Source organism: Streptomyces sp. NPDC101234 (genome assembly GCF_044767525.1).
GTDB lineage: Bacteria > Actinomycetota > Actinomycetes > Streptomycetales > Streptomycetaceae > Streptomyces > Streptomyces sasae.
Genome location: NZ_JBIWOA010000008.1, coordinates 1 through 55,806, shown reverse-complemented (window position 1 = coordinate 55,806; position 55,806 = coordinate 1). Strand labels below are relative to the sequence as shown.

The following is a 55,806-nucleotide window of genomic DNA, read 5'->3' as shown; positions in this document are numbered from 1 at the left end:
GTTGATCGTGGAGTTGAGTACGTCGTCGGCAGGGTCGGCGGAGTCGCCGAGGGGGAGGGGGGTGCGGCCGCGTGTGCTGAGCGTGAGCGAGTCTCCGGTGCCGCCCCGGTCGCCGTTGTAGGCCACCAGGCCTGCCCGGCCGGTGGCGCCACCCCGGACGTGTACCCCGTTCAGCCGTACCTCGGCCGGCCGGTCGAGGGAGTCGAAGCCGTCCCAGAGGGAGAGCGCGCGCAGCGGTTGCGCCGGGTCCTCGTAGGCCGCGACCAGCGTCCAGCCGCCCCAGGTACCGGACCGCGACTTCCCCATGGCCACGTCCACCTGGCCGACCGTCCACAGGCCCGCACCGCTCGACCGGACCAGATCGGTGACGTCCGCCGAGGCCTGGAAGGCGTCCGCGCCGTGCGCGACCCGGTGCCCCACGACCGTGTCGGCGAGCAACTCCTTGTACCGGCCGCCGGGTTCGGCGACCAGCACCCGGCCGGCGTCCCTGGCCGGCTTCTGCTCACCGGCCCGCAGGTTGCCGCCCCAGTACAAGCGCGCGTACGTCACCCGGGCGCCCGCCGGCAGCCGCAGCTCGGCGCGGGAGGAGTTGTAGGTGCCGGGGTCGCTGTCGACGTCGACATAGAACATGTCGAAGTTCCCGTTCACCGCCGGGACCCGGCCCTCCCGAGCCGCCGTGCAGGGCGGCTCGGACGGCCGGACCGTCGTCGTACGGCAGCTGACGGACGCGTTGGCCGCGCGGACGAACCCGCCGTGTCGTACCGCGTGGTAGCGCTCGGCGAAGGGGATGCGCGCGGATTCCGGGGCGGCCTCGGCGGACGGGGCGGGCGGGGCGGTCGCCCGGGCGGTGCCCGGTACCCAGATCACGGCTAGGGCGAGCGCGCTCACCGACGCGCGGCGCAACAGCGGGCCCAGGGGATGACGCATGACCGGCTTCGCCCTTTCGGGATGAAGGGGAGAGGTGCGATGGGATGTCAATACGGGTAAGTCCGGAGATATGCAACTCTAGTCGCGATCCGCACTAATCCGTCGAAACCGTGCAAGTGTGTCGGTATGGTGAAGGCGGCCGCTCGGGAGATCACCCCATTGGCGGCACAACCCGGGCCGGTGCAACGCGTTGACACAGCGCTGGGCATCCGCCCGGATGTTTGTTTCGACCCCAAGGAGTACCTCTCCATGTCGCGTATCGCTAAGGGCCTGGTCCTGTCCACCGCCGCCGTCGCGGCCGTCGCCGGCGGCGCCGGTGTGGCTGCCGCCGACAGCGGCGCGAACGGCGTCGCCGCGCACTCCCCGGGTGTGCTGTCCGGCAACGTGATCCAGGTTCCGATCCACATTCCGATCAACCTGTGCGGCAACACCATCGACGCGGCCGGCCTGCTGAACCCCGCGTTCGGCAACACCTGCGTCAACCACTGACGCTGCGGTTGTTCCCTTCGGCCGGCCGTCCGCCCGCGCATCCCGCGGGCGGACGGCCGGTTCGTGTGTCCGCGCAACCGCGGTCGCCCGCACGGCGGCCGGGATCGCGCAGGTGATTCCGGGATCTCATATGTCTTCCGGGTGCGGGGTTTCCGGCTTGCCCGGACGTCGTTGGACACAGCGTCAGAACTGCCGCCGGTGGCTTGCGTTGCCGGAAGTCGCCGAAGAAAGGAATCCCATGAAGTCCCTGAAGGCTGCCGCCGTCGTTGCCGGTTCCGTGGCCCTCGCCGGCGTCGCCGCGCCCGCGTTCGCCTACAGCACCGCCGACCTCACGCCCACCAGCCTCAACGGCGCCGTGAACACGCTCACCAAGGGCCCGCTGACCCTGGACCAGGCGATGCCGCTGCAACACCAGTCGGACGCCCTCGACACCGAGAACAAGAACTCCGTGCTGAGCAAGGTCAAGGGCGCGACCGCCTCCCTGAACCAGCACAACCCGCTGCTGGGCGGTCTGCCGCTGCAGAGCTGAGGCGATACCGCCGGGACGTCGCAGGGCCGTTCGAGGGACACCGTTCACACCGTTCGAGGGACGCCGGGAGGCGTCCCTCGTTCGTGTGGCGGAGCCCGCCGGGCGTCCGCCGGTCGGGTGAGCGGGCGCCCGGCCGCCCCGCGGCCCGTCGATAGGGTCGCGCGGTGACCTCAACCCCAAGCGCAATCCGCCCCTTCCGCCTCGCCGACCTCGGCACCCTCGTCGTACTGGCCTGGAGCGGCGAGACCCCCGACGGCAGTGACATGCCCTACCTGCTGGCCTACTCCCTCGGTGACGCCGAGGGCGGCCCGCAGGCCACCGCGGCCGCGATCGAGGCGCTGCTGGAGAACAACGGACTGCCGGTCGGCGGCGACCTCGTCGACGGCACCGCCCGGCCCAGCCTGCCCGTCACCCTGCTCGTCGAGGCCGGCCAGGCCGTCCTCAACCTGGCCCCGCTCAACGCCCAGTGCCCCGCGCCCCCGGAGTGGCTCGCCGCGGTCGGCGAACGCGGCTACGCCTACCTGGTGTTCACCACCCGTCCCTGGCCCGACGCCGAGCCCGGCAGGCCCGTCACCCCCGAGGCGCTGAAGGACTTCGCCGGGGCCGAGGAGACCCTGACGGCCGCCGCCCATGTCGTGCTGCCGGCCCGCAGCCTGCGCGGCTGATGACCAGGACCGCGGGCGCCGGGCGGGGGTTCGCGCTGCTGACGGTGATCGCGGGGGCGGCCGGACTGCTGGCCTCCTGGGTCATCACCCTCGACAAGTTCAAGCTGCTGGAGAACCCGCACTTCGTCCCCGGGTGCAGCCTGAACCCGGTGGTGTCCTGCGGCAGCGTGATGAAGAGCCACCAGGCCGCGGTGTTCGGGTTCCCCAACCCGATGCTGGGCCTGGTCGCCTACGGCATCGTGATCTGCGTCGGCACGAGCCTGCTGGCCGGCGCCGCCTTCCCCGGCTGGTACTGGCTCGCCTTCGACGCCGGCTGCGCCTTCGGCGTCGGCTTCGTGTCCTGGCTGCAGTTCCAGTCGCTGTACCGGATCAACGCGCTGTGCCTGTGGTGCTGCCTGGCCTGGGTCGCCACCATCGTGCTGTTCTGGTACGTCACTTCCTTCGCCGTACGCCATCGCTTCCTGCCCGCTCCGCAGTGGCTGCGCGCGTTCCTCGACGAGTTCACCTGGGTGCTGCCGCTGCTGCACATCGGGGTCGTCGGCATGCTGATCCTGACCCGGTGGTGGGACTTCTGGACCAGCTGAACAGCTGATTTCGGGATAATCGGGATAAGTGGACGAGTGAACAGCCTGCTAATGCTCCACTCGGGCGAATTGTGAGCTGATGCCGTTTTCCGGCTCGTTACGCGGTACGGACGTCGCTCACCCGCCTCCTTGAAAGGCCCGTACCTGAGATGAAGCCGACCACCCGAGGAACCCTCGCCGCCGTCGTCACGGGCGTCGCGGCAGCCGCCGTGGGCGCCGCGGCCGCGCCCGCCGCCGCGGTCGGCACGATCCCCGTGCCCGTGCCCCTGGGCGGCGTCTCGAAGTCCCTCGGCATGGAGGTGCCCAGGCTCGGCATGGAGCTGCCGCTGCCGACGCCCGGCGCCCCCGACGGGCCGCGCTACGTCGAGGGCCGGCTCCTCCCGGACCGGGCGCTGCCGCAGGTGCCGGTCGGCGGCGGACTGCCCGGCCTGGATCTGCGCGCCCCGCTCCCGCACGTCCTCGGCGACCGCTTCGACCACGCCGGTGTCGACGCCCCCGCCGCAGGCCTGCGCACCCTCGCCCCCGGTCTGTCGGTGGACGCCCCGCTCACCGCTCCCAACCCGCGGAACTTCGGCCTGCCGGGCCCGAAGCTGCCCCAGGCCGGCGTGCTCGCCCCGGTCCTGCAGACGGTCGCCGGCGGCGACCTGGGCACCGGCCCCGGCCTCTGACGTCCCGCGCGGTGCGGCCGCTTCGGGCCGGCCGCGCACACCGGACGGCGGCGCGGCGGTGACCGGGCGGCCCCTCGGACGGTTACCGGTATCGACACAGATCGGTGAACCGTACGAGGAGTGAGCATGGTCGTCGGAGTCGGAGTCGGTGGCGTGACGGTGGGCGCGGAGCCGGGAGCCGGGCAGCCGGACAGAGCCGGGACGGGCAGAGTCACGCGGCGCGAGATGACGCGGGGACTGTTCGCCTCCGCGGCCGCGCTGGCACTCGCCCCGCTCGTCGCGGCCTCCCGCCCGGCGCCGTCGGCGGACCTGCCGACGGGCACCTCCTTCGACGAGACCTACCGGGGCCGCCGTATCCACGGCGTACTGGTGCCGACGGCGGGGCAGGCCGTCGACGCGGGTGAATGGCAGGTCACCGTGGACGGCCGGCCGCTGCACCTGATGCGGCGGGCCGACGGCACCTGGCTGAGCATGGTCGACCACTACAGCTCGTACCCGACCCCGCTGGCGGCGGCCCGGGCGGCCGTCGACGAGATCGGCCCCGGACAGCGGCTGCGCGACCTGGCCCCGGGACCGATGGGCGGGGGACACACGCACCTGGGGGGCGGCCATGGCGTACGTGCGTAAGAACGTCGGCAGGCTGACGGCCGGCGAGCGAAAACGGCTGGTGAAGGCCTTCCTGGAGATCAAACGGCAGGGCGAGTACGACGAATTCGTGCGGATGCACATCGACTACTACACCCCCGACGGCGACGACGGGCTGCGCACCGCCCACATGGCACCCTCCTTCCTGCCCTGGCACCGCCGCTTCCTGCTGGACCTGGAGCGCGCCCTGCGCAGGGTGGACTCCTCGGTGACCGTGCCGTACTGGGACTGGACCAGGGACCGCACGCGGTCCTCCGTCCCCTGGACGAAGGACCTGCTCGGCGGAAACGGCCGGGCCCGGGACCAGCAGGTGATGACCGGGCCGTTCGCGTACTCCGCCGGGCACTGGACCATCAAGGAGGGCGTCACCGACGGGCAGTTCCTCGCCCGGGACCTCGGGCGCGCCCGCGACCCCATCGAACTGCCCACCGGGGCCGAGCTGAACCGGGCGCTGGACGACCCCACGTACGACGTCCCGCCCTGGGACTCGACCGTCACCCGCGGCTTCCGCAACAGGCTGGAGGGCTGGGGGACCGGCAGCGGCAGCGCGTCCTGGCACAACCACAACCGGGTGCACCGCTGGGTCGGCGGCGCGATGCTCGGCGGGGCCTCCGTCAACGACCCCGTCTTCTGGTTCCACCACGCCTTCATCGACCTGCAGTGGGAGCGCTGGCAGGCCCGGCACCGCGGGCAGCGCTATCTGCCGGCGAACCCGCCGGGCCCCACGGACCCGCAGCACGAACGGATCGTCGCCCGCGGCGAGAAGCTGCCGCCGTGGGGCGTCACCCCGCAGTCGCTGGAGGACGTGAGCCGGATCTACCGGTACGCCTGAGGCGCCCCGCAGACGGGACGAGCCCCGGTGCCGGGGGCACCGGGGCTCATCCGTACACGGTGGCTCAGTGGCCGTAGCCGCCGCCCTTGTTGTCGCCGTCCTTGTGGTGGTGGCCACCGTCGTTGATGCAGGTGTTGCCGAACGCCGGGTTCAGCAGACCGATCACGCCGACGGTGTTGCCGCACAGGTTGACCGGGATGTTGACCGGGACCTGGATGACGTTCCCGGACAGCACGCCGGGCGAGCCGACGGCCTCGCCGTTGGCGCCCGCGTCGGCCAGGGCCAGGCCGGCCCCACCGATCACCACAGCGCCGGTGCCGAGGGCGACGACCGCGGCCTTCGCGATGCGAGACATCACGTTCTCCTTCTTGTTGCTCGGGGAGTGCGGCGGCAGGACCAGCCGCCGCACTCCCCGTTCAACGCCGCGACCTGCGGCTGGTCACGCCGATCGGCGGACGATCACCCCAAGGACCGGGATCAGGGCAGCCGGCGTACCGGAGAACCCGTCAGGAAGGAGGTGATGTTCTCCACCGCCTGGCCGTAGTACGTCCGGTAGTTGGCGTAGGAGACATAGCCGAGGTGCGGGGTGGCCAGGAGCCGGGGCGCGGTGCGCAGCGGGTGGGCGTCGGGGAGCGGTTCGATGTCGAAGACGTCGACTCCGGCGCCCGCGATACGGCCCTCGTGCAGCGCGGCGAGCAGGGCGTCCTGGTCGACGAGGGCCGCCCGGGAGGTGTTGACGAGGTAGGCGGTGGGCTTGAGGAGAGCGAGTTCGGCGGCGCCGAGCAGACCGCGGGTGCGTTCGCCGAGCGCCAGGTGGACGGAGACGAAGTCGCTGCCGGCCAGCAACTCCTCCTTGCTCGGGGCGAGTTCGACGCCCACCTCCGCGGCGCGCTGCTCGGTGAGGTGCTGGCTCCAGGCGCTCACCCGCATCCCGAAGGCGAGCCCGACCTGGGCGACCCTGCTCCCGATCTTCCCGAGCCCCAGCAGCCCGAGCCGCCGCCCGTGCAGATCGGCGCCGACCGTGGACTGCCAGGGGCCGCCGGCGCGCATCGCCGCGCTCTCCTCGACCAGCCCCCGGGCCAGCCCCAGCAGCAGCGCCCAGGTCAGCTCGACTGGCGGGGCCGAGGAACTCTCCGTACCGCACACCGTGACCCCGTTCGCCTCGGCGGCGGCGTAGTCGATGACGCTGTTGCGCATCCCGGAGGCGATCAGGAGGCGCAGCCGGGGGAGCCGGTCGAGGAGGGAGGCGGGGAAGGGGACGCGCTCGCGGAGGGTGACGACGATGTCGAAGTCGGCGAGGACGGCGGCCAGTTCGTCCTCGTCCGTGAGGTGGTCGCGGAGGGAGACGACATCGACCTCGTCGGCGAGGGCCGACCAGTCGGCGCACTCCAGGGCCACGCCCTGGTAGTCGTCCAGCAGCGCACAGCGAAGACGCATCAGTAACTCCCGGGCAGGCGGTGTGCGGTGCAGCAGCCTACTCAGGGGCCCGCGCACGGGGCGGCGCCGCCCGACAGGCGGACGGCGCCGGTGCACGTGGTGGTGTGCGCGTGGTTACTTGAAGGCGTGGATGTTGCGCTCGGCCCAGCCCGCGAAGGAGCCGGCCGGGCGGCCGAGGATCTTCTCCACGTCGGGGCTGACCCGCTGCTCGGCGGGGAGCGGCGTGCCGATGATGTCGAGCGTGCCGTCGATCACCGGCTCGGGCATGAACCGCGCCATGTGCTCGCGGGCCTGCTCACGGGTGAGCTCCACGAACCCCACCTCCTCGCCGAGCGCCGCGGCGAACGCGGCGGCCTGCTCGCGCGGGGTGACGGCGGCCGGCCCGGTCAGCTCGTAGGTCTGACCGGAGTGGCCCTCCTCGCGCAGCACGGCGGCGGCGACCTCGGCGATGTCCGCGGGGTCCACCACCGGCAGCGCCACGTCGGCGAACGGGGCGATCACGGCCCGCTGGGTGCGGACCGCCTCGGCCCAGCCGTAGGCGTTGGACGCGAAGCCGCCCGGCCGCAGGATCGTCCAGTCGAGGCCCGAGGAGCGTACGGCCTCCTCGAACTCGCGCAGCCGGCCGTGCGAGAGGGCCTCCGGGCGGGTGCCGTTGATCTGCGAGGACAGCAGCACCACGCGCCGTACCCCGCCCTGTGCGGCGGCCGCCACCACCTCGGTGGCCGGGGCTCCGCCGCCGAGCAGGTCGCCGGCCAGCAGGATGAAGAGGGCGTCCGCGCCGTCCACGGCGGGGCGCAGCGTATCGGGTTCGGCGAGGTCGGCCCGGACATGCCGGGCGCCCTCCGGGAGGTCGTAGGAGAGGGGGCTGCGCGAGACGGCGGTGACCTTCGCGCCCGCCGCGGCGAGTGTCTCGACGAGCGGACGGCCGACGTTTCCGGAAGCTCCGGTGACAACGATCACGATGACTCCAAAAAGGGTGTCGTAAAGGGGAGTTGGTTGATGTCCACGACGCTAGCATCTATCGGATAGTAGGTACCTAGAGGAAAGTGGCTATGCCGCCGCCGGGTGGGTGACGGACGCCTTCCGTGGCCCGTCGTAGTGCTCGGTGAGGGCGCGGCCGAGGCGGGCCAGGTGCTCGCGGGCCAGGGGCGGGCCGACCACCTCGACGCGGGTGCCGAGGCCCGCCAGCTGCGCGGCCAGCACCTCCACCGACGGACCGGCGGCCTCGATCTCCCGGCGGCCGTCCGGCAGCAGCCGGCCGATGCTCAGCCGCCCGCCGAACAGCTGCTGGAGCAGGGACAGGGCGTCCGGCTCCGCCCGGGCCTGGACGGTCGCCGCGAACAGCCGGTCCTCCAGCTGGGTGACCAGGGTGCGCCAGGCGGCCGCGAGGTCGAAGTCGGCGGGCCGGCGCACCGGTTCGCCGGTCTGCTCGACCGAGGTCACACGGCCCAGCCGGAAGGAGCGCAGTCCGTGCTCCGTGCCGGCCACCAGGTACCACTGGCCCGCCTTGAGGACCAGGCCCAGCGGGTCCACCGTGCGGTCGCTCGGCGGGCGGCCCGGACGGGCGTAGCCGAGCCGCACCCGCACCCCGTCCAGCACCGCGCGCTCCAGCGCCCTGTGGTGCGGGCCGCCGGTCATCATCGCCGTGCGCGACCAGTCCAGGTCGTCGACCATCCGGGCCCGGGACGCCGCCTCCGCGTGCGGGCGCAGCGGTTCCGGGATCGCGCGCAGTAACTTGCGCAGCGCCGCCCGCAGTTCGGGAGAGGCCGCCGAGGAGCCGGCGGCCAGGAACAGGGCCTGGATCTCCGGTGAGGTGAGCCCGGTCAGATCGGTCCGGGCGCCGCCGACGAGCCGCCAGCCGCCGCCCCGGCCGCGCTGCGCGTAGACCGGTACGCCGGAGGCGGTCAGCGCCTCCAGGTCGCGCCGCGCGGTGCGCTCGGAGACCTCCAGCTCGGCGGCGAGTTCCGCGGCGGTCACCCGGCCCCGCGCCTGGAGGAAGAGAAGAGCGGCCACCAATCGGTCAGCTCGCATCAGAGATCAGCCTTTCGTGGAAAGTGGCCGGAGGGTGGCCTGTTTGGTCGGGAGACTCGATGACATGACCGACACCACGAAGCCCGCAGACCCGCGCGACGGACTGCTGAAGGCCGTCGACCTGGCCGGCTCCGTCCTCGCCGCGTTGCGGCCCGAGGACTACGACGCCACCACCCCGTGCCCCGACTACTCGGTGCGCCAACTGTCCAATCACCTCGTCTCCGTGGTCCGCAGGGTTGCCGTGATCGGCGCCGGCGGGCAGTTCTTCTCCGTTCCGCACTTCGCCGAGGACGTCGCCGACGGCGACTGGGCCAAGGCCTGGGCGGCCGGCGCCGAGGAGCTCCGGTCCGTCTGGTCCGAACCCGCGATCCTGGGCCGGGAGATCGGCCTGCCCTGGGGCCCGGTCCCCGGTGCCGTCGCCGCGGTCATCTACACCAACGAGTTCGTCCTGCACACCTGGGACCTGGCCAAGGCGACCGGGCAGGAGCCCGAGTGGGACGACGCCGTGCTGGCCGCCCCGCTGGCCGCCATGCAGCGCGCCGTCCCCCGCGAACCGCGTGGCGGTCAGGTGCCGTTCGGCCCCGTCGTCGACGTCCCGGAGGACGCCCCCGCCATCGACCGCCTGGTCGGCTGGTACGGCCGCAGGCCCTGAGCCCGCGACGCGCGAGCGTTCAGGAACCGCTTCGAGAGGCCGCCGGACTGCGTTGTCCGGCGGCCTCTCGTGTGTGCCCGCCAAGTTCCTGCGGGCGCCCGGGGGATGTGGCGCCGGGAACCTGGCGGGCGGTCCGGGGAGGTGCGGTCAGACGGTGCCTATGGCCTGCGGGAAGCAGAAGAAGCGGTACGGGTCGTACTTGGCCTTGACGCGGGCCAGCCGGGAGTAGTTCTCCGCGTAGTACGACGCCTTCCAGGTCTTCAGCGACGGGTCCATCCAGTTCTGGTAGGTCTCGCCGTTCGACAGCGGGTCGATCGTCGCGAAGCCGTTGCCCACCCAGGAGTTGGCCACCGCCTTGGCCTCGTCGGTCACCTGGGCCGGGTCGTTGATGAAGACCCGGTAGTTGACCGAGAAGAGCGAGTCGCGGTGCACATACGCGGTGTCGGTGCGCGCCGGGGTGTTGGCCTCGCCGCCGAAGAAGTGGAAGTCCAGGTAACGGGACTGGCCCGCCCTGCGGTTGGCGTCGAACGCGGTCATCACGTCCGCCCAGCCGCTCGCCGGGTACGGGCTGCTGCCCAGGCGGGTCCGCTCCACGCCGTAGGACGGGCGGGACAGCGTGCCCTGCGGGGTCTTCCCGGAGCGCTGGCACTGCGCCTCGGTGAGGTTCGAGCAACCGAAGATCATCATCATGAGCTGCTGGTACGTCATGACGCCGCTCTGCTGCTGCAGGGGAGCACCCGTCAGGGCGGTGAGCCGGGCGGCCTCACCGGCCAGTTCGGTCGGCGTGCCGCGCGAGGCGAGGAAGACGTTGGCCTGCGGGACCGAACCCGGCGCCGCGTCGGGCTGCACCACATAGGCGCCGCCGCCGATGGTGTGCGGGGCGTCCACCAGCCAGCGGGCCACCCCGTCGAGCACGTCGGCCATGCTGTCGTAGGGGAAGATCAGGTTGCTGAAGGCCATCTGGTCGCCGCTGTGGGGGGTGACCGTGAACTTGGTGACGATGCCGAAGTTGCCGCCACCGCCGCCGCGGATCGCCCAGAACAGGTCCGGGTACTGGGTGGCCGACGCGGTCACCGTGGAGCCGTCGGCCAGCACCAGGTCGGCGGAGGTGATCGCGTCGCACGCCATGCCGGTCGGCCGGGTCAGGAAGCCGAAGCCGCCGCCCTGCAGGAAGCCGCCGGCGCACACCGTCGGGCAGCCGCCCTCGCTGACCACCAGGCCGTACGGGGCCAGCGCGTTGAGGATGTTGACGTTCTGCGCGCCCGGACCGATCTCCACGGACGAACTGCCGTTCACCGTGATGGCGTTGAGCCGGGACACGTCGATGATCAGGCCGGGGGTCGTCGACCAGCCGCCGTAGTTGTGGCCGCCGCTGCGCACGGCGGTCCGCACGCCCTGGTCCTGCGCGAAGCGCACACAGGCCGCGACGTCCGCCTGGCTCTGGCAGTACGCGACCGCCTGCGGGTTCACGGCGTCGAACTGTGCGAGTTCCACCTGCCGGGCGATGGTGTAGTAGGAGTCGGTGGGCAGCACGAGCGTGCCCGAGAGCCGGTTCGCCAGCGAGCTCCACGGCGTCGAGGACGCGGTCGTCGAGGCGGTCGTCGAGGCTTCGGCGGCGACCGGGGCGGCGGGCAGGAGGGCGAGGCCGGCAGCGGTCGACCCGGCGCCGAGCAGAGTTCTGCGACTGATCACACGGTGTCCCATGGTTGATGCGGGTGTGGTGGAGAAAAGGCAGGTGGGGGGAGAAGCGGCCCGCGCGGGGAGCGGAGAGTGGGTGGCATCGCACCCCGCGCGGGCCCGTCGGTGGGGCGCGGTCAGGAGACCTTCTTGCCGCGCGCGGCGGACTTGACGACGCCCTTGAGCATCGAGCGGCCGAGGTCGCGCATCTCCTTGGGGCCGTTGGTGCTCGCCCACCACATGAACTTGATCATCGTGGGGGTGGTGGCCCGGTAGAAGCGGTGGTCCTCGCCGTCCTTCCAGCCGAAGGGCGTGTTGACCGACTCGCAGTCGTTGATGGCCTGGAAGACGATGTCCGCCGCCTTGTCGCCGTCGATCTCGCCCGCCTCGTAACGCTCACAGGTCTCGTGGGTCACGTCGAGCAGGTGCTTGAAGGCGTGGCTGTCCGGCCACCACAGGCCCGGGTAGGGGGCGTTCTCCATCTCCCGGAAGTGCCGGTCGTCGCCGTCCAGCTGGTACTCCTGGCGGGCCTGGATCTGCCGCATGGTGGCCGGCGTGGTGAAGCAGGCCCAGACCCGGAACACCGCGTTCCAGAGCCGGAAGTGGGAGAAGGCGATGTAGGAGCTGTTGACGATCATGTCGTTGTAGGTGAGCAGCCCCTGCTCCAGGCGCTCGACGTACTCGAAGCGCTTCGCGGAGAAGTCGTCGTCGCGCAGCGCCTCCAGGAGGCGGTAGCACAGCGCGTCCACCACCTCGAAGGTGTTGGACAGACCGCGCGAGTACAGCGGGTCGACGAACCCGGCCGCGTGCGACATCAGGCACCAGCGGTCGCCGATGGTCTGCTTCGACGAGTACTGGATGCGGTCCGGCGTCGACACCCATTCGCGCACCCGGCTGGCACCCTCGAACTGGCGCTTCACGGCGGGGTACATGTCGAGGTAGTGGTTGAACTCCTCGTCCGGGGTCATGTCCTTGGGCTGCGGGTACAGCCGCTCGTCGAAGGTCAGACCGACGCTGCACATCGGGTTGCGGGAGTCCTCGTAGTTGTCGAACGGGATGATCCAGAACCAGCCGCGCTCGATCAGGTGGTGCAGGGTGCCGCCGTGGAACGGGGACTCGGCCGGGGCCCGGTGCGCCTCGGGGTAGTTGCACACGTCGTCGTACGGCTTGATGCCGACGTAGTGCGTGAACAGCGACCGTGCGTGGTGCTTGATCCGGGACGGCTGCTCGCGCAGGTCGAACTTCTGGGCGAGCGGGGAGCGGAAACCGCTGGCGTCGATGAGGTACTTGGCGCGGAACACCTCGCCGTTCTGCCCGGTGACCGTCACCCCGTCGTCGTCGAAGTCGAGGTCGGTGGCGCGCCAGTTCTGCCGCAGGGTGCAGCCGTATTTGGCGGCGACGTTGAAGTAGTAGGTGTCGGTGTCCTGGCGGAACATGTGCGTGGCTTCGGTCAGCATCTTCGGGATGACGAACATCGTCGCCTCGCGCGGGTCCGGCTCCCGGTTCGGGACGTGCCGGACGAAACCGAAGCTCTGCTTCCTGCCGTGGTGGGCACCGATGTACTTGGTGACCGCCTTGACGTCGAGCAGGTGCTTGATCTCGGGCACGTCGTAGCGCACGGCGAGGATGTGCAGCCACTCCACGAGCTGCGGGTTCTGGGACTCGCCGACCGCGAACCGCGGGTGCTGGCCGGCGTCGACGAGCACGACCTTCGCGCCCTGCCGGGCCAGGATCGCGCCGGTGATCGAGCCGCCGATCCCGGCACCCAGGATGACGACGTCGCACTCGGTCCACTGGTCGGCCGCGGGGGCCTTCTTCTCCGCCGGGGTCTTGGCGGGTATCTCTGTCTCGGCCTTGCCGGTCAACTCGGAACTCCTCTTCTGACGAGGCGTCGGCGCGGGTGGTCGACGCCGACCGGGTGGGCGGTCAGCTGTCGGTGGGGGCGCCGAACCAGCGCTCCAGGGCGGCGGTCAGGCCCTCGGGGGAGCCGTCGGGGGAGACCCAGGCGATGTAGCCGTCGGGGCGGACCAGCAGGTCGGCGGCCGGGGCCTCGGGATCGGGCCGGGAGGCGGTGACGACGTCGACGCGGCCGGCCCAGCCGGCGGCGGCCGCGGTGAGGGCGTCGCCGCCCCGCAGGTTCAGCAGCAGCGCGCGGCCCCGGGTGAGCAGTTCGTACGTGGTCGTCTTCTCGTCGCCGACGATCAGCTCCTGGTCGGGCAGCCGGTGGCCGAGCAGCGGGTGGCCGCCCTCGCCCATGTCGTAGGTGATGTCCAGGCCGGTGACCAGGCCGACGAGGTGGCGGCGGACCGCCTCGATGCCGACCAGTTCGCCGAAGAGCTCGCGCAGCGGCTGCATCTCGGGGCCGCCGAGGTACAGGGAGCGCTGCACCAGGGTGTTGGCGACGATCCGGCCGCCGACCGGGTGGCGCTCGGTGTGGTAGGTGTCCAGCAGGCCCTCGGGGGCGTGGCCGTCCAGTGCGGCGGCCAGCTTCCAGCCGAGGTTCACCACGTCGCCGACGCCGGCGCTGATGCCCTGCGCGCCGATGGGCAGGTGGATGTGGGCGGCGTCGCCGGCCAGGAAGACCCGGCCCGCGCGGTAGGCGGCGGCCTGGCGGCTGGCGTCGGTGAAGTAGCTGGTCCACAGCGGCCGGTAGCCGTGGATGTCCTCGCCGGTGACACGCTGGAAGGCGTCCGCGACCTCCGGGAAGCTGGGCGCCTCCTGGGTCGGGCGGACTCCGGCGCCGCGCTCGAAGACGACGACCCGGGTGGCCTGCGGGCCCAGCGGGAGGACCACGACCATGCCGGACCCGCCGACCTCGCCGGTCGGGCGGATGCGCAGCTCGTTGGTGGCGACGTCGGCCATCAGCATCTCGATGGTGGCGCTGTTGCCGGGGAAGTCGATGTCGGCCAGCCGGCGCACGGTCGAGCGGGCACCGTCGCAGCCCACCAGGTAGGCGGCGCGCAGCCGTTCGACGCCGCCGGCGGTGGCCACCTCCACCTCGACACCGGTCTCGTCCTGGGCCGTGCCGATGACCTCGTGCCCGCGCCGGATCTCGGCACCGAGACCGGTCGCCCAGGCATTCAGAATGGCCTCGGTACGGGACTGCGGAACACCGCGGACACCGAAATTGCCGCCCTCGATGATGCGATAGTCGATGGGCAGTCCACCGAAATGACCGAAGGGTATCGTCTCGAGTTCACCGAATTTTTCGAGAAGTCCGCGCTGTCCGAACTCCTCGATGGTACGGGCCGAGAACCCGAGCGCCCGGGACTGCTGCATGGGCTCGGTCAGCCGGTCCAGCACGATCACCGAGCGCCCTGCCAGGCGGAGTTCACCGGCGAGCATGAGTCCGGCCGGGCCGGCTCCGGCGACAATTACGTCGGCATGAAAATCGTCCATGTTTCCTCTCCCAACTGGACTTTTCTCCAGTATTCCGGGGGAGCCCGAGAAGCTGAACGGCCACAAGTACAGGTCTCTGACAATTTTCGTCAGAGGATTTCCAGCTGTGTCAGGTGCCGGAAACGGGCGAGGGTGCCGGGAGAAACGCGCGAGGGTGCCGGCGGGAAATCTCCGGCACCCTCGGTCGGCCTCGCTGTGGGTCCTCGCTGTGGGTCCTCGCTGTGGGTCAGAGCAGGCCCAGCACCCGGTCGACCCGGACCTCGATCACCACCAGGCCCGGCGGCTCCGGCGGCGGCGACCAGTAGCGCTTGGCGTACTGGCGCACCCCCTCCTGGATCCGTAACGGGTCCTCGCTGACGGTGCCGGTGCCCTCCAGGGTGAGCCAGTGGCCACCCACCGTCTGGCAGAGGGAGACCCGGCTGCCGGGCGCGGCCAGCAGGTTCCTGGCCTTGCGCCGTGTCACCGCGGTCATGACCCGGGCCAGTCCCGCCTCGCCGTCCCAGGTGAACCGCACGGGGGTCACATGGGGCGAGCCGTCGGGGCGGATCGTGGTGAAGGTGCACAGATGGTTCTCGGCGAGGAAGGCCTCGGCCGCGGGCGACAACCGCAGTGACGTCGGCATACCGGCTCCGTTCTCAGGCCTTGGCGGGGGCGGCGGCCGGCTGGTCGGACGCCTGGGTCGACGCCTTGGAGAGCGGCATCAGGATCAGGGTCAGCAGCAGACCGGCGGCGGCGAAGCAGGCGCCCGAGATGAACGCGTCGTGGAAGACCTCGGTGCGGGCGTGGTCCACCCGCGCCGGGTCACCGTGCGCCCAGGCGGTCAGCTCCGCGACCCGGCGGAAGGCGTAGGTGGCGGCCACGGCCAGGCCGAGGGCGCCGCCGACCTCCTGCGCGGTGTTGATGAGACCGGCGGACAGACCCGACTCGTCCTCCTGGGTGCCGCTGAACGCGGAGACCTGCACCGGCACGAACGACAGGCCGAGGCCCAGTCCGGAGAGCAGGAACGCGGGCAGCAGGTCGACCAGGTAGGAGGCGTCGGACGGGGCCCGCCACAGCAGGAACATGCCCACGCTGGTCAGCGTCAGACCGGTCATCAGCACCGGCTTGGCGGCGACCTTCGTCACCAGCTGGGAGGCGACGCCGGCGCCGACCGCGACGATCATCGCGAGCGGCACGTACGCCAGACCGGTCTTCAGGGCCGACCAGCCGAGGACCTGCTGCATGAAGAGGCTGGCGAAGAAGAACAGGGTGACGCAGGTGCCGAGCAGCAGGATGGCGACCACGTTGGCGGCCGTCAGCGACCTGCGCTTGAAGACGCTGAACGGGATCAGCGGGGCCTCGGTGCGCTGCTCGATCACCACGAAGGCGATCAGCAGCAGGGCGGAGAGGGTGAAGCCGCCGTAGACCCGGGCGGCCGGGACGTGGGAGTCGGAGACGGTCTGGCCGAGGCTGAAGATGAGCAGCACCAGACCGGCGGTCAGGGTGACGGCACCGGCGACGTCGAAGGAGCGGCGGGGACCCTCGGCACGGCTCTCGCCGACGACCCGGGGAGCGATCACCGCGCACAGCAGACCGATCGGCACGTTGATGAAGAAGATCCAGCGCCAGCCCGGCCCGTCGGTGAGCAGACCGCCGAGGGTGACACCGGCGACGGCGGCGATACCGCTGAGCGCGCCCCAGGCCCCGAGCGCCTTGTTGCGCTCGGCGCCCTCCTTGAAGTTGTTGGCGAGCAGGGACAGCGCGGCGGTCGCGATGAACGCGGCACCGAGACCCTGGGCACCGCGCGCCACGATCAGCATGGGCGCGTTCTGCCCGAACCCGGCGAGCAGCGAGGCGCCGGAGAAGAGCAGCAGGCCCGTCTGCAGCATCCGGCGGCGGCCGAAGGCGTCGGCGAGCCGGCCGGTCAGCAGCAGGAAGCCGCCGAGCAGCATGCCGTACGTGGTGACGATGTACTGCAGGGACGTCTGCGAGATGTGCAGTTCCTTCTCGATCGTCGGCAACGCGACGTTGACGATCGACACGTCGAGGAAGGTCATGAAGCCGGCCAGGCAGAGGAACGCCAGGATGAGTCCGGGGCGTTGGGGCGGGGCCGAGTCCGAGTTGGTGGGGGGACGGCGCAACGACTCTTGGGTCGACATGTCGCTCCTAGTGGATGTGACGGGGTGTGAGGGGCGGGTGTTCCGTAGGGACGGGGAAGAGAGAGGAGAAGCGAAAGGCAAGGCGCCGGCGGGGAGTTGAGTGCGCTCACCCGTCTTCCGGGAAGCTAGCATCCTGGGTAAAGTAGGTACCTAGAGGAAAGTGACTTCCTGGGAGGGTCCGAATGGGCAGCATGGCCGCCGACGCGCAGGGCGCACGGGTCGAATCCGAGCTGGCGTGCCCGGTGTCGCCGGTGCTCGACATCGTTTTCAGCCGCTGGACGACGCCGATCCTGTGGACGCTGAACGAGTACGGCCGGCAGCGCTTCGTCGAACTGCAGCGCAACATCGCCACCATCACGCCGAAGGTGCTCACCCAGCGGCTGCGGCAGATGGAGCGCGACGGCCTGGTGGTGCGCACGTACTACCCCGAGGTGCCGCCCCGGGTGGAGTACGAGATCAGCGAGCTCGGCCGCAGCCTCGCGCCGATCTTCGCCCACCTCGCCGACTGGTCCGCGGAGAACCTGCGCAAGGTCGAGCGGGCCAGGCAGGAGTTCGACGCGGCGGACGAACCGACGGCGGTGTCGCTGCGCTGACGTGTCCTCGGTGCGAGCCATGGAACCCCCTGAGCATCGGCCGCGCCCGAAGGGGCGCGGGGCTGTCTCGATATGCGGCTCCGCCGCGTGGGCGCGACCAGCCACGACGGCGCCGCAGCCGAACGACGGCCAGGCACGGCACTTCCAGCGGAGCGCCTAGCCGTCGGCCGGTGTCGCGCCGGCGCCGTGCAGCGCGCGCATCGAACCCCGGTAGAAGACCAGCGGATCGGTCTCCTCGGCGTGCGTGCCGAGGCCGGTGACCTCGCCGAGCAGGATCGCGTGGTCACCGCCGTCGTACTCGTCGGCGAGCCGGCACTCCAGGTACGCCAGCGCATCGCTGAGCACCGGCAGCCCGCCCGGGGACCTGTGGTGCGGCACCTCGGTCAGACGCGCCGACTCACGGCCCGCGAACTTCCAGGCGAGCCGCTCCTGGGTATGCGTCAGGAAGTTGACCACGAAGCCCCCGGACTCCTGCAGGACCGGGCGGAGCCGGGACTGCCGGTGCAGGCAGAACAGCACCAGCGGCGGCTCCAGCGAGACGGAGGTGAAGGAGTTCACCGTGGTGGCGGAGCCGCTGCGCTCGTCACCGGTGGTGATGACGGTGACACCGGTGGCGAAGTTGCCGCACACCGTGCGCAGCGCGCGGCCGTCGACCGGCGGCCGCGGCAGATGTCGGTTGTCCGGGTACTGGGTCGGCGGCTGGACGGGTATCACTTGGGCCCCCTCGTCAGGTGTGCGGAGCCGTGGCGTCCGCGACAGGTGTACGAGCCTTCCGGGTGCCGCCGGCCGTGAGCTGCTCGCGCGGGGACAGCAGCGGGGCCGCCATCGCCGTCGTCACGAGGGCCATGATCACCAGCATGGTGAACATCCGGCCGTCGAGGACTCCGAGGCTCACGGCGGCGTTGAGGATGATGAGTTCGGTCAGACCGCGGGTGTTCATCAGCACGCCCAGGTCCTTGGCCTCGCGCCAGGACAGACCGGACAGCCGGGCCGGGACGATGGCGCCGATCAGCTTGCCCGCACAGGCCACGGCGATGATCAGGACCAGGGCCAGGCAGTCGGTGGCGGTCAGCGCACCGAGATCGACCCCGAGACCCGTGACGATGAAGAACACCGGGAGCAGCACGAGACTGGCGTTGTCCAGCGGCCGGCGCAGATGCGCGGCGAGCACCCGGCGGGGCTCACGCGGCATCACGAAGCCGAACAGGAACGCGCCGAAGATCTGGTGGATGCCGATCCACGAGGTCAGCCACGACGAGGCGAACACACCCGCGCACAACACGGCCAGCAGCAGGTTCCAGCGCTCCATGGCGGCCCACCGCCACACCAGCCGGGCCACCAGCGGCCGTACCACCAGGAACATCAGCGCGATGTAGCCGACGCTGTACATCCCGATCCGGGCCAGCCCGCCCAGGTCGCCGTCCGAGGTGACCAGGGCCGACACATACGCCAGCAGACACCAGGCCAGCACGTCGTCGATGGCGGCGCTGCCCAGCGACAGCGAGCCCAGCCGGGTCTCCGTCAGCCCGTTCTCGGTCAGGATCCGGGCCAGCACCGGGAACGCCGTGATCGACATGGCGGTGCCCAGGAAGGTGGCGAAGGCGACGAAGGAGATGTGGTGTCCGGCCACGGTGTCATGGCTCGGGTACAGCACGACCGCCGCGGCCACGCCCAGCCCGAAGGCGAGCGCTATGGACGACAGCGACACACTCGCCGCCAGGCGCGCGTACGGCCGGATCAGCTGCCGTTCGAACTCCCAGCCGACCACGAACATGAACAGCACCAGGCCGACCTGCGAGACCGCCGACAGGAACGGCCGTACGTCGGTGGGGAACAGATGCTGCGTCAGATGTCCGGGGAAGAGACCGAGGACACTGGGCCCGAGCACGATGCCGGCCAGGATCTCGCCGATCACCTTGGGCTGGCCCAGCCTGCGGGCGAGCGCGCCGAGCAGGGCGCCGGCCAGCAGGATCACACCGATGTCGAGCAGCATGGTGGCGATCTGCCGGTCCTGCACCCCGGCCGCGAGGACGGTCGGCCCGGTCATCGGGTTCCCCTCGGCTGCGGTGGGGTACCGGTCGACCAGACCGCCCGGAACGACAGCTCCGTCAGGCGCCAGCCCCGCTCGGTGCGCCGGGCCTCGCCGCGGGCGAGGGTGCCGGCCACGAACAGCGGATCGCCGGGGGCGTCCGGGTGGTGTACGTGGGTGGAGACCAGGTTGGCGCGCAGCACCGCCCGCTCTTCGCCGACCAGGTCAACGACGGCGGGGGAGTTGAGGTGCTGGGTGCGTGCGAAGGCGTCGAGGGCCTGCCGGTGCCAGGCGGCGAGCCCCTCGATGCCCTCGTGCCGGCTCATCGGGAACTCGACGCGGGCGTCGGCGCTGAACAGCGCGTCCGCCCAGGCGTCGTCCAGTTTGTCGTCGTCAAGGCCCATCAGATATCGGTCCAGCAGGACACCGATTTCGGCTGCGGCCGCGTCTGAATTCATTACCCGAGCATCGCGCGCGAGCCAATTGACACCCAAGTGCAGTTGTCGAAGACCTGACGCAGTTGCCGAAGATCTGACGCAGGCGGGGAAGACCTGACAATCCGCGCGCAGTCCTGAACACGGCGGACTTCAGACAGGCGTGCGACCTTGCCATGCTGGCTCAGGAGGCACCGGCCAGGGAAATCCCGCGCTGTGCCCCATCCCTGGGATTCATCCCTGTCCCTCATCCGTGTCTTACCTCTACCGGAAGAGAAGAGAGAATGCCGAAGATCGCAGCCGACGGTAAGAACCTGACCGTGCTCAACCTGTTCTCCACCGATTCCGCCGAGAAGCAGGACAGCCTGCTCGCCGCGATGCGCGAGATCGTCGACGCCGCCACCTACGAGGGGTGGATGTCCAGCACCGTGCACAGCGGCCAGACCAAGTTCGGCACGGCCAACTTCATCCAGTGGCGCTCCACCGAGGACCTCGAGACCCGGTACGCCGGCGAGGAGTTCAAGCACCGCACCCTGCCGCTGTTCGGTGAGATCACCACCGCGATACGACTGCTGCAGAACGAGGTCGTCTTCGCCCAGCAGAAGTCGGGCGTCGAGGAGACCGAGATCGGTCCGTCCCGCGACGACTACACGGCCATCGACCTCTACGGCGTCATGGAGCCCGCCCAGGACGCCCTGGTCGACGCGCTCGGTGTGTCCCAGAAGTGGCTCCAGGACGTGCCCGGCTACCGCAGCCACACCGTGCTGCGCGGCCTGCGCGGGCGCGGCATCGAGGGCAAGTGGGTCGTCGTCTACTCGCAGTGGGACAGCAAGGAGGCGTACGACGCCTTCCGCGACCAGCCGGCCGGGGAGCGTTCGGCCGACCGGCAGAAGACCGACGCCCAGGTGGACGCGCTCGCCGTCTGGCGGGACTCCAACACCTACCGCGTGGTGCACACCCGGTCGGCGGGCGAATGACCGTCCGGGCCGCGGCCCGGGGGCGTCCGGCGTCACCGGGGAGCGGCCCGGCGTGGAGTGGTCCGGCGTGGAGTGGACATGCGCGTACTTGTGATCGATCCGGATGACGGGACCGCCGAGCCGCTGGTCTGCCGCCTGGTGCGCAACGGCCACCAGGTCCGGCGGGCCCGCACCGGGCGGGCCGCGCTCGAACAGTGGGAGCAGGCCGAAGTCGTCCTGCTCGACCTGGAGTTGCCGGATCTCGACGGGCTGCGGGTGTGCGCCGAGATCCGGGCCCGGGGCAGTACGCCACTGATCACCTTCACCAGCCGGGACACCGAGATGGACCGGGTGCTGAGCCTGCGGTCGGGTGCGGACGACTGCCTGGTGAAGCCGTACGGGTTCCGGGAGCTGGTCGCCCGGATGAACGCGGTGGCACGCCGCGTCACCCCCGGCGGGGACCCGGCCGGCGTGTCCTGCGGGGCCCTGCGGCTGGACCCCGGAGCACGTACGGCATGGGTCGGGGACCTCCCGCTGGAGCTGACCCGCAAGGAGTTCGACATCCTGCTGCTCCTGGCCTCGGCACCGGAGACCGTGGTCTCCCGCCGGGACCTGATCGCCAGGGTGTGGACGGACGAGTGGGCCATCTCCACCCGCACCGTCGACACCCATGTCAGCGCCCTGCGCGCCAAGCTGGGCGACGGCTGGATCGTCACGGTCCGCGGCGTCGGCTACCGCCTGGAGGACGCCGCCCCGACCCACGCGGGCACCGGCGGACTGGACACCACCTGACCCCCACCCCCTGGGCGCGACGACGGGCCCGGGCGGCGGGCGGACGGGCCCGGTGGTCGGGGTGTCGTCGGGGGAGTGGCCGTCGGGTGAACCGGGCGGCGGGGTGCGGGTGTTCGGCTTTGTGCGGAGCGGCACCGCGGCCTGAAGTCGACCCTGTTCCTGGTGTGCTGGGAGCAGACCGGGGTGCCGGTTTCGAGAGCCGTGCGAAACCGGCACCGGGTCAGGCGGAGCTGTCCTCCCCCTCCGGGACGGCTCCGCTCCCCGTTTCCGTGGCGCCCGCTCCTGTCCTGCCCTCCGCGAAGACGCCGGCCTCCGGCAGCGCGCCGGTCTCCGAGATGCCCCCGCTCCCCTCGTCGAGCGGCCCCGGCTGCCCGTCGAGCACCGCGTCACGGGAGGCCAGCAGACGCTCCGCCCGGTCCGGGGCGAGGTCGAGCGTGGGCAGTATCTGCGGCATCGCGATGCTGGGCAGCAGATGCCGGAACATGACGATCGCCCGGCGCATCAGGTCCTTGCGCTCGCACAGGACCTGGGACGTCCACTGGATGCCGGTGAAGGAGCCCGCGAGCAGCTCCGCCGTCTCCGCCGCGTCGACGTGCGGCAGCAACTCCCCCCGGTCGCGCGCCTCGACGAGAACCTCGGTCAGCCGGTCCGCCCAGGACTGGAACGGCGTGCCGTGGAACGGGTTGTCGCTCTCCACACCCTCGTTCCACTGGTCCATCGCCAGACCCACGCTCGCTCGGGTCAGCGGGTCGTTCTGCAGCAGGTAGGCGAAGAGCAGCCCCTGGTCGGCGAGTTCCTGCAGTCTCGTCCGCTGCGCGGGCAGCGGCCCGAGGTCCAGCTGCGCCGCTATGACTCCGTGGGCGAGCTCCTCCTTGGAGGAGAAGTGGAAGTAGAGGGCCCCCTTCGTGACGCCGGCTCGGGCGATGATCTCCGTGATGGTCGCCGTGGTGTAGCCGCGTTCGTCGAACACCGCGGCGGCGGCCAGCAGGATCGACTCGCGGGTCTGGATTGCTCGTGCTTGTCGTGCCATGGCCTCGGTGCCTGTTTCTATGTCAGAGCTTGGTCAGGTCGCCCCACAAAGAGAACCGGACTGCCAGTCTTTTGTCGAGGGGGGGAACGATCCCCGCACTCATCGACTCTGGGGGCAAACCATGTCTGACTGTGACATACGAGTAATGGACCGGTTAGTCGCTACTCATGGTGGTACGGAACCGGCCCCGAGCCGGCCCGACTCCCCTGCCACGGCCGCTGCGGCGACCCTGACGGCACCCGCATCATCGCAGCTCAACACCATTGAACCGGCGTCCGGCACCGCTTCCGTCGGGACCCTGGAACACCACGACGGACCGAGCTGTCGCAACAACGGGCAGAGTTCCCCGATCAACGGGCAGAGCGGTCCGGTCAACGGCCAGAACCTTCTGCTCGACGCCGCGAAATGCGCCTCCCCGCCCGGTTTCCAGACCGACGCGCCGGTTCTGATACCGGACCATGGCACCCCGGTCCACCGGCCCGGCCCCGCCGAACCGAGTCACCCCGCCGAGGGCAGGGCCACACCCGAGCTGTGTCACCGCCCGTACATCGAGGACCGCTTCCCGGTGGAGTGGCTGCGGCTCTCCGAACACCGCTTCCTCGTCTCGGTGGAGTGGCCCGTCGCGCACCGCTTCTTCGCTCCGCTGCCCGACGGCCGCCAGGACCCGATGCTGGTGGCCGAGACCACCAGGCAGGCGACGATGATGCTCGCGCACGCCGCGTTCGGGGTCCCGGTCGGCGACCAGTTCGTGATGCGGGAGATCGGATACACGCTGGAGACCCCCGACTTCACCGTCGCGGGCGCCTCGGGCCCGATCGAGGTCGTGGTCGACTGCTCCGACGTCCGGCTGCGCGCCGGACGCCTCGTCAGCATGCGGGTCGACCTGCGCTTCCAGCGCCGGGGCCGGCTGCTCGCCACCAGCATCGGCGTCCTCGTCGTCACCTCGGCCCGTGTCTACGGCAGACTGCGGGGCGAGCGGATGTCCGCCGTCGGCCGTCCGGTGCCGCTGCTGCCGGCCGTGCCGCCGCACGAGACCGGCCGTACCGACCGCAGGGACGTCGTCCTCGCCCTCTCCAAGCACCGCCCCGGCTGGCGGCTGCGCCTGGACACCACGCACCCCACCCTCTTCGCCCGCGCCAACGACCACGTCCCCGGGATGGTGCTCCTCGAAGCCGCCCGGCAGGCGGCCGCCGTGCTCACACCCGGGCATGTCTTCCACCCGGTGTCGCTGCGGGTCACCTTCCAGAAGTACTGCGAACTGGCCGAGCCCTGCTGGATCCTGGCCCGGCACGACAACTGCCCGGAGCAGGGGCCCGTGCTGCGGGTGGGGGGGCTGCAGCAGGGGCCGCAGGGGGACGAACCCGTCTTCGCCGCGACGCTGGGCGGCACGGTGCGGGGCAGAAGGTGAGCCCGCTCGTCCTGGTGACGGGATCCGGCGGATTCGTCGGCGGTCATGCGGCGGCCGCGGCCCACGCCGCGGGGGACGTCCGGCTGCGGCTGCTGGTCCGCAAGCCGCCGCCCGGAACCGGCACACCGGCCGGCCACGGCCGAGGGGACCGGACCGACTGCGTACGGCGGGACCGGACCGACTACGTACGGGGGGACCTCACCGACCCCGCCTCGCTCCGTGGCGTCTGCGACGGCGTGGACGCGGTCGTCCACTGCGCCTCCCAGGTCGGCGGCGATCCCGGGCAGTTGCGCAGGGTCAACGACCTGGGCACCCGCGCGCTGGTCGAGGAGGCCCGGCGGGCCGGAGTCGGGCGGTTCGTGTACCTGAGCACGGCGGCCGTGCTCGGGCGGGGTCCGTTCCGCGGGGTCCGTCCCGGGGAGGTGCCGGTCGCGCCGCTCTCGGACACCAGCCGCACCCGGGCGGCAGCCGAGCGGCACGTCCTCGCGGCGGGCGGCACCGTGCTGCGGCCCCATCTGGTGTACGGGGTCGGGGACCGCTGGGTGGTTCCCGGACTGCTGGCGCTGCTGCGGCAGTTGGGGGCGCGCCCGCACGGCTGGGGCGGTCTGCAGTCGATGATCGACGCCGGGACCCTGGGGCGCGTGCTGATGGCGGCCGCGCTCTCGCCGACGGCGCCCGCCGGCCGGGTCCGCTTCGTCAACCACCCGGATCCGGTGCCCGGTTCGCTGCTGGTGTCGGCGGTGGCCGACCTGTACGGCCTCCTTCCGGCGGCCGTGCCCGGCATCCCGGCCGAGACCGCGTCGGCCCGGGTCCGTGACGACCACACGGCCCGCCACCACCTGGAACTGATGGCGGCGGACCACTGGTTCGCCGACGACCGGGTCTGGACCGACCTGGGCTGCGACCCCGGCGCGGGGTTCGCCGAGCGGCTGCCCCGGTACGCCCACTGGTACCGGAGCCGACGGCCGGTCCCGGATCACAGCGGCCCCTTGGCCGCCGTCTCCGCGCCGTCCGCCTCGGCCGGTTCGTAGGGCAGGTAACGGGACGCGGTCACCGCGTAGTCCACCAGATCGGTGGTGCCGCCGGGGTTCAGCTCGCCGAGCACGTGCGGCGCGGCGAGCCCCGGCAGGAAGCCCTGCCAGAACCCGGTGAAGGCTCCCCGGGTCTGTTCTCCGGTACGTCCCTTGATGAGCACCCCCATACCGGTCGTGGCCGCGACGATGGCACAGGTCAGCGGCTGCGGCTGGATCTGCTCCCGGAGCGAACCCCGTTCTTCCGCGCGGTCCAGCAGCCGCCGCAGGCAGGCGTGCCAGGCGTGGATGAACTGCTGCCGCCCGCCGCGCGGCCACTCCGTGTCCAGCCTGAACCCGGACCGGGCCACCACGTCCCAGGACAGCAACTGGCCGAGCGTGTGCGATATGTCGACGAGGGACTGCAGCGGCTCGCCGTTCTTCTCGTACGGGATCAGGGCGGCGCGCCACAGGATCCCGCGCGCCTCGTTCACGACCGTCCGGGCCAGGTCCTCCTTGTTGGCGAAGTGGAAGTGCAGCGCCCCGGTGCTCATTCTGGCGTGGGCACTGATGTCCGCCAGCCTGGCCGACGCGTAGCCCTCGCGGTCGAAGACCTCCGCCGCCGACTTCAGCATCAGTCGGCGGGTGCGGGTCGCCCTCTCCTGTTGGTGTCCCACCTGCCTGCATCCTTCCATCCCGCGATCCAGAGAACAAACTTGACGGTCTGTTTATAGCGGCTCCGTGTCCGGCTCGCCTCGGGAGGGTCCGTTCGACCCTGGACCCGCGTTGTCGACACTCCGTCAATACTGCCCAGAAGATCACGCTTTTCCACATCCTGGCCAGAGTGAATGCCGGGTGGAAGCAGGGAATCGGACAGTCAAAAACGTTTCGGAAGGTCTACCAACGCCCGCGGCGCCGCGCAACGCATATACGCATGGTCGTGCCGGCGCGTACCGGGCGATCAAGGCGAGTTGGTTGACGCCAAGAACAAACCGCCGCCCCCGTCAGTGGCCTCAGAAACGGAACTTGCGGTCCAAAGTCCGGAGTTGGCAAGATCCGTAAGGGTGATGTTGATTACGTTTCGACGCAGATCTTGAACCAAGAATCCTGCTCAACTACCGCAAACCGGACTGTGGATGTGACGGAGTGTGAGTTTACCCAGTCTTTTTTTGACAAACCGAGAGGTAGGTTTTTAAGCTCGGGACGTCAGGCGCTCGAGCGTGAACGACATGTTCAGGGGGAGAGCAAGTGAGCCAAGGCGCAACGAGCAGCACCCTGGAAGCAAGGAAGTCCCTCGCAGCTCAGATCCGGAGGCCCTCGGCGAGTTGGCGGGTTCTGGTCGTCGAGAACGACCAGGGTGACATGGACACCCTGGCCGCCGGACTGCGACGGCACGGACACCAGGTCGAAGGAGTGGGCACGGGAAGCGCCGCTCTGCAGGCCTATCAGGTGTCGGACATCGTCCTGCTGGATCTGGAACTGCCCGACCTGGACGGACTGGAGGTGTGTCGCTCGATCCGGTCGCTCAGCGACGTGCCCCTCATCGCCGTCACCGGATGGGGTACGGAACTCGACCGCGTCCTCGGCCTCCAGGCCGGCGCGGACGACTACCTCGTCAAGCCGTACGGCTTCCGGGAGTTGATGGCCCGGATGGACGCGGTCATGCGCCGTGCCCGGCCGCAGTCGGTCACCGCGCGAGTGGTCTCGTGCGGACCGCTGCGCATCGACGCCTCGTCACGCGAGGTCAGTCTCCACGGTGAGGCGGTGGAGGTGACCCGCAAGGAGTTCGACCTGCTCTTCCTCCTCGCGGCGCATCCGGGGACGGTGATCACACGCAAGCGCATCATGCAGCAGGTCTGGGGCGGTTCCTGGTCCCGGCGCACCGTGGACACCCACGTCAGCAGCCTTCGCGGGAAGCTCGGAGGCAGCGACTGGATCGTCACGGTCCGCGGCGTGGGGTTCCGCTTCGGAACGGTCTGACATCCCTCCGGCGGGACGTCACGCCATCTCCACGGATCATCGAACGCGGATTTCTCGTACACGGATTTCCTGCACACAGATCCTCCGGCGCAGATCCTTCAACACAGATTCTCGAACAGGGCGGGCTCCGGACGGCGGAGCCCGCCCTTTCGTATGCCGGCCGCGTCATGTTCCCCGGCATCCGCGTATTCGGCCGACGGCCAACTGTTCGCCACCCGGGGACGGTTCGGCGCCGCTTCTGACCATTCTCTGACACTGGCCTGGCAGTGTGCCAACAAAGTCGTAGCCCACCTGCAGATCTGGTCTGAAGGCTTAATGGTTGGCTGTTGAACGCACCGATGTGCCGCGCCGACGATGGACAGGTATTCGGGCGACTGCCCGGGAGCGGGATTCCCCCGGACACGCTTGATCATCCCAGAATTCCTGCCGAATGAGGAGAGGGCCCGTCGTGCGCAAGGTGCTCATCGCCAACCGTGGCGAAATCGCTGTCCGCGTGGCCCGGGCCTGCCGGGACGCCGGGATCGGGAGCGTGGCCGTCTACGCGGACCCGGACCGGGATGCTCTGCATGTCCGCGCCGCGGATGAGGCGTTCGCCCTGGGCGGTGACACCCCGGCCACCAGCTACCTGGACTTCGACAAGGTCCTCAACGCGGCGCGTGAGGCCGGGGCGGACGCCGTCCATCCGGGCTACGGCTTCCTCTCGGAGAACGCGGAGTTCGCGCAGGCGGTCCTGGACGCGGGCCTGACCTGGATCGGCCCGCCGCCGCAGGCCATCCGGGACCTGGGTGACAAGGTGGCGGCCCGTCACATCGCCCAGCGTGCCGGTGCCCCGCTGGTCGCCGGCACCCCCGACCCGGTCGCGGGCGCCGACGAGGTCGTGGCGTTCGCCGCCGAGCACGGCCTGCCGATCGCCATCAAGGCGGCCTTCGGCGGTGGCGGACGCGGTCTGAAGGTCGCCCGCACCCTGGAGGAGGTCCCGGAGCTGTACGAGTCGGCGGTGCGTGAGGCGGTGGCCGCGTTCGGCCGCGGCGAGTGCTTCGTCGAGCGCTACCTCGACCGCCCCCGCCACGTGGAGACCCAGTGCCTGGCCGACACCCACGGCAACGTGGTCGTCGTCTCCACCCGTGACTGCTCGCTCCAGCGCCGCCACCAGAAGCTCGTCGAGGAGGCCCCCGCGCCGTTCCTCTCCGACGCCCAGGTCGCCGAGCTGTACCGCGCCTCCAAGGCCATCCTCAAGGAGGCCGGCTACGTCGGCGCGGGCACCTGTGAGTTCCTGGTCGGCCAGGACGGCACGATCTCCTTCCTGGAGGTCAACACCCGCCTCCAGGTCGAGCACCCGGTGACCGAGGAGGTCGCCGGTATCGACCTGGTCCGTGAGATGTTCCGGATCGCCGACGGCGAGGCACTCGGCTACGGCGACCCGGAGCTGCGCGGTCATTCGTTCGAGTTCCGGATCAACGGTGAGGACCCGGGCCGTAACTTCCTGCCCGCTCCGGGCACCGTCACCCGCTTCGACGCGCCCTCCGGCCCCGGTGTCCGCCTGGACGCCGGCGTCGAGGCCGGATCGGTCATCGGTCCGGCCTGGGACTCCCTGCTCGCCAAGCTGATCGTCACCGGCCGCACCCGCGCCGAGGCGCTCCAGCGGGCGGCCCGGGCCCTGGACGAGTTCCAGGTCGAGGGCATGGCCACCGCCATCCCCTTCCACCGCGTCGTCGTCCGCGACCCCGCGTTCGGCCCCGAGCTCACCGGCTCCGAGGACCCCTTCACGGTCCACACCCGCTGGATCGAGACCGAGTTCGTCAACGAGATCAAGCCCTTCACCGCCCCGGCCGACGCCGAGGCCGAGGAGGAGAACGGCCGTGAGGCGGTCGTCGTCGAGGTCGGCGGCAAGCGCCTGGAGGTCTCGCTGCCCGCCTCGCTCGGCATGACCCTGGCCCGCACCGGCCTGGCCGCCGGTGCCAAGCCCCGGCGCCGGACGGTGAGGAAGTCCGGCCCGGCCGCCTCCGGTGACAGCCTCGCCTCGCCCATGCAGGGCACGATCGTCAAGGTCGCGGTCGAGGAGGGCCAGGAGGTCAAGGAAGGCGATCTGATCGTCGTCCTGGAGGCCATGAAGATGGAGCAGCCGCTCAACGCGCACAAGGCCGGCACCGTCAAGGGCCTCGCCGCCGAGGTCGGCGCCTCCCTCACCTCCGGCGCCCTGATCTGCGAGATCAAGGACTGACCACACCCCGGCGAGGCGCGATCCAGACGTACGCGGAATACGACCCATTTCCGCTCCCCCCTGTCCCACGCACCATCACAAGGAGAGAGCTTCATGCACAGCACCTTGATCGTGGCACGCATGGAACCGGGCTCGGCAGCCGATGTCGCCAGGCTGTTCGGCGCGTTCGACGAGTCCGAGATGCCGCATCTCATGGGTACCCGGCGCCGTCAGCTGTTCCAGTACCGGGGCCTCTACTTCCATCTGCAGGACTTCGACGCGGACAACGGCGGCCGGCTCATCGAGGAGGCCAAGTCCGACGAGCGGTTCGTCCGCATCAGCGAGGACCTGAAGCCCTTCATCGAGGCGTACGACCCGGCCACCTGGCGGTCGCCCGCCGACGCGATGGCCACCCGCTTCTACAACTGGGAGGCGTCCGCATGACCGGCCGTCGAGTCGTCGTCACGGGCATCGAGGTCCTCGCCCCCGGTGGCGTCGGCAAGGACAGTTTCTGGGAGCTGCTGAGCGAGGGCCGTACCGCGACGCGGCGGATCTCCTTCTTCGACCCCGGTCCGTTCCGCTCGCAGGTCGCCGCCGAGATCGACTTCGACCCCGAGCGGCACGGTCTCGCTCCGCAGGAGGCCCGCCGGATGGACCGGGCCGCCCAGTTCGCGGTGGTCGCCGCGCGCGGTGCGGTCGCCGACAGCGGGATCGACCTCGCCGCCCATGAACCGCACCGGGTGGGCGTCACCATCGGCAGCGCGGTCGGCGCGACCACCGGCCTCGACGAGGAGTACCGGATCGTCAGCGACGGCGGCCGGCTGCACCTGGTCGACCACGAGTACGCCGTACCGCACCTGTACAACTACTTCGTCCCGAGCTCCTTCTCCGCCGAGGTCGCCTGGGCGGTCGGCGCCGAGGGCCCGAACACGGTGGTGTCCACCGGCTGCACCTCCGGCATCGACTCGGTCGGCTACGCCGTCGAGCTGATCCGCGAGGGCTCGGCCGACGTGATGATCGCCGGTTCGTCCGACGCGCCGATCTCGCCGATCACCATGGCCTGCTTCGACGCCATCAAGGCGACGACCCCGCGCCGGGAGGACCCGGCGCAGGCCTCCCGGCCCTTCGACGGCACCCGCAACGGCTTCGTGCTCGGCGAGGGCTGCGCGGTGTTCGTCCTGGAGGAGCTGGAGAGCGCCCGCCGCCGCGGCGCGCACATCTACGCCGAGATCGCCGGCTACGCCACCCGCAGCAACGCGTACCACATGACCGGCCTCAGGCCCGACGGCGCGGAGATGGCCGAGGCCATCACGGTGGCGCTGGGCGAGGCCCGGATGAACGTCGACTCGATCGACTACATCAACGCCCACGGCTCCGGCACCAAGCAGAACGACCGGCACGAGACGGCCGCGTTCAAGAAGAGCCTCGGCGAACACGCCTACCGCACGCCCGTCAGCTCCATCAAGTCCATGGTCGGGCACTCGCTCGGTGCCATCGGCTCGATCGAGATCGCGGCGTCCGCGCTGGCCATGGAGCACAACGTGGTGCCCCCCACGGCCAACCTGCACACCCCCGACCCGGAGTGCGACCTGGACTACGTGCCGGTCACCGCCCGCGAGCAGCTGACCGACGCGGTGCTGACGGTGGGCAGCGGGTTCGGCGGCTTCCAGAGCGCGATGGTGCTCGCCCGTCCCGAGAGGAGCATGGCATGACCGCGGTGGTGGTGACGGGCCTCGGCGTCACGGCGCCCAACGGCCTGGGGGTCCAGGACTACTGGGAGGCGACCCTCGCCGGGAAGAGCGGCATCGGCCGTATCACCCGCTTCGACCCGGCGCAGTACCCGGCCCGGCTGGCCGGCGAGATACCCGGCTTCGTGGCCGAGGAGCACCTGCCGAGCCGGCTGCTGCCGCAGACCGACCGGATGACCCGCCTTGCCCTGGTCGCCGCCGACTGGGCCCTTGAGGACGCCGGGATCCGGCCGCGCGATCTGCCCGAGTTCGGCATGGGCGTGGTCACGGCCAGCTCCTCCGGCGGCTTCGAGTTCGGCCAGGGCGAGCTGCAGGCGCTGTGGAGCAGGGGCAGCCAGTACGTCAGTGCGTACCAGTCGTTCGCCTGGTTCTACGCCGTCAACAGCGGCCAGATCTCCATCCGGCACGGCATGAAGGGCCCCAGCAGCGTGGTCGTCAGCGACCAGGCTGGCGGTCTGGACGCGGTGGCCCAGGCCCGCCGCCAGATCCGCAAGGGTACGGGCCTGGTGGTCTCCGGCGCCGTGGACGCCTCCATCTGCCCGTGGGGCTGGGTCGCCCAGCTCGCCGCGCAGAGACTGACCACGAGCGACGAGCCCAGCCGGGCCTATCTGCCCTTCGACGAGGCGGCCGACGGGTACGTGCCGGGCGAGGGCGGCGCGCTGCTGGTCATGGAGTCCGAGGAGACGGCACGCTCCCGCGGCGCGCGGATCTACGGTGAGGTCGCCGGGTACGCCGCGACGTTCGACCCCAAGCCGGGCAGCGGGCGCCCGCCGGCGCTGCGCCGGGCCATCGAACTCGCCCTGGACGACGCCGGGGTGGCGGCCGACGCGGTGGACGTGGTGTTCGCGGACGCGGCGGCCGACCCCGAGCTCGACCGGATCGAAGCGGCGGCGCTCACCGCGGTGTTCGGCCCGGCGGCCGTCCCGGTCACCGCCCCCAAGACGATGACGGGCCGCCTGTACTCCGGTGCCGCGCCCCTCGACCTGGCCGCCGCGCTCCTGGCGATCCGGGACGGCGTGATCCCCCCGACGGTGCATGTCAGCCCGTCCCCCGAGCACAACCTCGACCTCGTGACCGACCGCCCCCGCGAGGCCCGTATCCGCACCGCCCTGGTGGTGGCCCGCGGCCACGGCGGCTTCAACTCGGCGGCGGTGGTACGGGCCCTGTCCTGACCCCTCGCCCCTTCGACCGGACAACTGACCCGAAAGGAACAGCACGTGGACAAGCACGAGTTCACCCTCGACGACCTCAAGCGCATCCTGATCGAGGGCGCCGGCGCCGAGGAGTCCGTCGACCTCGACGGCGACATCCTCGACGAGGACTTCGAGCACCTCGGCTACGAGTCGCTGGCGCTCCTGGAGACCGGCGGCCGTATCGAGCGCGAGTACGGCATCGTCCTGGACGACGACGTCCTGACGGAGAGCAACACGCCCCGCGCCCTCATCGACGCGGTCAACTCCCAGCTGGGGGAGACCGCCACCGCCGCCTGACGTTCCGGCCCCCGACTCTGTCGAGCCGCCGTCGGTCACCCCCCGGTCGGCGGCGGCAAGCCCCCCACCAAGCAGCCCCCCACCAAGCAGCCCTCCATACAAGGGAGTTGAAAGAGCATGCCCGAACAGACGCAGCGGGTCGCCCTGATCACCGGGGCCACCAGCGGGATCGGACTGGCGGTGGCCAGGCAGCTGGGCGCCGCCGGGCACAAGGTCTTCATCGGGGCGCGCAACGCCGACAACGTGGCCGCGACGGTCAAGCAGCTCCAGGAGGAGGGCGTCGAGGCCGAAGGCGCCGCCGTGGACGTCCGCTCGGCGCAGGCCGTCCAGGACTTCGTGCAGTCGGCCGTCGACCGCTTCGGCGCCGTCGACATCCTGGTCAACAACGCCGGCCGCAGCGGCGGCGGAGTGACCGCCGACATCGCGGACGAGCTCTGGGACGACGTCATCGACACCAACCTCAACAGCGTCTTCCGGCTGACCCGCGAGGTGCTCAACACCGGCGGCATGCGCGGCCGCAGCTGGGGCCGGATCGTCAACATCGCCTCCACCGCGGGCAAGCAGGGCGTGGTGCTCGGCGCCCCGTACTCCGCCTCCAAGCACGGCGTCGTCGGCTTCACCAAGGCCCTCGGCAACGAACTCGCGCCGACCGGCATCACCGTCAACGCCGTCTGCCCCGGGTACGTCGAGACGCCCATGGCCCAGCGCGTCCGGCAGGGCTACGCCGCCGCCTACGACACCACCGAGGGCGCGATCCTCGAGAAGTTCCAGGCCAAGATCCCGCTCGGCCGCTACTCCACGCCGGAGGAGGTCGCGGGCATGGTCGGCTACCTCGCCTCCGACACCGCCGCGTCCGTCACCGCCCAGGCGATCAACGTCTGCGGCGGCCTGGGCAACTTCTGACCCGCCACGAACCAGCGGAACACGGACAGGAAGAAGAGGACGAGGACGTGACCACGACGGACGCAACGACCACTCGCCAGGTAGCCCACGAGATCACCGTCTCGGCCCCCGCCGACGCCGTCTACCGGCTGATCGCGGAGGTGCAGAACTGGCCGCAGATCTTCCCCCCGACCATCCACGTCGACCACGTGGAGAAGGACGAGCGCGAGGAGCGCATCCGGATCTGGGCCACCGCCAACGGCGAGGCCAAGAACTGGACCTCGCGGCGCACCCTGGACCCGGACGGCCGCCGGATCACCTTCCGCCAGGAGGTCTCCGCACCCCCGGTCGCCGCGATGGGCGGCGCCTGGGAGATCGAGGAGCGGGGCGGCGAGTCGCTCGTACGGCTGCTGCACGACTACCGGGCCGTCGACGACGACCCCGAGAGCCTCGCCTGGATCGACGAGGCGGTCGACCGCAACTCCCGCTCGGAGCTTGCCGCCCTGAAGGAGAACGTCGAACGCGCCCACTCGGCACGTGAGCTGACCTTCTCCTTCGAGGACACGGTACTGATCGAGGGCTCGGCCAAGGATGTCTACGACTTCATCAACGACGCCCACCTGTGGGTGGACCGGCTGCCGCACGTGGCCCGCGTCGGGTTCGAGGAGCCGACGCCCGGACTGCAGGTCCTGGAGATGGACACCAGGGCCAAGGACGGCTCGACGCACACCACCAAGTCGTACCGGGTGACCTTCCCGCACCGTGCGATCGCCTACAAGCAGGTCACCCTGCCGGCCCTGATGACCCTGCACACCGGGCTGTGGACGTTCGAGGAGTACCCGCGCGGGGTCGCCGCCACCTCGCAGCACACGGTCGTGCTCAACCCGGACAACATCGCGCGGATCCTCGGCGCGCACGCGACGGTGGAGGACGCCCGCGAGTACGTCCAGGGCGCGCTGAGCACCAACAGCCGCGCCACGCTGCGGCACGCCAAGGACCACGCGGAGAAGAGCCGCTGACCATGGCCACCGACAGCTCCCCGGCCCGGCCCGCCAAGGGCCCGGCGGCAACCCGTGTGATCGTGGTGGGGGCGGGCCCCGTGGGGCTCTTCCTCGCCGGTGAACTCCGGCTGGGCGGCGCCGACGTGGTCGTCCTGGAACGGCTGCGCACCCCCACCACGGAGTCCCGCGCCTCCACCCTGCACGCCCGCACCGTGGAACTGTTCGACTGCCGCGGGCTGCTGGCCGCGCTCGGCGACCCGCCGCGCGAACCGCGCGGCCACTTCGGCGGCGTGCCCATGGACCTGACCATGCCGAGCCCGCACTCCGGCCAGTGGAAGGTGCCCCAGACCCGGACCGAGGAACTGCTCCAGGAGTGGGCCGGGTCCCTCGGGGCGGATGTGCGCCGCGGCTGGGAGGTGCGCGGACTCACCCAGCGCGACGGGCACGTGGACGTGGTCGCCGAGACCCCGGACGGACCGCGGCGGCTGCGGGCGGCGTACCTCGTCGCCTGCGACGGCGAGGACAGCACCGTGCGCCGGCTGACCGGGGCGGACTTCCCCGGCGCCCCGGCCGGGCGGGAGCTGCTGAGGGCGGACATCGCCGGCATCGACATCCCGAACCGGCGCTTCGAACGCCTTGAGCGCGGCCTCGCCATCGCGGCCCGGATGCCCGGCGGGACCACCCGGGTGATGGTCCACGAGTTCGGCACCCCGGCCCCCGAGCGGACCGGCCCGCCCGCCTTCGCCGAGGTCGTCGGCGCCTGGCGGCGGGTCACCGGCGAGGACCTGGGCGGCGGACGCCCGGTCTGGCTCAACGCCTTCGGCGACGCCAACCAGCAGCTCACGCAGTACCGGCACGGGCGGGTGCTGTTCGCCGGGGACGCCGCCCACCGCCAGATGCCCAGCGGCGGCCAGGCGCTCAACCTCGGACTGCAGGACGCGGCCAACCTCGGCTGGAAACTGGCCGCGGTGGTCTGCGGCCGGGCGCCGCAGGGCCTGCTCGACACCTACCACGACGAACGGCACGAGGTCGGGCGCCGGGTGCTCGCCAACATCCGGGCCCAGGCGCTGCTGCTGCTCGGCGACCGGGCGGTGGAACCGGCGCGAACTCTGCTCGGCGAGCTGATCGCCGCGGGACCCGCACGACAGCACCTCGCCGCCATGATCACCGGGCTCGACATCCGCCACCCCGTGGGCGGCGGCACCCATCCGCTGCTCGGCGCGCGGCTGCCGCTCGGCACCCTGCCCACACCGGACGGCCCGGTGGAGGTGGCCGCACTGCTGCGCACCGGACGCGGGCTGCTGCTCGTCTCCGAGTCCGCGCGGGCCGAACTGCGCTGGCTCGGCAAGGTCTGGTCGGACCGGGTCACCCCGGTCGTGGTGCTGCCGGACCCCACCGGTCCGCTGCACGACGCCGAGGGGCGGCCGTACGACGCCAGGTCGCCGCTGCACGACGCCGACGGGCTGCTCGTCCGCCCGGACGGCCATGTCGCCTGGGCCGGCTCGGACCCCTGGGCGGCGACCGCGGCGATCCGGCACTGGTTCGGCCGTCCGGACCCCGGGCTGTGAACCCGGTTCAGTCGATTCATCAGATCAGAGAGGAAGCGCTGTGGACACGGATGTGATCGTCGTCGGCGCGGGGCCCACGGGCCTCATGCTGGCCGGGGAACTGCGGCTGGGCGGCGCCCGGGTCGTCGTCGTGGAGAGACTGGCGGAGCCGACCGGGCAGTCCCGCGGGCTGGGGTTCACGGCCCGCGCCATGGAGGTCTTCGACCAGCGGGGGCTGCTGCCCCGCTTCGGGCAGCTGGAGAAGAGCCCGATGGGCCACTTCGGCGGTGTGCAGTTCGACTACACCGTCCTGGAGGACGCCCACTTCGGCGCCCGCGGGGTCCCGCAGTCGCAGACCGAGGCCGTCCTGGAGGACTGGGCCGGGGAGCTGGGCGCGGACATCCGCCGGGGCTGGGAGCTGACCAAGCTGGCCGAGGACGCCGACGGCGTCGAGATCGTCGCGGACACGCCGGAGGGCGAACAGCGGCTGCGCGCCGCGTACCTCGTGGGCTGCGACGGCGGTCAGAGCGTGGTGCGCCGGGCGGCCGGGTTCGACTTCCCCGGCCTGCCGGCCACCCGCCGGATGTACCTGGCCGACGTCACCGGCTGCGAGATACGCCCGCGCTTCCTCGGCGAGCGGCTGGAGCACGGCATGGTGATGGCCGCGCCGCTGGCACCGGGCGTGGACCGGATCATCGTGTGCGAGCACGGTACCCCGGCCGGGGACCGGCCCGAGGACGTGCGGTTCGACGAGGTCGCCGCCGCCTGGGAGCGCATCACCGGCGAGTCGCTGGCCGGCGGCGGCGCCGACTGGGTCAGCTCCTTCACGGACGCCACCCGCCAGGTCTCCGCCTACCGCAAGGGCCGGGTGCTGCTCGCCGGGGACGCCGCGCACGTCCATCTCCCGGCCGGCGGCCAGGGGTTGAGCACGGGCGTGCAGGACGCGGCCAACCTCGGCTGGAAGCTGGCCGCGGTGGTCCGGGGCCGGGCGCCGGAGGGCCTGCTCGACACCTACCACGGCGAACGGCACCCCGTCGGTGCGCGGTTGCTGATGAACACCCGGGCCCAGGGCATGATCTTCCTCGGCGGCCCCGAGGCCGACCCGCTGCGCGCCCTGTTCACCGAACTGATGGGGCTGCCGGAGGTGCGCCGCCGGCTCGCCGGTGTCGTCAGCCACCTCGACGTCGGCTACGACCTGGGCCCCGGCACCCACCCCCTGCTCGGCCGCCGCCTGCCGCCGCGCCCGCTGCACCTGCCCGACGGCACGGCCACCACCACGACAGCCCTGCTGCACCCGGCCCACGGCGTCCTCCTCGACCTGACCGACAACCCCGCCCTCCGCGAGGCCGCGGCCCCGTGGGCGGACCGGGTCACGGTCGTCCGCGCCGCCCCGGACCACCTCGGCGTCTTCGCCGGCGCGACGGCCCTCCTGATCCGCCCCGACGGCCACGTGGCCTGGACGACGGGCGGCGGCCCTTCGCCGACCGGCCCCGAGTCCGCCCTGGCCACGACCGGCCCCGGCGCCCTCACCGACGCCACCACCCGTCCCAGCTCCGAACCCGAATCCCGAACGGAGGCCGCCTTGTCGGGCACTCGTACACCCGATGCTCGTGCCGGGGCCGTGGTGCCGGGCGCCGGTACAGCCCAACTCCGTACGGAGGCAGCCTTGTCCGGCACCGGCGCAGCCGATCCCCGTACGGCGGCCGCCCCGACAGCCCTCCGGCTCACGGGCGCCGTCTCCGCCATCCCCGCTCTCGCCTCCGGCACGGCTTCGGCCACCCCCGCTTCCACCACCCCCGTCCCCGCGTCCACCCGCACCGACCTCGCCACCTCCGTGGACGCCCTGGTCGTCGCCCTCCACCACTGGTTCGGTTCCCCGGAGGTGGGGTGATCCCATGGGCACCGCGTCCCTGTCCGTCGGCCCGCGGGTGCGGCGGATCACGCTCGACGCCGCCGGGCACACCCTGTCGGCCCTGCTGAGCGCACCCGAGGGCCCGCCGCGGGCCACCGTGGTCGCCCTGCACGGTGCCGGTATGAGCGCGGGGTACTTCGACGGCGGGGCGCAGCCCGATGCCTCCCTGTGCGCACTGGGGGCGCATCTGGGGTTCGCGGTCCTCGCCGTCGACCGGCCCGGTTACGGCGACTCCGCGACCGGGCTCCCCGAGGGCCTGGACCTGGCCGGGCAGGCCCGCGTGCTGCGGGCCGCGCTCGACCGCTTCGGCGCCGAGTACGACATCGGCGGTGGAACGTTCCTGCTCGCGCACTCCTTCGGCGGCAAACTGGCCCTGACCCTGGCCGCCGAAGCCCCGCCGGCCGGACTCCTCGGCCTGGACATCTCCGGCTGCGGCCACCGCTACGCCCCGCGCTCCGCGGAGCTGCTCGCCGGACCCGAGCGGGCCCGCTGGAAGTACAACTGGGGCCGGCTCGCCCTGTATCCGCCGGCCACCTTCCAGCACAGCGCCACCCTGGTGAAGCCCATCCCCGAGCGGGAGCTGAGTGCCGCGTCGGACTGGCCGGGGGTGTTCGACGCGCTCGCCCCGCACATCCGCGTCCCGGTCCGGCTCACCTTCGCCGAGCACGAGCTGTGGTGGCGGCACGACGCCGACGCCCTCGACGACCTGCGGGCCCGGCTCAGCGCCGCGCCCCGGGTGGTCGTCGACCGGCAGCCGGACGCCGGTCACAACATCAGCCTGGGCCGCACGGCCCGCTCCTACCACCTGCGCGCGCTCGCCTTCTTCGAGGAGTGCCTGCCGGAGCGGGACGGGCCATGACACGGAACATGACACGGGCCACGACACGGGCCAGGGCCGAAGGACCGGGCCGCCGGCTGCTGACCGGCAGCCTGCGCTCGCTGACCGTGCGGAACTTCCGGCTCTTCGCGGCCGGCCAGGTCGTCTCCGCCACCGGTACCTGGATGATGGTCGTCGCCCAGGACTGGCTCGTCCTCGACCTGTCCGGCGGCTCCGGGACCGCACTCGCCACCGTCACCGCGCTGCAGTTCACGCCGATGCTGCTGCTGACCCTGTACGGCGGCCGGCTCGCCGACCGCCACGACAAGCGCGCCCTGCTGACCGGAGCCAACGTCGTCTCCGGGGTGTTCGCGCTGGCCCTCGGTCTGCTGGTGGTGTCCGGGGCGGCGCGGCTGTGGCAGGTCTGCGTGTTCGCCGCGGCCCTCGGTGTCGCGGGCGCCGTGGAGGTGCCGGCCCGGCTGTCCTTCATCGCCGAGCTCGTCGGACCCGACCTGGTGCCCAACGCCTCCGCGCTCAGCGGCGCCTACTTCAACATCGCGCGGGTGCTGGGCCCGTCGCTTGCCGGGCTGCTGATCGCGGCCACCGGCACCGGCACCGTGATGCTCCTCAACGCGGTGAGCTACGCGGCCACCGTGGCCGGGCTGCGCGCCATGCGGCCGGAGGAGCTGCACCGCCCGCCCTGCCCGGCGGCCGGCACCGCCCGGGTCGTCGAGGGCCTGGCCGAACTCCGGTCACGCCCCGACCTGGTGGCCACCCTGGCCCTGGTCGCGGCGGTGGCGCTGTTCGGCCTCAACCTCCAGCTCACCCTGCCGCTCATGGCACGCACCGTGTTCCATACGGGCGCCGAGTCCTTCGGCCTGCTCACCGCCGCGCTCGCCGCCGGTTCGCTGCTGGCCGCCTTCGCCGGCACCCTGCGCCGCAGCCGCCCGCCGGCCCGCCTGGTCACCGGCTGGGCCTGCGCCTTCGGCGCGCTCGCCGCGGCCACCGGCTGGGCGCCGAACCTGCCGACGGCACTGGTACTGCTCGTACCGACCGGCTTCGCGTCCCTGTACTTCGCCCAGGCCGCCAACCACCGCGTCCAGCTGGGCAGCGACCCCGCCCACCGGGGCCGTGTCATGGCCGTCTACACCCTGATCCTGCAGGGCACCGCCCCGCTCGGCGCCGTCTTCGTCGGCGCCGCCACCCACTACCTGGGAACCCGCTCCGCCCTCTGGGCGGGCGGCCTGATCTCGCTGGCCGCCGCACTCGTCGCGGCCGCCGCCGACCGCGGCGACGCGCCCGCCGGGCGATCCCCGGCCGTGCGGACGCCGGCCCACACCACCGGAACCGGGAGCCGCCCGTGAACCTCCCCGTCGTACCGAACGCCCCGCGCTCCACCCTGGAAGTGGGCACGTCGGACCTGCACATCTGGCTGCTGCCGCCGCCCGCCTCGGAACGTGACGTACCGGTCGGCGAGCTCGACGTCGAGGAGCGACGGCGGGCCGCCGCCTACCGTCGGCAGGAGGACCGGCAGATGTACGCCGCCGCCCATGTGGGGCTGCGCCGGGTGCTGTCGGTCTACACCGGTGTCGCGCCGCAGCGGCTGCCCCTCGGCCGGGAGTGGTGCGAGGAGTGCGAGGAGCGGCACGGCCGTCCGGTCCTGGTCGACCTGCCGGGCGCCCCCGAGTTCTCCCTCTCGCACAGCCACGGCCTGGCCATGGTCGCGATCGCGCGCACCCGGGTCGGTGTCGACGTGCAGGTCCTGCCGTCACCGTCCACCGTGGAGGCCTGTCTGTCCTCGCTGCACCCGGCCGAGCAGCAGGAGATCACCCGGCTGTCGGAGGACCGGCGGCAGATGGCCTTCGCCCGGCTGTGGTCCCGCAAGGAGGCCTATCTGAAGGGGCTCGGCACCGGCCTCGCCCGTGCCGCCGACATCGACTACCTCGGCGAGGCGGCCGAGTCCTGGCGTCCGACCGGCTGGGCGGTGCGCAACGTACCGCTGTGCGACGGCCATGTCGGCGCCGCGGCCGCGGCCGGCGACAAGGACTGGCGGGTCTCCATGTACTCCGTGCCCGCCGAGTGGCTCTACGCCAGGGACGCCGTCGAGCGGATCGCCACCGTCGAACCGGGCCTGCGCACCGTGCTGCGCGCCCACAACCCGTCCTCCGTCCAGACGCACGCCCTCATCGACACCCGGAACAGGAAGGAAAGGGCCCAGGCATCATGACCGTCACCGATCCCGGGACTCCCGTGCTGGAGACCGCCCCGGACGCCCCGGACGCCTGCGAGGTCGACCGGCTGACCGAGCTGCAGATCATCAAGGACCTGGCCCGCACGGGCCACGACCCCAAGGCCACCGAGCGCCAGCACGCCAAGGGCAAGCTGACCGCCCACGAACGCATCGAACTGCTCCTGGACCCGGGCTCGTTCACCGAGGTCGAGCAGTTGCGCCGACACCGCGCCACCGGCTTCGGCCTGGAGAAGAAGCGCCCCTACACCGACGGCGTGATCACCGGCTGGGGCACGGTCCACGGCCGTACCGTCTTCGTGTACGCCCACGACTTCCGGATCTTCGGCGGCGCCCTCGGCGAGGCCCACGCCCAGAAGATCCACAAGATCATGGACATGGCCGTGGCGGCGGGGGCCCCGCTCGTGTCCCTGAACGACGGCGCCGGCGCCCGGATCCAGGAGGGCGTCTCCGCGCTCGCCGGCTACGGCGGCATCTTCCAGCGCAACACCCGCGCCTCCGGGGTGATCCCGCAGATCAGCGTGATGCTCGGCCCCTGCGCGGGCGGCGCCGCCTACTCGCCCGCCCTGACCGACTTCGTCTTCATGGTCCGCGACATCGCCCAGATGTTCATCACCGGACCCGACGTGGTCAAGGCGGTCACCGGCGAGGAGATCACCCAGAACGACCTGGGCGGCGCCGACGTCCACGCCAGCGCCTCGGGCGTGGCCCACTTCGCCTACGACGACGTCCGCAGCTGCATGGAGGACGTACGGCACCTGCTGTCGCTGCTGCCGTCCAACAACCGCGAACTGCCGCCCAGGACACCGAGTTCGGACCCGGCCGACCGGCGCACCGACCGGGTCCTGGAGCTGGTCCCCGGGGACCCCGGCCGGGTCTACGACATCCGTACCGTCATCGAGGAGATCGTCGACGACGGCGACTACTTCGAGATCCACGCCGACTGGGCGACCAACGTGGTGTGCGCGCTGTCCCGGCTGGACGGCGAGGTCGTCGGCATCGTCGCCAGCCAGCCGGCCTCCTTCGCGGGCGTCCTGGACATAGACGCCAGTGAAAAGGCCGCGCGGTTCGTGCAGTTCTGCGACGCCTTCAACATCCCGCTGGTCACCCTGATCGACGTGCCGGGCTTCCTGCCGGGCGTGGCCCAGGAGCACAACGGCATCATCCGCCGCGGCGCCAAGCTCCTCTACGCCTACTGCAACGCCACCGTGCCCCGGATCTCCCTGGTGCTGCGCAAGGCCTACGGCGGCGCGTACATAGTCATGGACTCCCGCTCGATCGGCACCGACCTGGCCCTCGCCTGGCCCACCAACGAGATCGCGGTGATGGGCGCCGAGGGCGCGGCCAACGTGATCTTCCGCCGGGAGATCGCGGCGGCGGACGACCCGGAGGCCACCCGCGCCCAGAAGATCAAGGAGTACCAGTCGGAGCTGATGCACCCCTATTACGCGGCCGAACGCGGGCTGATCGACGACGTGATCGACCCCCGGGCGACCCGCTCCACCCTCATCCGTGCCCTTGCGATGCTCCGCAGCAAGCAGGCCGACCTGCCGTCGCGCAAGCACGGCAACCCGCCGCAGTGAGTACGGCGGACGGCGCTGACGGCGCCCTGGTCATCAAGGTGGTGAAGGGGGAGGCGAGCCCCGCCGAGCTCGCCGCCCTGACCACCGTCCTGCTCGCCCGCGCGGCCGCCCTGGCCGCCGTGGACCCCAGCCCCCTGGCACCCCGCCCGGTGGCCGGCTGGCACCGCCCGGAACGCCTCGCGATCCACCGCGACCCCCGCGGCTGGCACATCGCGGGCGCCCGCGCGGCGTGATGCCGGTCCCCGGCTCGGTCCCAAGCCACACCCACCCCGGACGAAAGGACGACGAGACCGTGACAGTCATACCGACGACGAGCGCGCTGAACCTGGGCGCGCTGCGGGAGACCCCCGACGACGACCGCCGGCAGGTGTTCGAACTGTTCCTCTGCCGCAACCTGGCCCGGCACCTGGACATCCCCCCGGCCCACCGCATCGCCCGCGACCGCCCCCTGCACACCCAGGGCCTCGACTCCCTCACGGCCCTGACCCTCCAGCGCACCCTGGAGTCGGCCCTGAACATCCCGGTCCCGGCCCACCACCTCCTGCGTGAGCAGTCGGTCGGCGAACTGGCCGCGACCCTGAGCGAGTTGGTCGACCGGTCCTGAACCGCCGGCACGACCGCGGCCCCGCGGTGGCTCACTCCCTCATACCCGCCGACCTCACGGCCCCCCGACGCAGGGCGACCGCGGCGGGTACGACGGAGGAGACCACCGCGAGCACCGCACAGGCGCCCACGGCCGTGCCGAGAGCCGGCCAGGGCAACGCCATCGTGGTCCGTACCGACAGCAGCCCCAGGGCAGCCCACATGCCCGCCAGATCGGCCGCGGCGACCAGCAGCCCCAGCACCGCGCCGACCGCCACGACCGTCAGGGCCTCGGCGGCCACCAGCCGCAGCACCTGCCACCGGGTGGCCCCGGCCAGCCGCAGCACCGCGAGGTCGCGCTCCCGGTCGGAGGTCGCCATGACCATCGTGTTGGCCACGGAGATGCCGGTGTACAGGAGCGCGATACCGAGGACCAGCAGGATGCCGGTCCGGGTCGTCCCGTTCGTCTCCGGACGGCCGACCCGCACCCACTGGTCCCCGGAACGGACCTGCCCGCCCCCGGGGCCCACCGCGGCCCGCAGCCCCGCGGCCACGGCGCCCGGGTCGGCGCCGTCCACGAGGGCCACATCGACCCGGTCGACGGGCGCGCCGGCGGCGTTGCGCGGGGTGACGTAGACGCCGTTGCCGCCGGTCCCGGCGGCCATCACCGCGACGATCCGCAGCGTCCTGCGCGTACCGTCGCCGAGCCACACCCGTACCCGCTGCCCGAGAGCGTGCTGCCGCCACTCCTCGTTGACGACGATCGAACCGTCGTCGAGGTCGCCCGCCCTCCCGGCCACGACCGGCAGCCGGGTGGTGGCGGTGAGCCCACCGGGGTCCGCCGCACGGGCCTCGTCCCTGACGAGCGCGACACCGTCCTCCAGACGGTAGACGGCGCTCGACGAGGTGGCGGACACGACGGTGCCCGGCACCTCGCGCAGCCTGCGCAGGGCCGCCGCGTCGAAGCCCGCCGAACCCGCCGGGGTGACCACGAAGGCGGCGGCGGTCCGTTCGCGCAGCTCGGCGGCCCTGGCCCTGTCCAGGGTCGCGGTGGCGCCGGGCAGCGAGCCCGCGAGGGCGACCGTGACCAGGACCGGTGCCGCGATCGCGGCGGTGCGCCGTACACCGGCGGCGGCGTTCTCCCGCACCAGCATGCCGACCGCACCGGCCGACCGGGCCGCCGGCCGGGCGAGCAACCGGACCAGCGGGCCCACCAGAGCCGGTGCGAGCAGCGCGACCGCAGTGATCAGCAGCATCGGCCGGCTCACATAGGTCTTGCGGTGCAGCAGGTCACCCGGGTCGCCGAGCAACGCCAGGGCGAGGGAGACGACGGCGGTCAGCAGCAGCCCCAGGCCGAACAGCAGGCGGCCCCGCGTCATCGTCGGGCCGTCCACGGACGCCTCGCGCAGCGCTTGGACGGGACCGGTCCGGCCCGCCCGCCAGGACGCGGCCACCGCACCGCACAGCGCGACGACCGGACCGGTCGCGAAGGCCGCGCCGTACGGCCAGACGGCGCCGCCGATGCGGAACCAGGCCGGAGCGGCACCGCCGTCGACCACCCACGCGGCCAGCCGGGGCGCGCCGTAGCCGCCGAGCACACAACCGGCGGCCGAGGCGGCCACCCCGACCAGGAACGCCTCGGCGACCACCATCGCGCGGACCTGCCCCAAAGTCGCCCCGGCCGTCCGCAACAGCCCGAACTCCCGGCGCCGTTGCGCGACCGAGAACGCGAAGGTCGACGCCACCACGAACACCGACACGAAGGCGGTGACACCGCCCGCGGTGCCGAACATGGCGTTCATCGCGGTGAGGGCCGCGCCGTCCCGGTCGGGATCCGCGTCGGCACAGCGCCGCCCGTCACCCGTGAGAACCCGGACGCCACCCGCCAGGCTGCCGCCGCCGCGCACCGCCGCACGCACCGCCGCCGCGTCCGCGTCCACGACCAGCTGGGTACTGACCGGCTCCAGCCGGGCGGCGCGTGCGTCGGTGTAGAAGACGGCGTGCTCGAAGCCGCGCCCGGTGACGTTCCCGACCACCAGCACGGTTCCGCGATCGGTCCGTACGCGTTCGCCCGGCCTCGCCCAGCCGCCGCTCACGACGACCTCGCCGGCCGCGCGGGGCGCGCGTCCCGCGTCGATGCGGTACGGGGCGAAGGCGGCGGTGGACCAGGGATGCCCCACCAGGTCGTCCGGCCCGCCCCGGGCCCGGACGGCGAACGACCGGTCCTGGACGACGGTGCCGAGCTTCCGCAGCCGTGCGACGACCTCGTGCGGCACGGCCCGCGGCCGGGCGAGCTTCTGCACCCGTACCCCGATCGAGGTCGGCACCCGCAGGCTGTCCGCCCCCTTGACCACGACCGGCGCGACGGCGAACCGCTCCGGCGCGCGGCCGGGCGCGGCCGACGACGAGGCGAGGGCCAGGCCCAGCACGGCGATCAGGGCGACCCCGAGCGAGAGAGCGACGAAGCTGCCCAGGAAGGTGACCCAGCGGGTGCGCAGGGTGCGCACGGCGACCCTGAGCACGGCGCGCCCTCCAGTTCGGTCATGCGCGCGGCGACGCCGTCGGCGCCCGCCCCCGCCGACTCGCCCGCCACCCGCCCGTCGACGAGGAAGACGACACGGTCGGCGTACGAGGCGGCCACCGGGTCGTGCGTGACCATCACGACCGTCTGCCCCCGCGAGTCGACCATGCCGCGCAGCAGCTTCAGCACCGCACGGCCGGTCCGTGAGTCGAGCGCACCGGTCGGCTCGTCGCCGAAGAGCACCTCGGGGCGGGTGATCAGGGCCCGGGTGAGGGCGACGCTCCCCCAGTGCCTCAAGGGCCTGGGAGGTACCCCCAGCTGCCGGCCGCCGGACAACTCGCCGGACCGGTGCCGTGCGCGGTCGCCGAGGCCGACCTGGCCGAGGACCTCCCGTACCCGCGCCTTCGCCGGGCGGCGGCCGGCGAGCCGCAGTGGCAGCGCCACGCCCTGCTCCTCGCCGGGCTGCTGTGGCCGGTCGACGCCCTCGCGGTCACGGTGGGCCTGCTCTTCCCGCTGACCATGGTCGCGACCCCGCTGCTGATGGCCACGGCCGGCGGCGGCCGTGAGACCAAGGTGCTCAAGGTGTGGACGGTCACCGACTGGCCGACGGCCTTCGGCGTCACCGCGCTCGGGCTGCTCGCCCTGGCCCTGGGCGGCTACGCGCTGGGGGTCGCGGCCGGATCCCGGGCCGAACTGACGCGTCTGCTGATCGCGCCGCGCGACGGAGACCTGGGGGACAGGGTCGTCGAACTGACCCGCTCACGCGTCCGCCTGGTGGACGCCTTCGAGGCCGAACGGCGGCGCATCGAGCGCGACCTGCACGACGGGGCGCAGCAGCGGCTGGTGGCGCTGACGATGACGCTCGGCCTGGCCCGCCTGGACGCCCCGCCCGGACCGCTCGCCGACCAGCTCGCCAAGGCCCACGAGGAGGCGGGCAGGGCGCTGGCCGAACTGCGCGAACTGATCCACGGCATCCACCCCAAGGTGCTCACGGACTACGGCCTCGAAACGGCCGTCACCGACGCCGCGGACCGCTCGGCCGTCCCCGTGGACGTCGACCTGGAACTGCGCGGGCGGCTTCCCGCGGCGGTGGAGTCCGCCGCGTACTTCGTGGTCTGCGAGGCGCTCGCCAACATCGCCCGGCACAGCGGGGCGAGCCGTGGGCAGGTGACGGGAGGTCACCGCGACGGGCGGCTGTTTTTGCAGGTGAGCGACGACGGCCGGGGCGGCGCGGCGGCGGCCGGGGCGGGCAGCGGGCTGACCGGACTCGCGGACCGGGTGTCGGTGCTCGATGGCAGACTCTCGCTGTCCAGTCCGCCCGGCGGACCGACCCTGCTGAGGGTGGAGTTTCCTTGCGAACAGACCGACCGCTGCGCGTAGTTCTGGCCGAGGACAGCGTGCTGCTGCGGGAGGGGCTCAGCGGTCTGCTCGCCCGCTGCGGCCACCAGGTGGTGGCGGCCGTGGGAGACGCCCCGGCGCTGATCGCCGCGGTCGAGGAGCACCCCCCGGACATCGTGGTGACGGACGTGCGGATGCCCCCGGCGTTCCAGGACGAGGGACTGCACGCGGCGCTGCGGCTGCGCGAGAAGCGGCCCGCGCTGCCCGTCCTGGTCCTCAGCCAGTACGTACACCGGGCGTACGCCGCCGAGTTGCTGGACTCCGGCGACGGAACGGGCGTCGGCTATCTGCTCAAGGACCGGGTCGGGCAGGTCGAGCAGTTCGTCGACGCCCTGTGGGAGGTCGCGGCGGGCGGCACGGTCGTGGACCCCGAAGTCGTACGCCAGCTGCTGCGCCGCCGCCGTGATCCGCTGGAGCGCCTCACCCCGCGTGAGCGGGAGGTCCTGTCACTGATCGCGGAGGGCAGGTCGAACGGGTCGATAGCCCGCGAACTGGTGGTCTCCGAAGCCGCCGTGGGCAAACACATCGGCAGCATCCTCACCAAGCTGGACCTGCCGCAGACCGACGAGACCCACCGAAGGGTGCTGGCGGTCCTCGCCTACCTCCGCGCGTGACACCGGCAGAGCGGCGCGACGTGGGCACGCCCTGGTGAGCGGAGATCGGCCAAGTTCCAGGTGTTCCCTGCGGCGATTTCCGGACGCTGCGGACCGCGGGTGGCGCCCCCGGCAGGACTCGAACCTGCGGCCAAGCGCTTAGAAGGCGCCTGCTCTATCCACTGAGCTACGGGGGCCGGTAGTGCTGGCCTCGTACGCACTGCCCTGGTGTGGGCGGGTCCGCCACGCTGCCGGGGACAAGGATAGAACTCCCCGATCCTTGTCCCTGCTGCTTCGCCTCCGTGGCTCAATGTGGAGGTTCGGTGAAGCGGTCCTGATAATCGCAGGCAGGTACGAATCGTGCACCGCTTTTGGTGTCTGACGCACCGGGTGTTGTGCACTCGTTATGCCTGGACTGTGCCTCCGTCCCAGTCGTCCCTTCCGTCCGTTGTGTCCTGTCGGCACGCAGACATGTCTATATGCTTCAGAATTCCCCTAAAATTGGGCATTCTTCGCATGTGGTGACCTTGGACGTACGGCCCCAGCTGCTCGACACACTTTCCGCCCTGCGCGACCGTGTCGCCGCCGCACGCTTCCCGCTGCCCCTGGCGGGGGCTCCACGCGCGCGTGCCAACCGCGACGAACTGCTCGCACAGCTCGACAACTATCTGGTGCCCCGCCTCAGAGAGCCCGACGCACCGCTTCTGGCGGTCGTGGGCGGATCCACCGGCGCCGGCAAGTCGACCCTCGTCAACTCCCTGGTGGGCCGCCGCGTCAGTGAGGCGGGCGTGCTGCGGCCGACCACCCGCACACCGGTGCTGGTCTGCCATCCGGAAGATCATCACTGGTTCAGCGGCATGCGCGTGCTGCCCGACCTCACACGCGTGTGGGTACCGAACCGCGACCCCGGCGACGACCTCCTCCTGCCCGGCGAGAGCCCCGGGCGCGTACTCCGCGTCGAGACCGCCGACAGCCTCCCGCGCGGCCTCGCTCTCCTCGACGCCCCCGACATCGACTCCCTGATCGTCGACAACCGCGTCCTCGCCGCAGAGCTCATGTGCGCCGCCGACGTCTGGGTGATGGTGACCACCGCCGCCCGCTACGCCGACGCCGTCCCCTGGCACCTGCTGCGCACCGCCAAGGAGTACAAGGCCGCTCTGGTGACCGTCCTCGACCGGGTCCCCCACCAGGTCGTCTCCGAGGTCGCCCGGCAGTACGGCGCCCTCCTCACCAAGGCCGGACTCGGTGACCTGCCCCGGTTCACGGTGCCCGAGCTGCCCGAGTCGGCGTGGGGCGGCGGGCTGCTCCCGGCCACCGCCGTGGCCCCGCTGCGGGCCTGGCTCGTGCACCAGGCACAGGACCCCGGCGCCCGCACCCACATCCTGGCCCGCACCGCCCACGGCGTCCTCGACTCCCTCAAGGCCCGCATGCCCGAACTGGCCGGGGCGGCCGCCGCCCAGCACGCCGCCGCACTGCGCCTGACCTCGGCCGTCGACTCGGCGTACGACAGCGAGCACGCGCGCGTGCGCGGCAGGCTGCAGAGCGGGGCCGTGCTCGCCGGCGACGCCCTCAAACGCTGGCGCGCCTACCCCCTCGACTGCGCCGCCGGCGAACTCCTCGACGCCCTGGTGGAGAGCCTCGCCGCGCTGCTGCTGTGCGCCGTCACCGCCGCCGACGAGCGCGTCGACGACGCCTGGCGCCGCGAGCCCGCGTCCGCGGCCCCCGGGCTCAGCGGCCGCGACCCCTCCCTGGAGAGCGCCGAGCACCGCATCGGCCTCGCCGTCCGGCGCTGGCGGCGCGAACTGGAGGAGTACGCCGAGGACGAGGTGCGCGAGCTCGACCGCAGCGTCGCGCCCGACTCCGAGTCCGTCGCCGCCCTCGTGGCCACCGCGCTCCTCGGCGGCCGCCGCACCAAGGAAGCGGGGGAGCGGCTCGCCGAGCGCGTCGGCGCCCACGGTGCGCTACGGCTGCGCGACCGCGCGGGACGGCTGCTCACCGAACACGTGGACCGCGTCGTGCACACCGAACGCGAACGCCGCCTGGCCCCGCTCGACGCACTCGACGTCCACCCCGAACCCCAAGCCGAACTCATCGCCGCCCTGTCCGTCCTCCAGAAGGAGAGGTGACCGGTGACCGCCGTCACTGACCACGACCACACGGATCACATGGAACGCATGGATCACACCGGTGAGTACGCCGGTGACTACACCAGTGGCTTCGACAGCGGTCTGACCGCGGCGGGCTCCGCGCCGGACGCCGTACCGGAGCCCGTACACGCCGCGGTACACGCCCCCGCGGCCGGCGCCGCACCGGACTCCGCGGGGGACGCGCCGCGGGGCCGGGACGGGGCCGGGGGCGAGCCGCCCGCAGACCTTGCGCACCCCGCGCACCCGGCCCAGGCCGCCGCCGAGACCGAGAACGTCCCGCACGCACGCGTGCGGGAGCAACGAGAGCCGGCCGACGGCGACCCGGCCACCGCCGAGGACGCCTGGGACGACGGACTCATCGCCCGCCGGGTCACCGACACCTCCAAGCCCGCCGTCCCCGTCCTGGAGACCCGCGGCCCCGGCGCCCCGGCCCCCGCCCCGCTGGCGTACGACGGCCCGCTGCGCTCCCGCCTCGACGCCCTGCGCGAACTCGTCGGCCTCTCCCGCACCCGCCTCGACAGCCACACCCTGGCCGAGGCCGGCCGGGTCCTGGACGAGGCGGCCGCCCGGCGCAGGCTCTCCGGACAGCACACCGTCGTCGCCATCGCCGGTGCCACCGGCAGCGGCAAGTCCCAGCTGTTCAACGCGCTCGCCGGAGTCGCCATCTCGGAGACCGGCGTACGGCGCCCCACCACCGCCGCGCCCATCGCGTGCACCTGGAGCGACGGCGGCGCGGCCCTCGTCGACCGGCTCGGCATCCCGGGCCGGCTGCGCCGGCGCCCCGTGCACAACCCGGAGGCGGACGCGCAACTGCGCGGACTGGTCCTCATCGACCTGCCCGACCACGACTCGGCGGCCGTCCAGCACCGCGAACACGTCGACCGGATCCTGAAACTGGTCGACGCGGTGATCTGGGTCGTCGACCCGGAGAAGTACGCCGACGCCGTCCTCCACGAGCGCTATCTGCGGCCCATGGCCGGCCATGCGGAGGTCATGTTCGTCATCCTCAACCAGACCGACCGGCTCCCCGGCGACGCCGCCGACCTGGTCCTGCACGATCTGCGCCGGCTGCTCGACGACGACGGTGTCGCGCTCGGCGAGTTCGGGGAACCGGGCGCCACCGTGCTCGCGCTGTCCGCGCTCACCGGCGACGGCGTCGGCGAACTGCGCGAGATGCTCGGCCAGTTCGTGGCCGAACGGGGCGCGGCGGCCCGGCGGATCGCCGCCGACGTGGACGCCGCCGCGGACCGGCTGCGCCCCGTCTACGCCACCGGACGGCGCGCCGGGCTCAGCGAGGAGGCACGCGACGAGTTCGCCGCGCGGCTCGCGGACGCGGTGGGCGCCACCGCCGCCGGCGAGGCCGCCGAACGGGCCTGGCTGCGCAATGCCAACCGGGCCTGCGGCACGCCCTGGCTGCGGCTGTGGCGTTGGCGCCAGAAGCGCGCGGACGCGCCCACCGGACGCCTGCAGAGGGCTCAGCCGGAGGAGGAGGCCACCGCCCGGCAGCGTGTCGAACAGGCGGTGCGCACGGTCTCCGACCGGGCCTCGGCCGGACTGCCCGCGCCTTGGGCGCAGGCGGTGCGGGAGGCGGCCGTACGCGGCTCGCAGGGCCTTTCGGAGGCGCTCGACGAACTCGCCGCACAGGCCGGGCTGCCGCCGGGGCGCCCGCCGCGCCCCGGCTGGTGGCCGTTGGCGGTGTTCGCCCAGGCCGCCATGACGCTCGTCCAGGTGGTGGGAGGGCTGTGGCTGGTGGGGCAGATCGCCGGGTTCATGGCACCCAACCTGGGCGTTCCGGTACTGCTGATGATCGCCGGGATCATCGGCGGACCGCTGGTCGAGTGGGGGTGCCGGATGGCGGCACGGGGACCGGCCCGGCGGTACGGCCTGGAGGCGGAGCGCCGATTGCGGGAGGCGGCGGCCGGCTGCGGCCGGGCCCGGGTGCTGGACCCGGTGGCCGCGGAGCTGCTGCGGTACCGGGAGGTGCGCGAGCAGTACGGGCGGGTGACGCGGGCGGGGGCCGGGGTGGGGTGATCGCTCCGACGTGATCCGACGTGATCCGACGTGTTCTGGGGCTACCCGCACATGTGGGCGTACGGGGTTCACTCGTGCGGGTGGCGGAGTTCTCCACAGCCCCGAGGGCCGTCCACAGCCCGCAGCGGGCCCGGCCCGGCGGCGGCAGTCTGGTCCCGCGGCGATCACCACGAGCGCGGCGGACGCACTCGGCACATCACGAGCGCGGACGTGCTCGGCATACCCGGTCGCCGCGGTGGACACAGCCGTACGGGACGGGCCCGTACGTGGATCCGCCCGGCCCCGGCGGCCGGGTGAGGGAGGGGTTCGTGATGAACGAGACGATGGTCTGCGCGGTGGGCAACGTGGCGACGCAGCCGGTCTTCCGGGAGCTGGCGGCCGGCCCGTCGGCCCGGTTCCGGCTGGCGGTGACCTCGCGCTACTGGGACCGCGAGAAGAGCACCTGGACGGACGGCCACACCAACTTCTTCACGGTGTGGGCCAACCGGCAGCTCGCCACCAACGCGGCCACCTCGCTGTCGGTCGGCGACCCGGTCGTCGTACAGGGGCGGCTGAAGGTGCGCACCGAGACCCGGGAGGGCCAGCAGCGGGCCTCCGCCGACATCGACGCGGTGGCGATCGGCCACGACCTGGCACGCGGTACGGCGGCCTTCCGGCGGACCGGTAGGCCGGAGACGGCGGCACCGGCGCCGCCCCGCCCGGAACCGGACTGGGAGACACCGGCGGGGTCCCCCGACGCCGCCCGACAGCAGCCGGAACCGGTGGCGGTGACATGACGTCGGCCCGCGGGCCGGGCCACAAGTCCGCCCACAAGCCCGCCCACAAGTCCGCCCGCAAGCCCGCCCGTGCCAGGCACCGTTCGCCATGGACCTACCGAACTGCGGGCGAATGACCGCTCATTGACGGCTTATCGGCGAATGCGCTCAGAAGTGCCTGCCAGGACGACCCGGCGGATTTGTCGATAAGCCCTGACCGTCCGAGGCCCCGCGATAACGATTGCGGATCGGATCGCTCATCCGACCATCTCACCGCGAAAGGCCGGTCCGGCTGATCCATAAGATGCCGGGCATGGCCCCTGGGGCCGCTGATTCTGCTGGTGGGACCGCCCGCGGCCAACGGGTCCTGCGCGAAGGGGAATTCTGTGCTCGCTGCGTTCTCTGGTTCCTCGGCGCCCCGCGCGTCCGCCAGGCACTCCGGTACGGCCGTGCCCGCGAGAGGCGTGGCCCGCCTCGCCGCCGTGACACTGGCGTCCGGCCTGGTGGCCGCCGTCGTGCTGACCGGCGCCGGCCGGGCGGCGGCGGACGACGGGACCACCCAGAGCCAGAGCGGGGCGACGGCGACCATAAGCGGCCTGAAGACCTACGGCGAGGCCGTGGTCCACGGCGACAGCGGTGACGAGCAGGTCGCCGCGGGCCTGTTCGAGATGTCCGTGGACGGCGGCGGCACACTCCAGACGTACTGCGTCGACCTGCACAACCCCACCCAGCGGGACGCCAAGTACCACGAGACGGCCTGGAGCGGCACCTCGCTGGGCGCCAACAAGAACGCCGGCCGGATCCGCTGGATCCTGCAGAACTCCTACCCGCAGGTCAACGACCTCGCCGCGCTGGCCCGCAAGGCCGGGGCCGGCAGCCTCACCGAGCAGGACGCGGCGGCCGGCACCCAGGTGGCGATCTGGCGCTACTCGGACGGCGCGGACGTCGACGCGGTCGACCCGCAGGCCGAGAAGCTCGCCGCCTACCTGGAGAAGAGCGCCCGCGACCAGCCGGAGCCGCAGGCCTCCCTGACCCTCGACCCGCCGGCCGTGTCGGGACGCCCGGGCGGCCTGCTGGGCCCGGTGACGGTCCACACCAACGCCCGCACGGTCACCGTGATCCCGCCGTCCGACGCGGCCCTCAGCGGTGTGAAGATCACCGACAAGACGGGTAAGCCCGTCACCACCGTGCAGGACGGCAGCCGCCTGTACTTCAAGGTGCCCGGCGACACGACCGGGGGCACCGCCCACACGGCCGACAGCGAAACAGGGTCCGCCGAACTGTCGGTCCAGGCGTCCACCACCGTCCCGGTCGGCCGCGCCTTCACCTCCGAGAGCCGCAGCCAGACGCAGATCCTGGCCGGTTCCAGCGAGTCCACGGTCACCGCGACCGCGAACGCGACCTGGGCGGACCAGGGCGCGATACCGGCACTGTCGGCGGAGAAGAACTGCGCCAGGAACGGCGTGGACATCACCGCGGCCAACACCGGGGACAAGCCGTTCACCTTCGAGCTGATGGGCACCGAGCACACCATCCCGGCGAACGCCTCGCGGACGGTGACCATCCCGCTCCAGGAGGACCAGCCCTACGACTTCACGATCACCGCCCAGAACGGTCTGGAACGCCGCTTCACCGGCGTCCTCGACTGCAAGACCCAGGGCACCGACGCCGGCCTCACCACCCAGACCCTCAGCGAGCCCAGCCCCGCCTCGGTGGGCGGCACCACCGGCGCCGTCAACCTGGCCGCCACCGGAGGCGACTCCGCGACCGGCGTGATCACGGGCGTGGCCATCGGCCTGGTGGTGATCGGCGGCGCGGTCCTGGTGATCCTCCGCCAGCGGGAGAACCCGACGAACGACTGACCGGGTCCCCCTCTGACTGCCTGAAACTCACCGGCACCGACACGTGGCCCCCACCTACACTCCACCGGTGAACAACATGCGGTGCACCCAGTGCGGTCATGTCGGGCTCGAGCAGGGCTTTGTCGGCGACACCGGTCAAGGCGCCCGCGGGGATGCGCGATGGTTCGGAAGCCTCATCGACCGGGGCCTGATGGGCATAGCCAGGACGCGGGGCCTGCCGCAATGGCAGATCGATGCCTTCCGCTGCCCGAACTGCGCGCACCTGGAACTCTTCGCCGCCGTGCCGTTGAACCGTCATGCGAAACGCGCCGATGGTTCTTGATCAAGGTGACCGTGGCCAGGACAACCGGCGCGTTCGGGTGCCCTTGCGCCTTCTTGACGGGGTGACGGCAGCCAGGGGCCTTGCCTCACCCGTGCCTGACGCCGGGTCACCACCGTCGCCGGTCCGGGCACCCTGAATTCCCATCCGTCACGGCACGTACCGAGGAGCACTTCCATGACCGCCCGATTCAAGGACAAGGTCGTCGTCGTCACCGGTGCCGGAGCCGGTATCGGCCGGGCCGGCGCCAGGGCCTTCGCCCGTGAGGGCGCCGCCGTGGTCGCCGCCGGAGCCCGGCCGGACTCCATCGAGGAGACCGTGCGGCTCGTCGGCGAGGACGGCGGCACCGCGAGCGCCGTCGTCGCCGACGTCACCCGGCCCGAGGACATGCAGCGCCTGGTGCGCACCACGGTGGAGCGCCACGGCGGCCTGCACGTCGCGCACAACAACGCGGGTGTGTTCGGCAGGCCCACCCCGGTCGGCGACCTGGACCTGGCCGCGTGGCAGGCCGTGCTGGACGTCAACCTGACCGGCGTTCTGCTCAGCATGCAGCAGGAGATCGTGCACATGCGGGCGCACGGCGGTGGCGTCATCGTCAACACCGCGTCCAACATCGGCTACCACGGGCGCCGCCCCGGCATGGCCGCCTACGCCGCCTCCAAGGCCGCCGTGAGCACCCTCACCCGGGTCGCCGCCCTGGACCACATCAAGGACAACGTGCGCATCAACGCGGTGAGCCCCGGCGCCACGGACACCGGTATGTCGCTGCGTCCCGGGGAGACCGACGCCGATCGCGCGGCCCGGCTCGCCACGACGGTGCCGATCGGCCGCGTCGCGACCACGGAGGAGATCGTCAACGCGGTGCTGTGGCTGGCGTCCGACGAGTCGAGCTTCGTCGTCGGCCACGACCTCGTCGTCGACGGCGGCGTCACCGGCTGATACCGGGGCCGATGGCAAGCGTTCTGAGCGCCCGCCGAGCCACCCGGGTACGGACGCGCAGGGAACAGCCCCCTCGGAACATCTCCGAGGGGGCTGTCGTGGCCCAGGGCAGGGACGGCGTCCACCGTCGCGACCTCGACCGGGCTCTCAGGGAGCCGGGGCGGTGTTCAGTACTGCTCGGTCTCCACGAAGCCCGAGCCCCCGTTGTCGTCCGCGTCGAAGGCGGCAGCGGTGGGGTCGAATCCGGGCGGGCTGTCCTTGAGGGCCAGGCCCATGCCGGCCAGCTTCGCCTTGACCTCGTCGATGGACTTCGCACCGAAGTTGCG

General features: G+C 72.2%; 52 protein-coding genes, 1 tRNA gene and 3 pseudogenes (1 of these 56 only partly in view). 37 read left to right on the top strand and 19 right to left on the bottom strand.

Annotated features, from left to right (window positions below; translation table 11 throughout):
* Positions 1–927, bottom strand: the 5' portion of a protein-coding gene (locus tag ACIRR9_RS16580) for a DUF3344 domain-containing protein (protein ID WP_403751790.1). Its footprint begins 183 nt before the window's first position; only the first 927 of its 1,110 coding nucleotides appear in the window; the start codon lies at positions 925–927; its stop codon lies off the left edge, out of view.
* Positions 928–1,176: 249 nt separating this feature from the next.
* Here ACIRR9_RS16580 and ACIRR9_RS16575 point away from each other — a divergent pair, with 249 nt between their 5' ends.
* From ACIRR9_RS16575 to ACIRR9_RS16545, 7 genes are all read left to right on the top strand, one after another.
* Positions 1,177–1,416: a chaplin gene (locus tag ACIRR9_RS16575; RefSeq protein WP_365350262.1), complete on the top strand. Its 240-nt coding sequence runs from the start codon at positions 1,177–1,179 to the stop codon at positions 1,414–1,416.
* 238 nt (positions 1,417–1,654) lie between these two features.
* Positions 1,655–1,945: a hypothetical protein gene (locus tag ACIRR9_RS16570; protein WP_365351883.1), complete on the top strand. Its 291-nt coding sequence runs from the start codon at positions 1,655–1,657 to the stop codon at positions 1,943–1,945.
* A gap of 164 nt (positions 1,946–2,109) precedes the next feature.
* Positions 2,110–2,610 (top strand): DUF5949 family protein, encoded by a 501-nt coding sequence (locus tag ACIRR9_RS16565; protein WP_403751788.1) that lies wholly within the window; start codon positions 2,110–2,112, stop codon positions 2,608–2,610.
* Complete coding sequence (locus ACIRR9_RS16560) at positions 2,610–3,194, top strand: vitamin K epoxide reductase family protein (protein ID WP_403751786.1); 585 nt, start codon at positions 2,610–2,612, stop codon at positions 3,192–3,194. The genes ACIRR9_RS16565 and ACIRR9_RS16560 overlap by 1 nt, the downstream gene beginning before the upstream one ends.
* 149 nt (positions 3,195–3,343) lie before the next feature.
* The gene (locus tag ACIRR9_RS16555; RefSeq protein WP_403751784.1) at positions 3,344–3,862 is read left to right on the top strand and encodes a hypothetical protein; all 519 of its coding nucleotides are present in this window, start codon (positions 3,344–3,346) and stop codon (positions 3,860–3,862) included.
* A gap of 126 nt (positions 3,863–3,988) precedes the next feature.
* Positions 3,989–4,489 carry a tyrosinase cofactor gene (locus ACIRR9_RS16550; protein ID WP_403751782.1) on the top strand — a complete coding sequence of 167 codons (501 nt, stop codon included), beginning with the start codon at positions 3,989–3,991 and terminating at the stop codon, positions 4,487–4,489.
* Positions 4,473–5,339 carry a tyrosinase family protein gene (locus ACIRR9_RS16545; protein WP_403751780.1) on the top strand — a complete coding sequence of 289 codons (867 nt, stop codon included), beginning with the start codon at positions 4,473–4,475 and terminating at the stop codon, positions 5,337–5,339. The genes ACIRR9_RS16550 and ACIRR9_RS16545 overlap by 17 nt, the downstream gene beginning before the upstream one ends.
* 64 nt (positions 5,340–5,403) lie before the next feature.
* Here the strand turns inward: ACIRR9_RS16545 and ACIRR9_RS16540 are convergent, their stop codons facing one another.
* The 4 genes from ACIRR9_RS16540 to ACIRR9_RS16525 all read right to left on the bottom strand — a co-directional run bounded on the left by ACIRR9_RS16540 (position 5,404) and on the right by ACIRR9_RS16525 (position 8,807).
* Complete coding sequence (locus ACIRR9_RS16540) at positions 5,404–5,694, bottom strand: chaplin (protein WP_365351891.1); 291 nt, start codon at positions 5,692–5,694, stop codon at positions 5,404–5,406.
* A 122-nt stretch (positions 5,695–5,816) separates the two neighbouring features.
* Complete coding sequence (locus tag ACIRR9_RS16535; protein WP_403751778.1) at positions 5,817–6,776, bottom strand: D-2-hydroxyacid dehydrogenase family protein; 960 nt, start codon at positions 6,774–6,776, stop codon at positions 5,817–5,819.
* A 114-nt stretch (positions 6,777–6,890) separates the two neighbouring features.
* Positions 6,891–7,736, bottom strand: a complete 846-nt coding sequence (locus ACIRR9_RS16530) for an SDR family oxidoreductase (RefSeq protein ID WP_403751776.1) — start codon at positions 7,734–7,736, stop codon at positions 6,891–6,893.
* Between the two features lie 90 nt (positions 7,737–7,826).
* Entirely contained in the window at positions 7,827–8,807 is a 981-nt protein-coding gene (locus ACIRR9_RS16525; protein ID WP_403751774.1) for a helix-turn-helix transcriptional regulator, read from the bottom strand.
* 64 nt (positions 8,808–8,871) lie between these two features.
* Between ACIRR9_RS16525 and ACIRR9_RS16520 the strand changes: the two genes are divergently transcribed.
* The gene (locus ACIRR9_RS16520) at positions 8,872–9,459 is read left to right on the top strand and encodes a TIGR03086 family metal-binding protein (protein WP_365351899.1); all 588 of its coding nucleotides are present in this window, start codon (positions 8,872–8,874) and stop codon (positions 9,457–9,459) included.
* A gap of 147 nt (positions 9,460–9,606) precedes the next feature.
* Here ACIRR9_RS16520 and ACIRR9_RS16515 read toward each other — a convergent pair whose 3' ends face one another.
* From ACIRR9_RS16515 to ACIRR9_RS16495, 5 genes are all read right to left on the bottom strand, one after another.
* Entirely contained in the window at positions 9,607–11,151 is a 1,545-nt protein-coding gene (locus tag ACIRR9_RS16515) for an FAD-binding oxidoreductase (RefSeq protein ID WP_403751772.1), read from the bottom strand.
* 122 nt (positions 11,152–11,273) lie between these two features.
* Complete coding sequence (locus ACIRR9_RS16510; RefSeq protein WP_403751770.1) at positions 11,274–13,001, bottom strand: NAD(P)/FAD-dependent oxidoreductase; 1,728 nt, start codon at positions 12,999–13,001, stop codon at positions 11,274–11,276.
* A gap of 61 nt (positions 13,002–13,062) precedes the next feature.
* Positions 13,063–14,535 carry an FAD-dependent monooxygenase gene (locus ACIRR9_RS16505; RefSeq protein WP_403751768.1) on the bottom strand — a complete coding sequence of 491 codons (1,473 nt, stop codon included), beginning with the start codon at positions 14,533–14,535 and terminating at the stop codon, positions 13,063–13,065.
* A 226-nt stretch (positions 14,536–14,761) separates the two neighbouring features.
* Positions 14,762–15,157, bottom strand: a complete 396-nt coding sequence (locus ACIRR9_RS16500) for a PPOX class F420-dependent oxidoreductase (RefSeq protein ID WP_365351906.1) — start codon at positions 15,155–15,157, stop codon at positions 14,762–14,764.
* Positions 15,158–15,170: 13 nt separating this feature from the next.
* On the bottom strand, positions 15,171–16,673 hold the full coding sequence (locus ACIRR9_RS16495) for an MFS transporter (RefSeq protein WP_403751766.1): 1,503 nt from the start codon (positions 16,671–16,673) through the stop codon (positions 15,171–15,173).
* Positions 16,674–16,864: 191 nt separating this feature from the next.
* Between ACIRR9_RS16495 and ACIRR9_RS16490 the strand changes: the two genes are divergently transcribed.
* Positions 16,865–17,266 carry a winged helix-turn-helix transcriptional regulator gene (locus ACIRR9_RS16490; protein ID WP_403751764.1) on the top strand — a complete coding sequence of 134 codons (402 nt, stop codon included), beginning with the start codon at positions 16,865–16,867 and terminating at the stop codon, positions 17,264–17,266.
* Between the two features lie 156 nt (positions 17,267–17,422).
* Here the strand turns inward: ACIRR9_RS16490 and ACIRR9_RS16485 are convergent, their stop codons facing one another.
* The 3 genes from ACIRR9_RS16485 to ACIRR9_RS16475 are packed head-to-tail and all read right to left on the bottom strand — an operon-like array spanning position 17,423 to position 19,753.
* Positions 17,423–17,980 carry a flavin reductase family protein gene (locus tag ACIRR9_RS16485; RefSeq protein WP_403751762.1) on the bottom strand — a complete coding sequence of 186 codons (558 nt, stop codon included), beginning with the start codon at positions 17,978–17,980 and terminating at the stop codon, positions 17,423–17,425.
* Between the two features lie 13 nt (positions 17,981–17,993).
* Positions 17,994–19,313, bottom strand: a complete 1,320-nt coding sequence (locus ACIRR9_RS16480) for a cation:proton antiporter (protein WP_403751760.1) — start codon at positions 19,311–19,313, stop codon at positions 17,994–17,996.
* A complete protein-coding gene (locus tag ACIRR9_RS16475; RefSeq protein WP_403751758.1) occupies positions 19,310–19,753 on the bottom strand; it encodes a nuclear transport factor 2 family protein in 444 nt (147 codons plus the stop codon). Before ACIRR9_RS16475 ends, ACIRR9_RS16480 begins: the two co-directional genes overlap by 4 nt.
* Before the next feature lie 260 nt (positions 19,754–20,013).
* Between ACIRR9_RS16475 and ACIRR9_RS16470 the strand changes: the two genes are divergently transcribed.
* Positions 20,014–20,706, top strand: a complete 693-nt coding sequence (locus ACIRR9_RS16470; RefSeq protein ID WP_384575198.1) for an antibiotic biosynthesis monooxygenase family protein — start codon at positions 20,014–20,016, stop codon at positions 20,704–20,706.
* A 78-nt stretch (positions 20,707–20,784) separates the two neighbouring features.
* A complete protein-coding gene (locus ACIRR9_RS16465) occupies positions 20,785–21,477 on the top strand; it encodes a response regulator transcription factor (protein ID WP_403751755.1) in 693 nt (230 codons plus the stop codon).
* Positions 21,478–21,697: 220 nt separating this feature from the next.
* Here ACIRR9_RS16465 and ACIRR9_RS16460 read toward each other — a convergent pair whose 3' ends face one another.
* Entirely contained in the window at positions 21,698–22,507 is an 810-nt protein-coding gene (locus tag ACIRR9_RS16460; RefSeq protein WP_403751753.1) for a ScbR family autoregulator-binding transcription factor, read from the bottom strand.
* A gap of 145 nt (positions 22,508–22,652) precedes the next feature.
* On the opposite strand from ACIRR9_RS16460, the gene ACIRR9_RS16455 reads away from it, so the two are divergent.
* Entirely contained in the window at positions 22,653–23,915 is a 1,263-nt protein-coding gene (locus tag ACIRR9_RS16455; protein ID WP_403751751.1) for a ScbA/BarX family gamma-butyrolactone biosynthesis protein, read from the top strand.
* Positions 23,912–24,946 carry an NAD-dependent epimerase/dehydratase family protein gene (locus ACIRR9_RS16450; protein WP_403751749.1) on the top strand — a complete coding sequence of 345 codons (1,035 nt, stop codon included), beginning with the start codon at positions 23,912–23,914 and terminating at the stop codon, positions 24,944–24,946. The genes ACIRR9_RS16455 and ACIRR9_RS16450 overlap by 4 nt, the downstream gene beginning before the upstream one ends.
* Here ACIRR9_RS16450 and ACIRR9_RS16445 read toward each other — a convergent pair.
* Positions 24,892–25,602, bottom strand: coding sequence for a ScbR family autoregulator-binding transcription factor (locus tag ACIRR9_RS16445; RefSeq protein ID WP_365351921.1), 711 nt, complete (start codon positions 25,600–25,602; stop codon positions 24,892–24,894). The genes ACIRR9_RS16450 and ACIRR9_RS16445 overlap by 55 nt on opposite strands.
* Positions 25,603–26,287: 685 nt before the next feature.
* On the opposite strand from ACIRR9_RS16445, the gene ACIRR9_RS16440 reads away from it, so the two are divergent.
* From ACIRR9_RS16440 to ACIRR9_RS16365, 16 genes and pseudogenes are all read left to right on the top strand, one after another.
* Positions 26,288–26,905 (top strand): response regulator transcription factor, encoded by a 618-nt coding sequence (locus tag ACIRR9_RS16440; protein WP_123981978.1) that lies wholly within the window; start codon positions 26,288–26,290, stop codon positions 26,903–26,905.
* 448 nt (positions 26,906–27,353) lie between these two features.
* Positions 27,354–29,126, top strand: coding sequence for an acetyl/propionyl/methylcrotonyl-CoA carboxylase subunit alpha (locus ACIRR9_RS16435; RefSeq protein WP_403751747.1), 1,773 nt, complete (start codon positions 27,354–27,356; stop codon positions 29,124–29,126).
* Between the two features lie 93 nt (positions 29,127–29,219).
* Positions 29,220–29,549: a TcmI family type II polyketide cyclase gene (locus tag ACIRR9_RS16430; protein WP_316784642.1), complete on the top strand. Its 330-nt coding sequence runs from the start codon at positions 29,220–29,222 to the stop codon at positions 29,547–29,549.
* Positions 29,546–30,817, top strand: a complete 1,272-nt coding sequence (locus tag ACIRR9_RS16425; RefSeq protein ID WP_384566734.1) for a beta-ketoacyl-[acyl-carrier-protein] synthase family protein — start codon at positions 29,546–29,548, stop codon at positions 30,815–30,817. Before ACIRR9_RS16430 ends, ACIRR9_RS16425 begins: the two co-directional genes overlap by 4 nt.
* A complete protein-coding gene (locus ACIRR9_RS16420) occupies positions 30,814–32,025 on the top strand; it encodes a ketosynthase chain-length factor (protein ID WP_403751745.1) in 1,212 nt (403 codons plus the stop codon). Before ACIRR9_RS16425 ends, ACIRR9_RS16420 begins: the two co-directional genes overlap by 4 nt.
* A 45-nt stretch (positions 32,026–32,070) precedes the next feature.
* Entirely contained in the window at positions 32,071–32,343 is a 273-nt protein-coding gene (locus ACIRR9_RS16415; protein ID WP_316784645.1) for an acyl carrier protein, read from the top strand.
* Positions 32,344–32,460: 117 nt separating this feature from the next.
* The gene (gene fabG / locus ACIRR9_RS16410) at positions 32,461–33,246 is read left to right on the top strand and encodes a 3-oxoacyl-ACP reductase FabG (protein WP_403751743.1); all 786 of its coding nucleotides are present in this window, start codon (positions 32,461–32,463) and stop codon (positions 33,244–33,246) included.
* 47 nt (positions 33,247–33,293) lie between these two features.
* A complete protein-coding gene (locus ACIRR9_RS16405) occupies positions 33,294–34,244 on the top strand; it encodes an aromatase/cyclase (RefSeq protein WP_403751741.1) in 951 nt (316 codons plus the stop codon).
* Positions 34,245–34,246: 2 nt separating this feature from the next.
* Positions 34,247–35,794: an FAD-dependent monooxygenase gene (locus ACIRR9_RS16400; RefSeq protein WP_403751739.1), complete on the top strand. Its 1,548-nt coding sequence runs from the start codon at positions 34,247–34,249 to the stop codon at positions 35,792–35,794.
* 40 nt (positions 35,795–35,834) lie between these two features.
* Positions 35,835–37,277 (top strand): annotated as a pseudogene (locus ACIRR9_RS16395) (FAD-dependent monooxygenase); the annotation flags it as partial.
* 391 nt (positions 37,278–37,668) lie between these two features.
* Positions 37,669–38,544, top strand: a complete 876-nt coding sequence (locus tag ACIRR9_RS16390; protein WP_185149336.1) for an alpha/beta hydrolase — start codon at positions 37,669–37,671, stop codon at positions 38,542–38,544.
* 8 nt (positions 38,545–38,552) lie between these two features.
* Positions 38,553–39,866, top strand: coding sequence for an MFS transporter (locus ACIRR9_RS16385; protein ID WP_403751737.1), 1,314 nt, complete (start codon positions 38,553–38,555; stop codon positions 39,864–39,866).
* Positions 39,863–40,729, top strand: a complete 867-nt coding sequence (locus tag ACIRR9_RS16380) for a 4'-phosphopantetheinyl transferase family protein (protein ID WP_403751735.1) — start codon at positions 39,863–39,865, stop codon at positions 40,727–40,729. Before ACIRR9_RS16385 ends, ACIRR9_RS16380 begins: the two co-directional genes overlap by 4 nt.
* A complete protein-coding gene (locus tag ACIRR9_RS16375; protein ID WP_403751733.1) occupies positions 40,726–42,333 on the top strand; it encodes an acyl-CoA carboxylase subunit beta in 1,608 nt (535 codons plus the stop codon). Before ACIRR9_RS16380 ends, ACIRR9_RS16375 begins: the two co-directional genes overlap by 4 nt.
* Positions 42,330–42,566: an acyl-CoA carboxylase subunit epsilon gene (locus tag ACIRR9_RS16370; protein ID WP_403751731.1), complete on the top strand. Its 237-nt coding sequence runs from the start codon at positions 42,330–42,332 to the stop codon at positions 42,564–42,566. The genes ACIRR9_RS16375 and ACIRR9_RS16370 overlap by 4 nt, the downstream gene beginning before the upstream one ends.
* Before the next feature lie 59 nt (positions 42,567–42,625).
* Positions 42,626–42,937 (top strand): acyl carrier protein, encoded by a 312-nt coding sequence (locus tag ACIRR9_RS16365; protein ID WP_365352406.1) that lies wholly within the window; start codon positions 42,626–42,628, stop codon positions 42,935–42,937.
* A 31-nt stretch (positions 42,938–42,968) separates the two neighbouring features.
* Here the strand turns inward: ACIRR9_RS16365 and ACIRR9_RS16360 are convergent, their stop codons facing one another.
* Both ACIRR9_RS16360 and ACIRR9_RS16355 read right to left on the bottom strand, forming a co-directional pair.
* Entirely contained in the window at positions 42,969–45,437 is a 2,469-nt protein-coding gene (locus tag ACIRR9_RS16360; protein ID WP_403751729.1) for an FtsX-like permease family protein, read from the bottom strand.
* A pseudogene (locus ACIRR9_RS16355) lies at positions 45,350–45,889 on the bottom strand (ABC transporter ATP-binding protein); the annotation flags it as partial. The pseudogene ACIRR9_RS16355 and the gene ACIRR9_RS16360, both read right to left, overlap by 88 nt.
* Here ACIRR9_RS16355 and ACIRR9_RS16350 point away from each other — a divergent pair.
* Positions 45,785–46,816 (top strand): sensor histidine kinase, encoded by a 1,032-nt coding sequence (locus ACIRR9_RS16350; RefSeq protein ID WP_403752302.1) that lies wholly within the window; start codon positions 45,785–45,787, stop codon positions 46,814–46,816. The pseudogene ACIRR9_RS16355 and the gene ACIRR9_RS16350 overlap by 105 nt on opposite strands.
* On the top strand, positions 46,789–47,448 hold the full coding sequence (locus tag ACIRR9_RS16345) for a response regulator (RefSeq protein WP_403751727.1): 660 nt from the start codon (positions 46,789–46,791) through the stop codon (positions 47,446–47,448). Before ACIRR9_RS16350 ends, ACIRR9_RS16345 begins: the two co-directional genes overlap by 28 nt.
* Before the next feature lie 100 nt (positions 47,449–47,548).
* Here the strand turns inward: ACIRR9_RS16345 and ACIRR9_RS16340 are convergent.
* Positions 47,549–47,624, bottom strand: a tRNA-Arg gene (locus tag ACIRR9_RS16340).
* A 321-nt stretch (positions 47,625–47,945) separates the two neighbouring features.
* Between ACIRR9_RS16340 and ACIRR9_RS16335 the strand changes: the two genes are divergently transcribed.
* The 6 genes from ACIRR9_RS16335 (at position 47,946) to ACIRR9_RS16310 (ending at position 55,480) form a co-directional block, all read left to right on the top strand.
* The gene (locus tag ACIRR9_RS16335) at positions 47,946–49,553 is read left to right on the top strand and encodes a dynamin family protein (RefSeq protein ID WP_365353027.1); all 1,608 of its coding nucleotides are present in this window, start codon (positions 47,946–47,948) and stop codon (positions 49,551–49,553) included.
* Positions 49,554–49,556: 3 nt separating this feature from the next.
* Positions 49,557–51,605, top strand: coding sequence for a GTPase (locus ACIRR9_RS16330; protein ID WP_403751725.1), 2,049 nt, complete (start codon positions 49,557–49,559; stop codon positions 51,603–51,605).
* A gap of 311 nt (positions 51,606–51,916) precedes the next feature.
* Positions 51,917–52,381 (top strand): single-stranded DNA-binding protein, encoded by a 465-nt coding sequence (locus ACIRR9_RS16325; RefSeq protein WP_403751723.1) that lies wholly within the window; start codon positions 51,917–51,919, stop codon positions 52,379–52,381.
* Positions 52,382–52,809: 428 nt separating this feature from the next.
* Complete coding sequence (locus ACIRR9_RS16320) at positions 52,810–54,222, top strand: Cys-Gln thioester bond-forming surface protein (RefSeq protein WP_403751721.1); 1,413 nt, start codon at positions 52,810–52,812, stop codon at positions 54,220–54,222.
* Between the two features lie 76 nt (positions 54,223–54,298).
* Positions 54,299–54,544 carry a hypothetical protein gene (locus ACIRR9_RS16315; protein WP_384566975.1) on the top strand — a complete coding sequence of 82 codons (246 nt, stop codon included), beginning with the start codon at positions 54,299–54,301 and terminating at the stop codon, positions 54,542–54,544.
* Between the two features lie 174 nt (positions 54,545–54,718).
* Positions 54,719–55,480 (top strand): glucose 1-dehydrogenase, encoded by a 762-nt coding sequence (locus ACIRR9_RS16310; protein ID WP_403751719.1) that lies wholly within the window; start codon positions 54,719–54,721, stop codon positions 55,478–55,480.
* 167 nt (positions 55,481–55,647) lie between these two features.
* Here the strand turns inward: ACIRR9_RS16310 and ACIRR9_RS16305 are convergent.
* A pseudogene (locus tag ACIRR9_RS16305) lies at positions 55,648–55,806 on the bottom strand (DNA-directed RNA polymerase subunit alpha); the annotation flags it as partial.

What these genes read in the sequence shown, in the direction of transcription:
- ACIRR9_RS16575 (WP_365350262.1), top strand. Translation starts at nt 1,177, where the DNA reads ATGTCGCGTATCGCTAAGGGCCTGGTCCTGTCCACCGCCGCCGTCGCG.
- ACIRR9_RS16570 (WP_365351883.1), top strand. Translation starts at nt 1,655, where the DNA reads ATGAAGTCCCTGAAGGCTGCCGCCGTCGTTGCCGGTTCCGTGGCCCTC.
- ACIRR9_RS16560 (WP_403751786.1), top strand. Translation starts at nt 2,610, where the DNA reads ATGACCAGGACCGCGGGCGCCGGGCGGGGGTTCGCGCTGCTGACGGTG.
- ACIRR9_RS16555 (WP_403751784.1), top strand. Translation starts at nt 3,344, where the DNA reads ATGAAGCCGACCACCCGAGGAACCCTCGCCGCCGTCGTCACGGGCGTC.
- ACIRR9_RS16550 (WP_403751782.1), top strand. Translation starts at nt 3,989, where the DNA reads ATGGTCGTCGGAGTCGGAGTCGGTGGCGTGACGGTGGGCGCGGAGCCG.
- ACIRR9_RS16545 (WP_403751780.1), top strand. Translation starts at nt 4,473, where the DNA reads ATGGCGTACGTGCGTAAGAACGTCGGCAGGCTGACGGCCGGCGAGCGA.
- ACIRR9_RS16540 (WP_365351891.1), bottom strand. Translation starts at nt 5,694, where the DNA reads ATGTCTCGCATCGCGAAGGCCGCGGTCGTCGCCCTCGGCACCGGCGCT.
- ACIRR9_RS16535 (WP_403751778.1), bottom strand. Translation starts at nt 6,776, where the DNA reads ATGCGTCTTCGCTGTGCGCTGCTGGACGACTACCAGGGCGTGGCCCTG.
- ACIRR9_RS16525 (WP_403751774.1), bottom strand. Translation starts at nt 8,807, where the DNA reads ATGCGAGCTGACCGATTGGTGGCCGCTCTTCTCTTCCTCCAGGCGCGG.
- ACIRR9_RS16520 (WP_365351899.1), top strand. Translation starts at nt 8,872, where the DNA reads ATGACCGACACCACGAAGCCCGCAGACCCGCGCGACGGACTGCTGAAG.
- ACIRR9_RS16505 (WP_403751768.1), bottom strand. Translation starts at nt 14,535, where the DNA reads ATGGACGATTTTCATGCCGACGTAATTGTCGCCGGAGCCGGCCCGGCC.
- ACIRR9_RS16500 (WP_365351906.1), bottom strand. Translation starts at nt 15,157, where the DNA reads ATGCCGACGTCACTGCGGTTGTCGCCCGCGGCCGAGGCCTTCCTCGCC.
- ACIRR9_RS16495 (WP_403751766.1), bottom strand. Translation starts at nt 16,673, where the DNA reads ATGTCGACCCAAGAGTCGTTGCGCCGTCCCCCCACCAACTCGGACTCG.
- ACIRR9_RS16490 (WP_403751764.1), top strand. Translation starts at nt 16,865, where the DNA reads ATGGCCGCCGACGCGCAGGGCGCACGGGTCGAATCCGAGCTGGCGTGC.
- ACIRR9_RS16480 (WP_403751760.1), bottom strand. Translation starts at nt 19,313, where the DNA reads ATGACCGGGCCGACCGTCCTCGCGGCCGGGGTGCAGGACCGGCAGATC.
- ACIRR9_RS16475 (WP_403751758.1), bottom strand. Translation starts at nt 19,753, where the DNA reads ATGAATTCAGACGCGGCCGCAGCCGAAATCGGTGTCCTGCTGGACCGA.
- ACIRR9_RS16470 (WP_384575198.1), top strand. Translation starts at nt 20,014, where the DNA reads ATGCCGAAGATCGCAGCCGACGGTAAGAACCTGACCGTGCTCAACCTG.
- ACIRR9_RS16465 (WP_403751755.1), top strand. Translation starts at nt 20,785, where the DNA reads ATGCGCGTACTTGTGATCGATCCGGATGACGGGACCGCCGAGCCGCTG.
- ACIRR9_RS16460 (WP_403751753.1), bottom strand. Translation starts at nt 22,507, where the DNA reads ATGGCACGACAAGCACGAGCAATCCAGACCCGCGAGTCGATCCTGCTG.
- ACIRR9_RS16455 (WP_403751751.1), top strand. Translation starts at nt 22,653, where the DNA reads ATGGACCGGTTAGTCGCTACTCATGGTGGTACGGAACCGGCCCCGAGC.
- ACIRR9_RS16440 (WP_123981978.1), top strand. Translation starts at nt 26,288, where the DNA reads ATGGACACCCTGGCCGCCGGACTGCGACGGCACGGACACCAGGTCGAA.
- ACIRR9_RS16430 (WP_316784642.1), top strand. Translation starts at nt 29,220, where the DNA reads ATGCACAGCACCTTGATCGTGGCACGCATGGAACCGGGCTCGGCAGCC.
- ACIRR9_RS16425 (WP_384566734.1), top strand. Translation starts at nt 29,546, where the DNA reads ATGACCGGCCGTCGAGTCGTCGTCACGGGCATCGAGGTCCTCGCCCCC.
- ACIRR9_RS16420 (WP_403751745.1), top strand. Translation starts at nt 30,814, where the DNA reads ATGACCGCGGTGGTGGTGACGGGCCTCGGCGTCACGGCGCCCAACGGC.
- fabG (WP_403751743.1), top strand. Translation starts at nt 32,461, where the DNA reads ATGCCCGAACAGACGCAGCGGGTCGCCCTGATCACCGGGGCCACCAGC.
- ACIRR9_RS16400 (WP_403751739.1), top strand. Translation starts at nt 34,247, where the DNA reads ATGGCCACCGACAGCTCCCCGGCCCGGCCCGCCAAGGGCCCGGCGGCA.
- ACIRR9_RS16390 (WP_185149336.1), top strand. Translation starts at nt 37,669, where the DNA reads ATGGGCACCGCGTCCCTGTCCGTCGGCCCGCGGGTGCGGCGGATCACG.
- ACIRR9_RS16385 (WP_403751737.1), top strand. Translation starts at nt 38,553, where the DNA reads ATGACACGGGCCACGACACGGGCCAGGGCCGAAGGACCGGGCCGCCGG.
- ACIRR9_RS16375 (WP_403751733.1), top strand. Translation starts at nt 40,726, where the DNA reads ATGACCGTCACCGATCCCGGGACTCCCGTGCTGGAGACCGCCCCGGAC.
- ACIRR9_RS16325 (WP_403751723.1), top strand. Translation starts at nt 51,917, where the DNA reads ATGAACGAGACGATGGTCTGCGCGGTGGGCAACGTGGCGACGCAGCCG.
- ACIRR9_RS16315 (WP_384566975.1), top strand. Translation starts at nt 54,299, where the DNA reads ATGCGGTGCACCCAGTGCGGTCATGTCGGGCTCGAGCAGGGCTTTGTC.
- ACIRR9_RS16310 (WP_403751719.1), top strand. Translation starts at nt 54,719, where the DNA reads ATGACCGCCCGATTCAAGGACAAGGTCGTCGTCGTCACCGGTGCCGGA.